Raw genomic sequence first — 56443 nt, forward strand, 5'->3', positions numbered from 1 at the left:
GGCGACAGCAAACAACAAGCAACCAGCAGGCAATCACAGAAGCCACAGCAGCAATCATCACCAGCACAACACAACGAACCTCCGATGGATTTTGACGACGATATACCCTTTGCACCAGTAACTCTCCCCTTCCCTCGTCACGCTATTCACGCAATTTAAGGACTTACATGAATCACTTAATGGTTGACCTTGAAACAATGGGCAACGGGCCATACGCGCCAGTTATTTCTATTGGGGCGGTATTCTTTGACCCGAATACCGGAGAAACAGGAGAAGAGTTCTCGGTAAATATCTCGCTTGAGTCATCAATGCGATATCGGGCGCGTCCTGACGCTTCAACGATTTTATGGTGGATGGAACAGAGTGAAGAAGCCAGAAAATCGCTAACCAGCAACACTCAAGAGCTTTCAACGGCTCTTTCATGGTTATCTGAATTCATCATAAAGAACGCCAACCACAAACTCGTTCAGGTTTGGGGGAATGGAGCATCATTTGACTGCGTTATTCTCCGCAACAGTTATTCGCTAACAGGGCAGCCAGTTCCGTGGCAGTGGTGGAATGACCGCGACGTAAGAACAATCGTCGAACTTGGGAAGGTAATAGGATTCGATCCTAAGCGAGATATGCCATTCAAAGGAACTCGCCACAACGCGCTTGATGATGCCATCCATCAAGCCAAATACGTTTCAGCGATCTGGAAAAAGTTAGCTAAATAATCAACAGGAGAAAACCATGCCAGCGCCTCTATATGGTGCGGACGACGCGCGCCGCTGTTCCGGCAATTCCGTATCGGAGGTGCTGGATAAATTCAGAAAAAACTACGACCGGATAATGTCGCTACCGCAGGAAACGAAAGAGGAAAAGGAATTTCGTCATTGTATATGGCTTGCAGAGAAAGAAGAACGCGAGCGAATTTACCAGACATCAATCCGACCGTTCCGCAAAGCCACATATACCCACTTCCCTGAATATATCGACCCGCGCCTGCGTAATTACCGCTCACGCTATGGCGCTATCAGTAATGACTGAGGAATTAACAATGAAAACAATGAAGCTAAACATCGACCTCGGCAAATATGTTATTACCGGAACAAAACACGACCTGATTCTTAGTGAAAAAGGAATTATCAAAGAAGGTGAGAATGCAGGGAAAGAAACACTAAGTCGTATCGGTTATTACAGCAAGTTTGAGCATCTGGTTAAAGAGTTATGCAACCGTGAAATCCTGTTATCTCAGGCGCAGACGCTACAGGATATTCAGCAACATATCGAGACTTTAGGTGTGTCACTTAGCATGGCTGTTGACCAGTTCATGGAGAGTAAATCATGAGAGGACTTGCTTACAATCCCGGCATTCTTCCGGCAGAAATGATTATTCGCCAACGCGTAAATCCAATGCCATCGAGAGAGGAATTGCTTAAAAGAAATAGTTTCGGTTCTGTTAATGACAACAAATATCTGAATGCGATGTGGCGGAGTGGGAAAAAATGAAACAAATGTCACTAATTGAGATGGATGGTTTTCTGAAAGGTAAATGCATCCCACGAGATTTAAAGGTTAACGAAACAAACGCTGAATATCTTGTCCGTAAGTTCGGTGAACTTGAATCAAAACTGGAAACGGCGTTGCGGGAGTGTCGTTCTGCTGGAATCACGATTGATAACCTTGAGGCCAAGTGCGCTGCGCTGGCAGCGGAGAATGCGGGGATGAAGTCGGTCATTGAATACTGCATTAATCCCGACAATCAGCCTGAATACCATGACCAGGGCATGGGATGTGGAGTTGAAGACCACGGCTACCAGCGCGACGGCTATTCGGCTTGTTACTACGGATGGGAGTCGGCAATGGAACGCGTCTACTCAGAGGTTATTCCAGACACCATTCCAGAAACCCCAGCCACCGATTCTTTCCTGGCTGAAGTACGGGCGCAGGGGGTTGAGATGATGCGCGAACATCCATCAATCAAACTTTGCTCTTTGACGCACATATGTGACGAGTTAGCCGCCCAGCTTCGCAAAGGAGTTCAGTCATGAGCATCCGAACTGAACATGGATTTGGTCCTTCAACAGTCGAAGTCGAATGGCTTGATGATTGCCCTAAGTGCCAGCACGGCAAAGCCAAGGTAACAGGATGGTCGATAACCAAAGATTCTTTGTGGGCGGGCGATGAGGCCGTCTGTTCCAAATGCGGTCACAAAGGTGAAATCGATGCTGATGGAGAGAATGCCTGGGTGGAATGGGACGAAATCGAGGAGGCACAATGAGCAATATCGACACACTGGCGCTGCGTGAGGCGGCAGAACGTGCAATTCCGGCAATGGAACGCCTGTTAATGTTGCCAGTTGATGAGGACCTGATAAGTGAACAGGAACTTAAAGATTACGGTGTGGATATTGATGCGCTCAACGCCTTCAAATTTCTGACCGGACCAGCTACCGTGCTGGCACTGCTGGATGAACGGGAAAGAAACCAGCAGTACATCAAACGCCGCGACCAGGAGAACGAGGAGATTGCGCTTACGGTTGGGAGGCTGCGCGTTGAGCTTGAGGCAGAAAAACAGCGGGCAAAGGATCTGTTTATGGAAAATGCTCGGCTTAAGTCAGGTATAGCCGGTCTGATACACCTCGGTATTCGATATGCAGATGTTGAGGTCATGAAAATTGCTGGAGATGCCCAGCTTTCTACCCCATGCACTGACAGCATCATAAACAGCATTGCAACAGGCATTCGCATCAAAGGAGAGTGAGATGGACGGACAAATATCAATCGTTCGACCAGGAGCATGTGACGATCGCGAAATACGAATAATTATTCGTCTGGCAATGGGGAAAGCAATAACTGCTCTCATTACCCCAGAAAATCTCGCATTAGCATTAACAGGAAAGTCAGACCTGCCAGTAGAGCTAAAGCTGCGAAATGTTGAGATTAAGGTGAAATAGCTATGACCACTATTACCAAAGAACGTATCGAATTATTCATTAAAAATCCGCTTGATAACGGGCTTACCCGTGGCGAACAAATGGAACTGGCACGAATTGCACTGGCATCACTGGAACGCGAACAGATTCGCCACGAGCATGCCAAATGGTCTGACTCCACATTTGGCTGCGTTGGCCCCATTGGTCCACTGAAACACCTCTCAAAAGAGGCACTGGAAGCCGCAGCCGAACCAGACGATCTTAGCGAGTGGGCTGATATGCAGTTTCTGTTGTGGGATGCACAGCGCCGTGCTGGCATCAGCGATGCTGAAATTACCGCTGCTATGGAAGATAAATTGAAGATCAACATGGAGCGCCAGTGGCCTGAACCAAAAGATGGTGAGCCTCGCTTGCACATTAAAGAACCCGGCAACTCTCCGGTAATTCCGGATGGTTTATCCACGGTATGCGCTGAGGCTTATCAGGTTGTAGGAGTTATGGCAGATGCGCTTGGTGTATTCGGTGATGCAGCAGTACAGAAAGTTCTGGATAACCTGTCACAGCAAAAACTTGTTCACATAGATGTGCTGCCGTTCTCGCTTCCGGTGACTCCGGATGGTTGGATAAGCTGTAGTGAGCGAATGCCTAAAGAAACGGGTGACATTATTGTTGTTTCGGATGGCATTGTAATGTCCGGGATTTCTTATTCTCGTCGTGACGGGTTCTATATAGCCGCATTGGAGTACGACGACGATGAGCCAATTGGCGGTGTAACCCACTGGATGCCTCTACCAGAACCGCCTCGATTAAAGGAGCTATAATAGTGAACTATTATATCTATTTGTATTAAAAGAGTTTTTATAAAATAAATCTTCCAAAGCATGTAAAAACACTGTTAATCTTAACGTGTGTGAAACGTGAAGAGAGGTGTTGAAATGAGCATTCATGATTTGTGTGAAGATCAAGAGCAATGGGCTATGCAGACCCTTATGGGCTCAGGAGTTCTTGCAAGGTGCAGAATCCATAACGATGTAATTTTAGACAGCGGAAATGATGCTTCTTCTGCTTATAAATTAGGAACTTACCTATATCAAAAAGATAATAGCTGCAACTTATTCAATACTCTTACTGAAGCCCGCGACGCAATAAAGGATGCATATGAATCGTATTGTGGGATCGATGATTGCCCACAATGCTCAAAATACATTGACGATTAATAATATGAACAAGTAACTATCCTCGCACTCGCGGGGATTTCTTTTATCTGAACTCGCTACGGCGAGTTTTGTTTTATGGAGATGATAAATGCACTTCCGAGTCACAGGTGAATGGAATGGAGAACCATTCAACAGAGTTATCGAAGCCGAGAACATCAACGACTGCTATGACCACTGGATGCTGTGGGCGCAGATAGCACATGCAGACGTAACCAATATTCGAATTGAAGAACTGAAAGAACACCAAGCCGCCTGATGGCGGTTTTTTATTACCTGATTTGCAGGTTCGATTCCCTATTCGGAGATAGCACTCATGCAACACGAACTACAGCCTGATTCCCTGGTTGATTTGAAATTCATCATGGCCGATACTGGCTTCGGTAAAACCTTCATCTATGACCGGATTAAGTCCGGAGACCTGCCTAAAGCCAAAGTTATCCACGGGCGAGCAAGATGGTTATATCGTGACCATTGTGAATTCAAAAATAAGCTCTTAAGCCGCGCCAATGGGTAAAATAGCGGGTAAAATATTTTTCACATCTAAAAAATACCATTCCAATCAATCCCCTGCCGCGCCAAGTAGATGTCTGCAGGGGACAATCCTACCGCTTTTCACCTCCTGTCAGAAAATCTAAAAAAACATTATAAAACAAGCAGAAACATTCGATAGCAGTCTTAACTAAAATCATTGCCCGTTAGCTAATAGAAACTTAACACGGGTATAAAAACGGGTATGCCCGGTTCGATGGTAATTTGTACCCGTTCATGATGGGGCAACTATGAAGCTGACTGATACCAAAATACGCAAAACGAAGCCAGACACTGCGAACGGGAAGATCATCAAACTGAGTGACGGTAACGGACTGTATTGCCTGATAGACCCAAACGGTTCGCGGTACTGGCGTTTCAGAAAAGTGATAAACGGTAAGGAAACAACCCGCGCCCTGGATAAATACCCGATTATGTCTCTTGCCGACGCTCGCGATTCTGAACTGGCTAAAGGTATTGATCCCCGTCGTGTTGTTTCAGAAAAAATAATTACGTTTGAAGAAATCGCCCGAATATGGCACGAAAGAAAAAAGAAAGGCTGGGACGAAGACCACGCCGCCAGCGTCCTTCGTGGGCTGGAAAAGCTTATATTCCCCGTTATTGGTAATTCTCCAATTAAAGACCTGACAACTCCCGATCTGTTAGTACCATTAAGATTAATGGAAGAAAAAGGTATTCTGGAAACAACAGCACGCCAAAAACAACGCATAAATAATATCATGCGTTATGCTGTCCAGTGTGGTTTTATAAAATATAATCCAGCGCAGGAATTAGAAGGGGCGATAGAAGTTAATAAAACAACACATCACCCAGGATTAACTGCTGATGCTTTGCCAGAATTTTTAAAACGTATTGACGGTTATTTTGATAACAACAATGGAAGATTACTTACACAATATGCGTTAAATTTGAATTTATTAATTTTTATTCGTTCCAGTGAATTACGCTTTGCACGCTGGAATGAATTAGACTTGGGGCATGACACAAAGAAAGATGTTTGCGGGGATAGTTTCAGGAATATGGCCTGCGCAGCCCTTACAGAATCCGGAAAATGGACACGATAAGCTGTAGAACGTCAAATGAGTCACCAGGAGCGTGATGGCGTCCGCGCCGGTTATGTTTATCAAGCTCAGCACATGCAGGAACGGCGCAAAATACTGCAATGGTGGGCCGACTATCTTGATCACAGTCGGAACGGTTTCACCCCTCCTTACGAATTTAAATGGCGCTATCGTAAATGACTGGTTCAGGTGTGGACCATTTGTGGGCACATCTATTTTTCATTTTAATTTTCATATGGCTACATCATTTTGATTAATGATGGAATTTTACGAAGACTGAAGTTACTGAAATCCTTTGCAATTGATTGCATTTTTTCAGTCTCAAATTTCATTTACCCCCCGTCTAATGCCTGTTCTGCCGCTTCATTCCTGCAATTTTCGAAACTGAAAAAATTCTCACCATGTAAAAGCCGCTGGCGTTCGTGCCGTAACAAAGATGCAACAGGTAACCAGATGTACAACTAGTTGTACGTGTGGCATACTTACGCTGTAAGAACTTTGGCGGGAGCAAACAATGCAACATGTAAACTACACCGATGCTCGACAACATCTAGCTGACCTGATGCAGCAGGCTAATGATGATCGTGCGCCAATCCTGGTTACGCGTAAGGGTGCTAAAAGCGTGGTAATGATCGACGCGGAAGAGTTCGCATCAATTCAGGAGACGTTACACCTGTTCAGTAATCCGGCGAACGCCGCACACATTGAAGCCAGCCTTGCATCGCTCGAACGCGGCGATTATGAGGAACTGGACATTTAATGAAAGTCAGGATATCCCCGCAGGCAAAAAGCGATCTTCAGTACTGGGCCGAGATTGATCCAAAGACGCATGATAAAGTAATGGAGTTAATTAAATCGGCTAAGGAAAGCCCCTTCAAGGGGATAGGGAAGCCGGAGGCGCTAAAGCACCGTAAGCCCCTCTGGTCACGTCGAATCACGAAAGAACATCGCCTGGTGTATTACGTTGAGCAAGGCGATCTGTACATTGTTGCATGTCGCTATCACTACACCACGATTTAAACAGCTTTCCCCTGACTGGCGGGTTTGCCTTAGACTTGCCAGCTAATCTGCCCTCCCCTTTTCTGTATGTGATTCCCAAAAAAGGAACCTCACAAAACGGCTATAAATACGGGTACAAATCAAATTAACGCCACATAAACACATTAAATATCAATCAATTACAATTAAAGGCGTTTTCTGCACGGCACCATTCTTGTGTTTATCCCTAAACCACATAAAAACTGTAAATTAGAAAATTCGCACTTGCAGGCCGAATAAGGCACACCAGGAACTCGTGGTTTTATTCATTATAAAGTGGTCTTTACCTGTTCTCTTAACCAAGTAATAAACGCTTCAATTTTTGGCCACTGCCTGCCCGGTAATGTGGTGATGTAATAATGCTGATGGCATTTCACCGTCATATCGCCAAACGGCGCGACGAGCTCACCACTGGCAAGCCTTTTTTGTACCAGGCGCTTTCTTCCCATCGCTATCCCAATATGATTCATCGCGGCGATAACGGCTAAATCAGAACGATCAAAACCAATTCCAGAAGATGTCGGTAAATTAACCGCATAATGTTGCGCCCAACTATGCCATTCATCCGTACCGGAATCGTTGCTCCATGCCTGTCTGTCATGGAGCAACGTACAGTGACGCAGGTTAATTACCGTGTTGGTTAAAGCATGTCTTTGAGCGTATTCCGGGCTACATACTGGCAGGATTTCTTCATCCATCAGAAAGTGATGAGTCAGTTGCGCTGAGGGCGCGTCATCAAAGTAAATCGCCAAATCGATTCCGGCACGTTGCAGATTGACATTGTCATTACCAGTGAGCACGGTGAGCGAAATAGACGGATAGCGGCGTGTAAAGTCACCTAATGCGGGCACCAACCAGCATTGGGCGATAGAGGGCCGGGAATACAGAGTTAACGTTCCCGATAACTCCTGATTTTTGATATCAAGAATTTCCTGATTCAGGGTATCCAGCGACGATTTTAGCGCCCAATAAACGCGTTTTCCCTCGTGCGTTAATTCCACTTTGCGATGGGAACGGACAAACAACTGAATACCTAATTCTTCTTCCAGCTGATTGATACGGTGACTTACCGCGCTGGGGCTCAGCGACAATTCCTCTGCCGCCAGGGCGAAGGACTGATGCCTGGCAGCCACTTCAAAAGTATGCAGTTTTGATAGTTGCCAGCCGTTAAGCAGTCGATTTCTTATTTCACGAAGGGGTTCCATAATCACCTCATTTTTCTCTTAAGTGTAAAAAAATAGCGGCAAAATTTCAGCTGTAAGGTGAGCTAAAGTGAACCATATCTCAACTCACCTTCATTTTTAGATGTAAATCACTCCCTTGCTGCAATTTAGCTCATGTGAAAGGCAAATTTTATCGTTTGTCAGCCTGCGTTGTTTTTTTGTCCAATATCATCAGGTTAATCACAGGGGAAGGTGAGATATGCACTCTCAAATCTGGGTTGTGAGCACGCTGCTTATCAGCATCGTGTTAATTGTACTGACCATCGTGAAGTTCAAATTCCACCCGTTTCTGGCGCTGTTGCTGGCCAGCTTCTTCGTGGGAACGATGATGGGTATGGGACCACTGGATATGGTAAATGCTATTGAAAGTGGAATTGGCGGAACGCTGGGTTTCCTCGCTGCGGTTATCGGCCTTGGCACGATACTGGGAAAAATGATGGAAGTATCCGGGGCCGCAGAAAGGATTGGTCTGACACTTCAGCGCTGCCGCTGGCTTTCAGCCGATGTCATTATGGTACTGGTTGGCCTGATTTGTGGCATCACGCTGTTTGTTGAAGTGGGCGTCGTGCTATTGATTCCTCTGGCTTTTTCAATTGCCAAAAAAACCAATACCTCATTGTTAAAGCTGGCCATTCCGCTGTGTACCGCATTGATGGCAGTGCACTGCGTGGTTCCCCCACATCCGGCTGCTTTATATGTTGCCAATAAGCTGGGTGCAGATATCGGTTCGGTGATCGTCTACGGTTTGCTGGTTGGGCTGATGGCATCACTGATCGGTGGCCCACTTTTCCTTAAATCTCTGGGTCAACGACTGCCCTTTAAACCTGTACCCACAGAGTTTGCCGATCTCAAAGTTCGCGATGAAAAAATACTACCGTCATTAGGTGCAACGTTATTCACCGTACTGCTGCCCATTGCGCTGATGTTGGTTAAAACGATTGCCGAATTGAATATGGCGCGTGAGAGTGGTTTGTATACCTTGCTTGAGTTTATTGGCAACCCTATCACTGCCATGTTTATCGCCGTGTTTGTCGCCTATTATGTGTTGGGTATACGTCAGCATATGAGCATGGGGACAATGCTCACACATACTGAAAATGGCTTCGGTTCTATTGCTAATATTTTGCTGATTATCGGGGCCGGAGGCGCATTCAACGCCATTCTGAAAAGCAGCGGTCTCGCTGATATGCTGGCAGTTATTCTCTCCAATATGCATATGCACCCGATTCTTCTGGCCTGGTTGGTGGCACTTATTCTGCATGCTGCGGTGGGCTCCGCTACCGTGGCAATGATGGGGGCAACGGCAATTGTTGCACCCATGCTGCCGCTGTATCCCGATATCAGCCCGGAAATTATTGCGATTGCTATCGGTTCAGGCGCGATTGGCTGCACGATCGTTACGGACTCGCTTTTCTGGCTGGTGAAGCAATATTGCGGCGCTACGCTCAATGAAACATTTAAATACTATACGACAGCGACATTTATCGCTTCAGTCATCGCTCTGGCGGGCACATTCCTGCTGTCATTTATCATCTAAGCGCAAAGAGACGTACTATGGAAAACGCTAAAATGAATTCGCTCATCGCCCAGTATCCGTTGGTCAAGGATCTGGTTGCTCTTAAAGAAACCACCTGGTTTAATCCTGGCACGACCTCACTGGCTGAAGGTTTACCTTATGTTGGCCTGACCGAACAGGATGTTCAGGACGCCCATGCGCGCTTATCTCGTTTTGCCCCCTATCTGGCAAAAGCATTTCCTGAAACTGCTGCCACCGGGGGAATTATTGAGTCAGAACTGGTTGCCATTCCGGCTATGCAAAAACGGCTGGAAAAGGAATATCAACAACCGATCAGCGGGCAACTGCTACTGAAAAAAGATAGCCATTTGCCCATTTCCGGCTCCATAAAAGCACGCGGCGGGATTTATGAAGTCCTGGCACATGCAGAAAAACTGGCTCTGGAAGCGGGGTTGCTGACGCTTGAAGATGACTACAGCAAACTGCTTTCCCCGGAGTTTAAACAGTTCTTTAGTCAATACAGCATTGCTGTGGGCTCAACCGGAAATCTGGGGTTATCAATCGGCATAATGAGCGCCCGCATTGGCTTTAAGGTGACAGTGCATATGTCTGCTGACGCCCGGGCGTGGAAAAAAGCGAAACTGCGCAGCCATGGCGTTACGGTCGTGGAATATGAGCAAGATTATGGTGTTGCCGTCGAGGAAGGACGTAAAGCAGCGCAGTCTGACCCGAACTGTTTCTTTATTGATGACGAGAATTCCCGCACGTTGTTCCTTGGGTATTCCGTTGCAGGCCAGCGTCTTAAAGCGCAATTTGCCCAGCAAGGTCGTATCGTCGATGCTGATAACCCTCTGTTTGTCTATCTGCCGTGTGGCGTTGGCGGTGGTCCTGGTGGTGTCGCATTCGGTCTTAAACTGGCGTTTGGCGATCATGTTCACTGCTTTTTTGCCGAACCAACGCACTCCCCTTGTATGCTGTTAGGCGTCCATACTGGATTACACGATCAGATCTCTGTTCAGGATATTGGTATCGACAACCTTACCGCAGCGGATGGCCTTGCAGTTGGTCGCGCATCAGGCTTCGTCGGGCGGGCAATGGAGCGTCTGCTGGACGGCTTCTATACCCTTAGCGATCAAACCATGTATGACATGCTTGGCTGGCTGGCGCAGGAAGAAGGCATTCGTCTTGAACCTTCGGCACTGGCGGGTATGGCCGGGCCTCAGCGCGTGTGCGCATCAGTAAGTTACCAACAGATGCACGGTTTCAGCGCCGAACAACTGCGTAACGCCACACATCTGGTGTGGGCGACGGGAGGTGGAATGGTGCCGGAAGAAGAAATGGAACAATATCTGGTTAAAGGCCGCTAATAGCTTTTCAACGCAGCATCGCCATCAGTTCCAATGGGGAGCGGTGCTGCCTGATAATTTCCTACATAATAGAAATTTATGGCACAGGCTTAAGTACAACTAATCAGCTTCCGTCCCTGACACCACGTATACCAGCCGCTGTGATCTATCCGGAGAACGCAGCATATTACTTTGATGTTGAACTCAGCCTGATGCTTTCCAATTAAGACATGCTTCATTTCGGACTCTACGCGAAGGTCATGGCAAGCGCGCGGTTTTTTCAGATGGTGATTGAACACCTGCCATAAAAATTTTCGCCCTCCTACTACCGCCTTCCGTACCCCACCATAAAGCGAATCATCAATCCGCAGGCTGGTGCAAGAAACATAAATATTCCCGTGACCAACTCATTGCCACTGGTTAACCACATCGTGGAGTAATAAATGAGCGCGGCAAGGATGAACATGCCGAAGAATGAAGAGACAGCAGAAACTACATTTAATACCTGACCGATATATCCGCTAACGCAGACGATACACAGGGCGAGAAACATCCATAAATAAATCATAGCTCAACCTCCTGCCGCGCTATAAAAGTGTTACTTCAATAGTAAGATAATTCTTAACTACTGGCAATTTCATGAAAATATTAATAAAAACAATATATTATCGATACGATTGCAAATCACTGAAAAATATTTACTTGAGTGATAAATAATCAGTAGCTGAAAATAATCAGCTGGTGATAAAATAGAAATACCGCATTCATGCTCCTCGTGGTTATGTCCTGATAGTCTTTACACTCTTTACAGGAACCATTGTCGTACATGATGGCCCAATCAATTGAGTGTACCGCTGTAGACATGGAATCTTCTGCGATACAACAATTCGTATCTACAGAAGGTAACTATGTTTCCACAATGCAAATTTTCCCGCGAGTTCTTGCATCCTCGCTACTGGCTGACGTGGTTTGGTCTTGGCGTACTCTGGCTTTGGGTACAACTTCCTTACCCTGTTCTGTGCTTTCTTGGCACGCGTATCGGCACAATGGCCAGACCGTTCTTGAAACGTCGCGAATCCATCGCCCGCAAAAACCTTGAGCTTTGCTTCCCGCAGCTTTCCTCTGACGAACGCGAGAAGATGATTACCGACAACTTTCGCTCGCTCGGAATGGCGTTGGTAGAAACCGGAATGGCGTGGTTCTGGCCAGATCGTCGCGTGCGTAAATGGTTTGATGTTGAAGGGCTGGATAACCTGCAACGCGCACAAATGCAAAATCGCGGCGTGATGGTTGTCGGTGTGCACTTTATGTCGCTGGAGTTGGGTGGCCGCGTAATGGGGCTTTGCCAACCGATGATGGCAACTTACCGTCCGCACAATAATCAACTGATGGAATGGGTACAGACCCGTGGTCGCATGCGTTCCAATAAAGCGATGATCGGTAGAAATAATCTACGCGGCATTGTCAGTGCACTGAAAAAAGGTGAAGCCGTATGGTTTGCACCTGACCAGGACTATGGTCGTAAAGGTAGCTCCTTCGCGCCGTTCTTCGCGGTAGAAAATGTTGCTACAACCAATGGCACCTACGTTCTCTCTCGCCTCTCTGGCGCAGCTATGCTAACTGTGACGATGGTACGAAAAACCGATTATAGCGGTTACCGTCTGTTCATTACGCCAGAAATGGAAGGCTATCCGGCTGATGAAATTCAGGCCGCCACCTATATGAACAAAATTATTGAGAAAGAGATTATGCGCGCACCAGAGCAGTATCTCTGGATCCATCGCCGCTTCAAAACACGTCCGGTGGGTGAAGCCTCGTTATACGTTTAGCAAATAACCCGGGCTTTGTCCCTTCTCGGATAAGCCATAATAACATCATGGTTTTTATGGCTTTTTTCTTAAGATTTTCCCCTTCGCTGAATCGTGAATTATTACTGCCAGAAATCAATCTGTCGCCGATATGCGACACCCGTAAGTTACTAAAAGTAAATAAGAAAATGCCACTTGTTTCGATTTAGTTTTAGGCGTACATTAGCGCCGTCTCGAGCCAATATGCTCAGAATTCTGAGGTGATGCCCCCGGGTGTCAGCTCACTGTACCAGGTGTAATGAAGTCATTCAGGCGTAGCAGTAATTACGCGGAGAGATGTAAAGTGAAATATTTCTTTATGGGCATTTCTTTTATGGTCATCGTTTGGGCCGGTACTTTTGCCCTGATGATCTAAAAGTAAATTGCGAAACGAAAAACAGGAGCCATCTGGCTCCTGTTTGCATTTCTGGCGAAAGCGTTATTCTGCGTTTTCGTGAAGATGTTTGCTGCTGGCGGGCAGTAAGCCGTCGGCACGGAACATCGCTTTAATCCCTCTGATGGCTTGACGAATACGATCACGGTTTTCAATCAGCGCAAAGCGTACATGTGTATCACCATAGTCGCCAAAGCCGATACCTGGCGAGACACACACTTTCGCTTCATTCAGCAGCTTCTTGGCAAATTCCAGCGAGCCCATTGCCGCATACGGTTCCGGGATTTTCGCCCAGACATACATCGAAGCTTTCGGCATTTCGACCATCCAGCCCGCTTCATGCAGCCCTTTAACCAATACATCACGGCGGCGTTTGTACTGTTCGGCAATGTCGCGCACGCACTGTTGATCGCCCTCGAGTGCCGCAATCGCCGCCACCTGCAACGGCGTAAAGGTGCCGTAATCGTGATAGCTTTTGATACGTGCCAGCGCGCTGACCAGCGTTTTGTTGCCGACCATAAAGCCAATACGCCAGCCCGCCATATTGTAGCTTTTCGAAAGGGTGAAGAACTCGACCGCTACGTCACGTGCGCCCGGCACCTGCATGATTGACGGCGCTTTCCAGCCATCGTAGACGATGTCCGCATAGGCCAGGTCGTGGACCACCAGCACATCGTAGCGTTTCGCCAGCGCCACTACTTTTTCGAAGAACTCCAGTTCCACGCATTGCGCGGTTGGGTTCGACGGGAAGCCGAGGATCATCATCTTCGGTTTCGGATAACTTTCACGAATGGCGCGTTCCAGTTCGTTGAAGAAATCGACACCTTCCACCAGCGGCACTGAGCGTACCTGCGCACCGGCAATCACTGCGCCGTAAATATGAATGGGGTAGCTTGGATTCGGCACCAGCACGGTGTCACCGTGGTCCAGCGTCGCCAGCATCAGGTGCGCCAGCCCCTCTTTCGAGCCAATGGTGACGATGGCTTCTGATTCCGGGTCGATCTCAACATCGTAGCGTTCCTGATACCAGCGGGAAATCGCGCGACGTAACCGAGGAATACCGCGTGAGGTGGAGTAACCGTGTGTGTCCGGTCGCTGCGCCACAGTACATAACTTTTCGACAATATGCGGCGGGGTCGCGCCGTCCGGGTTGCCCATGCTGAAATCGATAATATCTTCGCCGCGCCGACGCGCAGCCATCTTCAGTTCAGCGGTAATGTTAAAAACGTAGGGCGGAAGACGATCAATACGCGTAAAGCGACGTTCAGGGCGGGTGTCAGCCATAATTTCCTCAGATTAACGTTAGCGCCCGGACCGTCCGAGCGACGCTGCCACGATGGTGGCTGATTTGAAAATAGCCTGATTAATTTCTGTCTGTCCAGCGTTTTAGAAAATTTTTATTAATGCAAAAAAAGAGGAACAAAACCTTTAAAACAGGAAATTCAGATTCGCCAATAAGAAAATTACCACCAATTACATTAACAATATAATTTCAATAAATTTACCAATTAGCTTGATGCTGACAAGAGATGCATTGCCAGTACACCATTTAGCTTTCAATCCCCTTTTAAATTTGTGGTTTTTCCTCAAAAGTAGCGCACTGGTCATCAGCCTTCAGGTTACCTATCATAGAGGTTTAAACCTTATTCAGAGTCACCCGTGCACGAAATATTCAACATGCTGCTGGCGGTCTTCGATCGGGCAGCGCTGATGCTTATCTGCCTGTTTTTCCTCATTCGTATCCGTCTGTTTCGCGAGCTGTTGCACAAGTCGGCGCACTCAGCGAAAGAGTTGCTCGCTGTTACCGCCATTTTCTCGATGTTCGCCTTGTTCAGCACCTGGTCCGGCGTACCCGTAGAAGGCTCGCTGGTTAACGTGCGTATTATCGCAGTGATGTCAGGCGGGATTCTGTTTGGCCCGTGGGTAGGCATTATTACTGGCGTAATCGCGGGTATTCACCGCTATTTAATTGATATTGGCGGCGTGACGGCTATCCCCTGCTTTATCACCAGTATTCTGGCGGGATGCATCTCTGGTTGGATCAATCTGAAAATCCCTAAAGCGCAACGCTGGCGCGTCGGTATTCTCGGCGGCATGCTCTGTGAAACGTTGACCATGATTCTGGTGATTGTCTGGGCGCCGACCACTGAGCTGGGGCTGGATATCGTATCCAAAATCGGTATCCCGATGATCCTCGGCAGCGTCTGTATCGGCTTTATTGTGCTGCTGGTACAAAGCGTTGAGGGGGAAAAAGAAGCCAGTGCCGCGCGGCAGGCCAAGCTGGCGCTGGATATCGCCAATAAAACCCTGCCACTGTTTCGTCATGTGAATAGTGAGTCGTTACGCAAGGTCTGCGAAATTATCCGCGATGATATTCACGCTGACGCGGTGGCAATCACCAATACCGATCATGTTCTGGCGTATGTCGGCGTGGGCGAACACAACTATCAGAATGGCGATGACTTCATTAGCCCGACTACCCGTCAGGCGATGAATTACGGAAAAATCATCATTAAAAACAATGATGAAGCCCACCGCACACCAGAGATTCATTCGATGCTGGTGATCCCATTGTGGGAGAAAGGCGTTGTGACCGGAACGCTGAAAATTTACTACTGCCACGCGCACCAGATTACGTCATCATTACAGGAAATGGCGGTGGGTTTGTCGCAAATCATCTCTACCCAACTGGAGGTTTCACGCGCCGAGCAGCTACGGGAAATGGCAAATAAGGCAGAGCTTCGCGCCCTGCAAAGTAAAATTAATCCCCATTTCCTGTTTAACGCTCTGAACGCCATTTCATCATCAATTCGTCTGAATCCAGACACTGCTCGCCAGCTGATCTTTAATTTGTCGCGCTATCTGCGCTATAACATTGAATTAAAAGACGATGAGCAAATTGATATCAAAAAAGAGCTGTACCAAATCAAAGACTATATCGCCATTGAGCAGGCCCGCTTTGGCGACAAGCTGACGGTTATCTATGATATTGATGAAGAGGTGAATTGCTGCATTCCCAGCCTGCTGATCCAGCCGTTGGTGGAGAACGCCATTGTCCACGGTATTCAGCCTTGCAAGGGTAAAGGCGTTGTCACCATCAGCGTTGCAGAGTGCGGTAATCGGGTCCGTATTGCGGTAAGAGATACCGGGCATGGCATCGATCCAAAGGTGATTGAGCGTGTCGAAGCGAACGAAATGCCGGGCAATAAAATCGGCCTGCTGAATGTGCATCATCGCGTGAAGTTGTTATATGGCGAGGGACTGCATATCCGCCGCCTGGAACCAGGAACGGAAATTGCGTTTTACATTCCTAACCAACGCACCCCTGTCGCCTCACAGGCTACGTTATTGCTTTGAGCCGGAGTGATATTGTGAAAGTCATCATTGTTGAAGACGAATTCCTGGCACAACAGGAACTTAGCTGGCTTATTAAAGAGCACAGCCAGATGGAGATTGTCGGCACCTTTGACGACGGTCTGGACGTGTTGAAGTTTTTGCAACATAACCGCGTCGACGCCATTTTTCTGGATATCAATATTCCGTCGCTGGATGGCGTGCTGCTGGCACAAAACATCAGCCAGTTCGCCCATAAACCGTTTATTGTGTTTATCACCGCGTGGAAAGAACATGCGGTGGAAGCGTTTGAACTGGAGGCGTTTGACTACATTCTCAAACCGTATCAAGAGTCACGGATTACCGGGATGCTGCAAAAGCTGGAAGCCGCCTGGCAGCAACAGCAAACCAGCAGCACGCCCGCCGTGCCGTTAACGCGTGAGAATGACACCATTAATCTGGTGAAGGATGAACGCCTCATCGTGACGCCGGTCAATGATATCTACTACGCCGAAGCGCACGAGAAAATGACCTTTGTCTATACGCGGCGTGAATCTTATGTGATGCCGATGAACATCACCGAATTTTGCAGCAAACTGCCGTCGTCGCACTTTTTTCGCTGCCATCGCTCGTTTTGCGTCAACCTGAACAAAATCCGCGAGATCGAACCGTGGTTTAATAATACCTATATTCTGCGGCTGAAAGATCTGGATTTTGAAGTGCCGGTTAGCCGCAGTAAGGTAAAGGAATTCAGGCAGTTAATGCATCTGTAATCAGGAATATTCATGAAAGCAACAGGCTTGCCCGCCGATCAACAATTTTTCGCCGATCTGTTCAGCGGCCTGGTGCTTAATCCGCAACTGCTTGGGCGCATCTGGTTTGCCAACCAGCCCGCCTCGCTGCCGGTAGGCAGTTTGTGTATTGATTTTCCCCGTCTGGATATTGTACTGCGTGGCGAATACGGCAATCTGCTGGAAGCAAAACAGCAACGCATGGTGGAAGGGGAAATGTTGTTTATTCCGGCACGTGCGGCTAATTTACCGGTCAACAACAAACCGGTAATGCTGTTAAGCCTGGTGTTTGCGCCGACCTGGCTTGGGTTATCGTTTTACGATAGCCGCACCACGTCGTTGTTGCATCCGGTTCGCCAGATCCAGCTTCCCAGCCTGCAACGCGGTGAAGGTGAAGCGATGCTCACCGCCCTCACCCACCTCAGCCGTTCGCCACTGGAGCAGAATATTATTCAGCCACTGGTGTTAAGTTTGCTGCATCTTTGCCGTAACGTGGTCAACATGCCGCCTGGCAATTCTCAGCCGCGCGGCGATTTTCTCTACCACAGCATTTGTAACTGGGTTCAGGATAATTATGCCCAACCACTCACCCGCGAGAGCGTGGCGCAGTTCTTTAATATCACGCCCAATCATCTGTCAAAACTGTTTGCGCAGCATGGAACAATGCGTTTTATCGAATATGTACGCTGGGTGCGAATGGCGAAGGCGAGGATGATTTTGCAGAAATATCATCTGTCGATTCATGAAGTGGCGCAGCGTTGCGGCTTTCCGGATAGCGACTATTTTTGTCGCGTCTTCCGGCGTCAGTTTGGTCTAACGCCGGGAGAGTACAGCGCCCGTTTTCAGGGCTAAGTTTAGAAGGTTATTTCCGTTTCCAGCAGCGTCAGGATGCTTTGCGCATCACTTGCGGCGAAAAGCGACTGGCGGAAGTTTTTATTCACCAGCTTACGCGCCAGCTGTGAAAAGACTTTCACATGGTTCATCCCTTCGTTGGCGCCCAGCGTCAGCATGATCACCAGTTCGACATCACCCATCTCTGACTGCCAGTCAACCGGTTTCACCAGTCGGGCAATGCTAATACTGGAATGGCGGATCCACTGTGATTTGGTATGCGGGATTGCCACACCAAAGCCAACGCCAGTAGTGACAATCTCTTCCCGCTGCCAGACATCTTCTTCCAGCTCAAACGGATGTTCCGTGCGCCCGTTAACGCCCAGGTTGCCGCACAGGAACTGGATCGCCTGCTCTTTATTACCAAAGTCCTGGTCAACAAAGATATTCTCCAGCGCCAGCAGTGGACGAACGTCTTCTTCCGGCGTAAACGCGGTGAGTAACGCTTCGATTTCCTGCGCGCTGCGGCACTCGCATGCCTTACGCGCCAGCTCCCGACACGCTTCACTATCGAGCTGACGCAGCTGGCTTTTCACCGCCGGAATGCGTGGGCTACTCATGCTTAATTCATCCAGACCCAATCCAAGCAGTAACGGCAGGTAACGACTTTCGCCTCCCAGTTCACCGCAAATGCCTACCCATTTGCCCCGCTGATGCGCAGTGGTAACTATCTGCTGCAACATGCGCAGGAACGATGGCGTAATCGGGTTATACAGTGGCGATACGCGCGGGTTATTACGATCGACTGCATACAGATACTGGGTCATATCGTTAGAGCCGATACTGAAGAAATCCACTTCATCGCAGAAGTGGTCGATGATGTAGCACACCGACGGCACTTCCACCATGATCCCCAGAGGAATCGTTTCTGCGTGACGCAAACTATCGTGCTTAAGCTCAACGATCGCCTTCTGGATCTCGCCCTTCACCCATAAGATCTGATCGAGACTGTGGACCATTGGGATCATCAACTGGGCGTTGCCGAAACTGGCAGCGCGCAAAATAGCCCGCAATTGAGTGCGGAACAGGCCAGCAAATTCCGGGTAAATACGTACCGCGCGATAGCCGAGGAACGGGTTCTCTTCCTGGGGAATGTTAAGGTAAGGAATGCTTTTATCACCGCCGATGTCCATCGTGCGGAAGATAATCGGCTTGTCGCCCGCCGCCAGTAGCACCTGCTGGTACGCTTCAAACTGTTCTTGTTCGTCCGGCGCGCTGTCGCGATCCATATAGAGCATTTCGGTACGAAACAGCCCGACGCCTTCCGCGCCGTTGGCAAACGCGCCAGGTGCTTCCAGAGCAGTGCCAATATTCGCCGCAATATCAATACGCTTGTTATCACGGGAATAGGCCAGCTGCACGGCGGCCTGCGCCTGCTGCTGCTGACGTTTATCTGCCAGCGTCTGCGCAACCTGATAATAACCACTCACTGCTTCATTCGGGTTAATCGCCAGCACGCCGCACTGAGCATCAAGTACCGCCAGTTGCCCGGCATAACGGGCGATCGCATCCAGCGGCAGGCCGCTCAGAACCGGGATCGCCGAGGCGCGGGCCAGAATCAGGGTATGCGAGGTGCGCCCGGTTTTCTCCAGAATCATGCCCGCAAGATTTTTTAAATCGAGGCTCAAAAACTGGCTTGGGGTTAAATCCTCAGCCACCAGAATGGTCGGTTTTTCGAGCACCAGATTATTACGCGGCTTCAGTTCCGGCCAGGTGATATGCAGCAACTGTTCGCTGATATCGCGAATGTCGCTGACCCGCTCACGTAGGTAGTCGCTGGCAGAAGCAGAAAGCTTGTCGCAAACCTGCTCCATATTGCTGATGATCGCCGCCCCCAGCCCCTGATGCTGTTCTGTCATCAGGCGACGGATATTGCCTGCAAACTCATCATCCTGGATCAGCGACAAATGGGCGCTGAGGATAGTTTTGCTTTCGCCGTCACGCTCGCGCAGTTGCTGGTTCAGTTGCTCGGCAAGCGTTGCCAGGCTGTGCTCCAGCCGGGTGGAGTCTTGCGCACTGGCCGGGATCGCCCGATAACTGTCGAGGCTGTCGCTTTGTAACAGGGTCAGTGTACCCACGCCGACGCCGCTTGCCAGCACGTTGCCGTACAGTAAATCCGGGTTGAGGCGGCTTAATGAACGCGGCAGCGGATGCGCCGTCAGTTCTGCCTGCGTCGGCTGAACGCTGTCGCTGTCGATAAAGCGCACCTGGATGTACTCTTCCAGCACGCGCCGCGCCTGTTCTTCATCGCTGCCGCTAATGTTCAGGCTGCAACTGTCATTAAATAAAGTACCGGTGCCAATCAGCGCCAGGGAGCTTTTCGCATCGGCCTTTGCGTTCTGGCGATGGTTAATAAAGGTGACTTCGCTTTGCCACTGGCTGCACTGTTCTTTAAGTTCCCACGCCGGACGAGCATGTAGACCGTTAGGCAAAGGACAGAGAAATTGAATCGTTAACATAACCGCTCCGGGTTAATCAGGAGATCATCTGAAATCCGTCAGTTGAACAACCGTCTCACGCGTAAGACGTTGAATAAGGGCAGATAAAAGTTGCTCCATCTGCAAAATGTCGCGGCAATCGGCAATCGATGCGGCGCAATGTCCATGGCGGGTTGCTGGCCCCATCACCACTGTGGGTACGCCAGTACCGGTTAAGTGCACCGCTCCACCGTCCGTGCCGCCGTTACTGAACATATCCGCCTGTAACGGCACGCCAATTTCTGCCGCCACGGTTTCGATCCAGGCGGTGAGTTTTGGCGGCGCAATCAGTGACTTGTCGCTTAACACCAGCATCGGGCCGTTACCAATCTGGCGATGGTTAGCCGCGCCATAATCAAAGTTTTTCGCCCAGCAGGCGGTATCAAGCACAATGGCGACGTCCGGCGACACCGCGCGGGTGGCAGTTTGCCCGCCGCGTAATCCCACCTCTTCGCTGGAACTTGCCACCAGCCACACTTCCGCAGGTAGTTCGGCGTCGTGCAGCTCGCGCAGTAACGTCACCAGCAGGTAGCAACCGAGGCGGTCATCAAAGGCTTTCCCCATCACCCGCTGGTGAGGGAGAACCTGAAAAGTGGTATCAAACGTGACGCGATCGCCTGGACGAATTCCTGCCTGCATCACTTCGTCATAGGAGCGTGCGCCAATGTCCACGCGCATGGTGCTGACGTCATTCCCCTGCCGGTCGCCGTCAAGCAGGCCGGGAATTTTGCACTCTTCACGAGTGGTGATCCGCACTGGCTGCAGCTGGCGGGCAGCCATGCGTACATTGCCAACTGGCAGCACATCAATCGCCCCTTCGCGGGAAATGCTGCGCACCATAAATCCCACTTCGTCCATATGGGCGCAGATCATCACCTTCGGACCTGTCGATTCATTGAGGCGGATCAGCACCGATCCCAGCCCATCAAATCGCACTTCTTTTTGCAGGCGATCCGCTTCTTCCAGCAGGATCTGCCGCACTTCCTGTTCCGAGGAGGCGATCGCATCTGCCTCGCTCAACGCTTTTAATAGCGATAAATCCATTATGCCTCTCCCGTGAGCAACACTGTTTTCGGCATGGCGTAGAGCACTTCTGCGCCTTGCGGGGTGACCAGCACAACATCCTCGATGCGCACGCCCCCTTGCCCTGGCAAATAAATCCCCGGCTCCACGGTCAGTAACATGCCTGGCTGTAGCGTCGTGGTATCCCGCGGTGAAAAGCGCGGATCTTCGTGTACTTCAATGCCAATAGCATGACCGGTGTTGTGACCAAAATAGTCGCCAAATCCTGCCTCGGTAATCACCCGACGCGCGGCTTCGTCAACCTGCTGGCAGCGCACGCCGGGGCGAATTGCAGAGATTGCTGCGAGCTGTGCCTGCAGGACAATCTCATACACCTTAAACAGCGGGTGAGATTCGGCGCTCACCCCTTCGCCATTCACCAGGAAGGTGCGCGTCATATCAGAGCAATAGCCCTGATAGAGCGCACCGAAATCGAGAGTGACAAACTCGCCCGCTGCAACAATCTTGTCGCTGGCTTTGCCGTGCGGTAGCGCACCACGCCAGCCACTGGCAACGATGGTGTCAAAGGAGGCTTTTTCTGCGCCCTGCTGGCGCATAAACCACTCCAGTTCAGCAGCAATCTCGCATTCGCTCATTCCCGCCTGAATAAAGCGGCGAATATGCTCTGCACCACGATCGGCAATCCCACAGGCGAGGCGGATTTTCTCCACCTCCTCTGGCGTTTTGATTTGCCGCAGCACATCCGGCGTGGCGCTAACCAGCGTTGCATTAAGTTCAGACTGCCAGCGGTGCGCGGTTTCCCAACTCACCTGCTGGCCTTCAAAACCGAGCGTTTGCAACTGTTCATCGGCAATGATTTGATTGACAATAGTGGTAAGCGTGTGCGTCGCGTCAAGCAAATGCAGCTGGTAGCCTTGCGTGCGCGCTTCTACATCCGAGTAATAGCGCGAATCCACCAGAATGTGCGCACTTTCACGGCTAATCACCACATAGCCTGATCCGGTGGAGATCCCCAGATGCGGCTGTTTGTTCTGCCGTGAGGAGAGAAGCACCGCATCCAGTTGTTGCGCCCTAAGCCAGTCGCGCAGCGAAGCGAGTAATGTCATCAGGATTGTCCTTCTTACAGGCTATCGATTAACAATTTGCCTTTACGGAACATCATCAGACGCAGGAACACCACCATCAGCGCAGTAATGACTGCTCCCAGCGCGATCCCCGCCATATAGACGCCCAGGTTAGTGACCAGCGGCCATGCCCAGATAGCGGATTCCGGGAACCATTGCACTGCGCCCAGCCAGACAGCGGCGGTTGAGCCGACAATCGCGCCAACCATATAGGACGGAATGGCGGTGATGGGGCTTTCCAGTGCAAACGGAATCGCACCCTCACTGATCCCCATAAAGGCAAGGAACATCGCGGTCTTACCCTGCGGATAAAGTTGTGCGTTGAACAGGCGTTTGCCGGTTAAACGACGGTCGATAATGGTCGCCAGACCCAGACCAATCGGCGGAATAACGATAGCGATAGAACGTGCGGTGACCGGTAATACGTGGTCAGTGGTAAAGCTGAAGGCAACAAAACCTGCGGCTTTGTTGATCGGGCCACCAAGGTCGATTGCTGTCGCCGCGGCGATCCCCATTGCGTACATCAGCGCGCCCTTCTCACCTGCGGCAGTCAGCACGGTACGGATACCGCCGTTGATCCAGCCACCAAATGGGGTGATGACGTAGTACATCGCCAGCATGACAAAAATAGCGGAAAGAATCGGTAGCAAAAATGTGGTTTTGAACGCTAACAGGAAATCCGGTAACTGGATTTTCTGGTTCATCCACTTCACAAGGTAACCCGCGACGATAGAAATAATCAGCGCACCAATGAAGGTAGACGGGACTGGTGAAGAAGTCGCCCATTGCATGGTGCTGGGATCGAAGTTCAGCAGTTGCGTTGGCTGAGTAGACATCAAGCCGCCGATAAAACCAGCCGGAAACGCCAGTTTGCCGCCGATAGAGTTCGCCACAAAAGCGGCAAACATCGGAATGGCAAAACCAAACAACACGCCGCCGAAGGACTGTGACAGCCAGGCAAATTTCAGTAAGGAGAGGTCGAAACCGGAGAATTTCCCGCTATTAAGAGCATCCATGATGCCAATATCAGCAGGAATTTTAAGCCAGCTATAAGCAATCAGCTGGCTGAAAGCGAGGATCACACCGCCCATAATTAAGGTCGGCACCATGCGTGAAATCCCTGACATCACATGCTGCGGAAGTTCACCCCAGAAGCTGGTTTTAGAGGCCTGCGGATTCTTAACTGCCGCTGCCGCACCGGATGCGCCAGGCACAACGGTTGCACTGCGTTTTTTAATGGCCATAACAATTATCCCTGTCGAATATTACTGTTGTTCAGCGGCAAGCATCTCTTCGATTTCTTTGATGATGCCCGCAGCGTTTTTAATTGCGTCCTGCAAAGTAATTTCATAAACGTCGCGAGATTCGAAACGTTCGTTATCTTCCGGGGTAACTGCCACGGAGTGGATGATGATGGTCGCTTCGGCAATATCCTGCGCCGTCAGACGGTTCTGGATGCCATCCGCGCCCTGAGTTTCAATTTTCACTTCATAGCCAGCTTCTACCGCCGCTTCTTCCAGCGCCTGGGCGGCCATAAAGGTGTGAGCCAGCCCCATCGGGCAGGCACATAAGGCAATCAGTTTCTTACTCATCGTTATTTCCTCGTTCGTTTATAGTTGACGAGTGAAATTATGAACGTGCAAAACAAATTGCCGTTACCAGACAAATAATGCATTTACTGGATAATTAATCCCGCAGTGCGGAAGTGTGACGCAGGTCGGCCTTGTGAGGAGACACAAAGTGATTTGTTTTTTAACTAATTGATTAAAAAAGAAAACGGGAGGAAAACCTCCCGTATTAACAGGAAGGAATCAGAGAATGTGGCCTAAGGTCTGGCGTAAATGCGCGCCGGAACCGAGAAGGCCCGGATTGTCATGGACGATGAGATATACCGGAATATCATGGACATAATCTTTAAAGCGGCCTTTGTCTTCAAAAGCGGCACGGAATCCCGAGGCTTTAAAGAACTCAAGGAAGCGCGGCACGATACCGCCCGCAATAAACACGCCGCCAAATGTCCCGAGATTGAGCGCCAGATTGCCGCCAAAACGGCCCATAATGACGCAAAACAGCGACAACGCACGGCGGCAATCGGTGCAGCTGTCAGCCAGCGCGCGTTCGGTAATATCTTTTGGCTTGAGATTTTCTGGCAGGCGGTTGTCGGCTTTAACAATTGCGCGATACAAATTCACCAGTCCTGGGCCAGAAAGCACGCGTTCCGCCGAAACATGACCAATTTCCGCACGCAATATTTCGAGGATAATGGCCTCTTCTTCACTATTCGGCGCAAAATCAACGTGACCGCCTTCGCCCGGCAAGCTTACCCAACGCTTATCGACATGGACCAGATGCGCAACCCCAAGCCCCGTTCCGGCACCGTAAACCGCAATAGGCTTACCTTCTATCGGCTCTGTGCCACCAAACTGAATCAGATGCTCTTTTTTCAGCATCGGAATCGCCATCGATACAGCGGTAAAATCGTTAATAATTTCCAGATGGCTAAAACCGAGATTCTTTTTCATTTCGGCAATTGAGAACGCCCAGGTATGGTTGGTCATTGCCACCCAGTCACCGGTAATTGGGCAAGCGATGGCAATACAGCCGTCTTTCACCTCGACCTTATGTTCTTCAAGATAAACGCGAATGACCGCTTCGAGGCTGGGGTAATCAAGCCCTGAATAGGTCTTAGCCTGCGAGATTTCACCACTGGCAATATCACACAGAGCAAGACGTGCGTTGGTGCCGCCCACATCACTGACTAATGCATACTTTGTCATTCTTCAACTGCTCCGCTAAAGTCAAAATAATTCTTTCTCACACTGTAAATTCATGGGGGCATAACAACAACGCCGTAAAGGCGGGCTCCCTGTAAATATCGATCTGGGTCACACATTTACTTTATCGTTTCAGCACCAATTGCAGCGATGTCTTTATGCAAGCTGGGCAAACTAAATATCTGAACCCGCATAAAGGAATAGAACATGCTCCATCCGCGAGCCAGAACCATGTTGTTATTATCGCTCCCCGCCGTGGCAATTGGGATTGCGTCCAGTCTTATTCTGATGGTGGTAATGAAAATCGCCTCGGTATTACAGAATCTGCTCTGGCAACGACTGCCGGGAAGTCTGGGGATAGCCCAGGATTCACCGCTCTGGATCATCGGGATTTTAACGCTGACAGGGGCTGCTGTAGGGCTAGTCATCCGTTTCAGCCGGGGTCATGCGGGGCCAGATCCTGCCTGTGAAGCGCTGATTGGCGCGCCAGTTCCCCCCTCTGCGCTACCAGGACTGATCGTAGCATTAATTCTCGGTCTTGCTGGCGGCGTCAGTCTCGGGCCGGAACATCCCATTATGACCGTAAATATCGCCCTCGCGGCGGCGATTGGCGCGCGTCTGTTACCGCGAGTGAACCGGATGGAGTGGACTATTTTAGCCTCTGCGGGCACCATCGGCGCTCTGTTTGGCACGCCTGTTGCGGCGGCGTTGATTTTTTCGCAAACCTTAAATGGCAGCCATGACGTTCCTCTTTGGGATCGTCTCTTTGCGCCGTTAATGGCGGCGGCGGCTGGCGCGCTAACCACCGGATTGTTTTTCCATCCTCATTTTTCGCTGCCCATTGCTCATTACGGACAGATGCAGTTGGCAGACATCATCAGTGGTGCAATTGTGACGGCGATCGCCATTGCGGCAGGTATGGTTGCAGTGTGGTGTTTCCCACGGGTGCACGCGATGATGCATCTGATTAAAAATCCGGTCCTCATGCTGGGAGTTGGCGGGTTTATTCTCGGTATTCTGGGTGTTATTGGCGGGCCTGTTTCGCTATTTAAAGGGCTGGACGAGATGCAGCAGATGGTGACAAATCAGGCTTTCAGCACCAGCGATTACTTTTTGCTGGCGGTAATCAAACTTGCCGCCCTGGTCATTGCCGCCGCCAGCGGGTTTCGCGGCGGGCGAATCTTCCCGGCGGTATTTGTCGGCGTAGCGTTAGGGTTGATGCTGCATGCGCACGTTCCCGCAGTTCCGGCAGCCATTACCGTCTCCTGCGCTATTCTCGGCCTTGTACTGGTGGTAACGCGCGATGGCTGGCTAAGTTTGTTTATGGCGGCGGTTGTTGTACCTAATTCCACATTGTTACCGCTACTGTGTATCGTCATGCTTCCGGCATGGCTATTACTGGCAGGTAAACCGATGATGATGGTGAATCGTCCAAAGCAACAGCCACCCCACGATAACCTTTAGCAAAAAATGCTCTCCCTTATGATTTAAGAGTTATGGCGATGAAACGGGGCTTTACCTCCCCGTAATATTGCGTTAACAGGCCGCTGACGGCTTCGATCGTGAAGGAGAATAACAATGTTCAGGTCACTGTTTCTGGCGGCCGCCCTGATGGCATTTACCCCGCTTGCAGCAAACGCAGGTGAAATTACCTTACTGCCATCAATTAAATTACAAATTGGCGATCGCGATAATTATGGTAACTACTGGGACGGTGGCCACTGGCGCGATCGTGACTACTGGCACCGTAATTATGAATGGCGTAAAAACCGCTGGTGGCGTCATGATAATGGCTATCACCGTGGCTGGGATAAGCGTAAAGCGTATGAGCGTGGCTATCGCGAAGGCTGGCGTGACCGTGACGATCATCGCGGTAAAGGCCGTGGACATGGGCACCGCCATTAAACGAGTCCGCCAATGGTGCCTGATGCGATGCTAACGCATCTTATCAGGCCTACAAACCAGATCCATTTAACACGTAGGGCGGATCCGCCAATGGTGCCAAATGCGACGCTCATTCAACTACAACCCCAGCGCCGTTCCCACCAACAACCAGATATTCAGCGTTACCACCAGCACCACAATCATCCAGCCGATTTGTTTAACCCATTTGCTATTCACCAGATCGCCCATCAACTTGCTATCACTGGTGAAAATCAGCAGCGGCACCAGCGCCAGAGCAATACCAAAACTGAGCAGCACCTGACTCATAACCAGAATCCGTGTCGGATCCAACCCCATCAGAATGACAATAAATGACGGCAGCATGGTTACCGTACGGCGTACCCATAGCGGGATATGAAAGCGAATGAATCCCTGCATCACCACCTGCCCTGCTAACGTACCCACTACCGTTGACGAAAGCCCTGCAGCCACCAGACTTAAACCAAAAACCGTTGCCGCAGCATTGCTTAACAGCGGTTGCAGCGTCAGGTAAGCCTCATCAAGATCGGCAACACCAGTATGACCAGAAAAATGAAACGCTGCGGCGGCCGTTGCCATCATCGCCAGATTGACAAAGCCAGCGATGGTCATGGCAATCGCCACATCCCATTTGGTCGCAGAGTAACGTTGCTGGCGTGAACCACCGTGTAGATGTTGGGTGAGCGAAGAGTGAAGATAAATCACATGCGGCATAATCGTCGCCCCTAACACGCCAGCCGCCAGGAAGACCGCTTCCGAGGTCGGTAAACTCGGTATCGCCATACCTTTGCTCAACTGCACCAGATTCGGTTGGGAGAAAATCAGCTCAACAATGTAGGCCGCCGCGACAAACAACAGAAGCCCACCAATCACTTTCTCCAGCGGTTTTTGCCCGCGACGTTGCAGCATTAAAATCAGGAAAGTAGCGATACCTGTCAGCACCGCCCCCTGCAATAAAGAAACCCCAAGAATGAGTTTGAAACCGATCGCTGCGCCAATAAATTCCGCCAGATCGGTCGCCATCGCAATAATTTCCGCCTGGACCCAATAGAACCACACTACGGGACGCGGATAGTGATCACGAATCTGCTCCGCCAGGTTTTTACCCGTGGCAATCCCGAGTTTGGCCGAGAGGATCTGAATCAGCATCGCCATCAAGTTGGCCCAGACGACCACCCACAGCAGTTGATAGCCGAAGCTGGCGCCCGCCTGAATATTGGTCGCAAAGTTACCGGGATCGATATAACCAATCGCCGCAATGAACGCAGGTCCCATTAATGCGAGCCTCATCTTGCGCGCTGCCCGACCGCTGCTACTCTCAACGCGATAGTTCGTCATCTTGTGCCTCTAAAACATAGCCTTTGCTATGTTTCATGCTATGTCAAACGAGAATGATTATCAAATTCATTTAAATGGATTGTGGTGATTTCTCTGATAGACCGGGATTATGACTACGAAAAGATTGATGATTTGAATGTTATTATTATGTTTAATGTTAGCACATTTACATAACTTTCAGCTTCCATACACAACATAGCAGAAATGTATGACAGGTCACTATTTTTGAAGCTTGTCACAGGACGTCATTATAGTGTGTGTCAGATCTCGTTTTCCTTACCCATGTTACATAGAATGTGCACGGAAATTTAACCTGCCTCATATTTGGAGCAAATATGGACCGCGTCCTTCATTTTGTACTGGCACTTGCCGTTGTTGCGATTCTCGCACTGCTGGTAAGCAGCGACCGCAAAAAAATTCGTATCCGTTATGTTATTCAACTGCTTGTTATCGAAGTGTTACTGGCGTGGTTCTTCCTGAACTCCGACGTTGGTCTGGGCTTCGTGAAAGGCTTCTCCGAAATGTTCGAAAAACTGCTCGGATTTGCCAACGAAGGGACTAACTTCGTCTTTGGTAGCATGAATGATCAAGGCCTGGCATTCTTCTTCCTGAAAGTGCTGTGCCCAATCGTCTTTATCTCTGCGCTGATCGGTATTCTCCAGCACATTCGCGTGTTGCCGGTGATTATCCGCGCAATTGGTTTCCTGCTCTCCAAAGTCAACGGCATGGGCAAACTGGAATCCTTTAACGCTGTCAGCTCCCTGATTCTGGGTCAGTCCGAGAACTTTATTGCCTATAAAGATATCCTCGGCAAAATCTCCCGTAATCGTATGTACACCATGGCAGCAACGGCGATGTCCACCGTTTCTATGTCCATCGTTGGTGCATACATGACCATGCTGGAACCGAAATACGTGGTTGCTGCACTGGTACTGAACATGTTCAGCACCTTTATCGTGCTGTCGCTGATCAACCCTTACCGTGTTGATGCCAGCGAAGAAAACATTCAGATGTCCGACCTGCACGAAGGCCAGAGCTTCTTCGAAATGCTGGGTGAATACATTCTGGCGGGCTTCAAAGTGGCCATTATCGTTGCCGCGATGCTGATCGGCTTTATCGCCCTGATCGCAGCACTGAACGCTCTGTTTGCTACCGTGACCGGCTGGTTTGGCTATAGCATCTCCTTCCAGGGCATTCTGGGCTACATCTTCTATCCGATTGCATGGGTGATGGGTGTTCCTTCCAGTGAAGCACTGCAAGTGGGCAGTATCATGGCGACCAAACTGGTTTCCAACGAGTTCGTTGCGATGATGGACCTGCAGAAAATTGCTTCCACGCTCTCTCCGCGTGCTGAAGGTATCCTCTCTGTGTTCCTGGTATCCTTCGCTAACTTCTCTTCTATCGGGATTATCGCGGGTGCAGTTAAGGGCCTGAACGAAGAGCAAGGTAACGTAGTTTCTCGCTTCGGTCTGAAACTGGTTTACGGCTCTACTCTGGTGAGTGTGCTGTCTGCTTCAATCGCAGCACTGGTACTGTAAGACCATACATAAAAAAGCCGGGGATAATTCCCCGGCATTTTTACGCCTGTTAATCAACTAATGGCTGTGGGCGACCAATTAAATACCCTTGCAGATATTGCACCCCGAGCTTATGCAATAGCGCCTGCTGCTGTTGCGTCTCGACAAACTCTGCGACCACACTCAATGACTTCGCTTTCGCCAGATCGGTAATTGATCTCACTATCATCGCATCCAGTGTATTCGTGACGATATCCTTAACGAAGACGCCATCAATCTTGATGATATCAGCCTGCAAACGCTTTAACCGTTCGTAGTTGGCATAGCCTGTGCCAAAGTCATCAATTGCAATACGGAAGCCAAACTTATGCAGTTGTTCGATGTTGTACATACTGCTTTCTGCGTTAGAAAACGCCTGCTCCTCGGTGATCTCAATAATCACAGTCTCCGGGGAGACGCGGTAACGCTTAAACAGACGAATAATCCGCCCGGCGATATTCTTTTGCAGCAGAGTGAGCGGCATTAAATTGACTGAAAAGCGCGGGCCTTTCTTGTCGCAAGGGTGAGTTGCCAGCCACTTCAACAGGGATTCCAGCACCTGTAAATCGAATCGCGCGCTAAGGTTAAATTGGGCAATAAGCGGCAAAAATTTATCAGGCGTCATTATGCCGCCTTCGTATTTCAGACGCGCAAGGATTTCATCGTAACCTTCTCCATCCTTGTTGCGAATTGGTTGGGCATAGAGCAGCAAATCGCCCTTATCTAACGCCTTACGGATAGTATTGAGTAACAACACCTGTTTGGTTGTCTGCCCGGATACAATCTCCTCTCGATTATCCAACGCCAGCACGTGATGATGAACGCAGGATTGTTCTGCCAACCAGCTTAACTGTCCCAGCATTGGCTGCAGGGTATCCTGATTACCGTCAAAACGTCCCCAGGCAGCACCATAGCCCATATCCAGCCCGGTGTTATTCCAGTGGATTTGCCGACTATTGAGAACGTTAACCATATGCTGTAACCGCCCTTCCGTTTCCGGCCCGGTCAGTACCAGTAACAATTCGCTCCCCGGCAATTGATACAACTTTTCGTTTTCCTGCATCAACGGCAGCAATGTACGGTAAATTGAGCGGATACAATGAACGCGCATCACTAACCCGTAATGGCGACTCATAAACTCAAGATTATCAATGCGCAGACAGCAAAAACTCTTACCAGCCTCTTGCTCCGGCGATTGCTCCAGTGCACGAAAGTTGGGTAATAGCGTTAACGGATCGGTCAGCGCCTGCAAATGCCAGCGACGGTTAAGCCATTCGCTCCGATAATAAATGCGTACCATGTAAAGCAAGCAAACGCTAAAGGAAATCAGAACCGCGAGAATAAATGCCAGCGAATATTCTGTTTCCACCCCTTGTAAAAAATTCTGGTTGTAATTCAGGAGGAAAAGCGTCGATACAGCCCAGGTAAGATTTAAAAACGGATAGCTAAGTTTACCGACACCAAGGGTAAAGATGATAAAGAAAACAGGTACCAGGTAACCGGCGATAAAGTCGTTTTCATAAGGTGTGCACATCAACAGCAGCAGAACGCTAAGAGCCGCCAGCCAACTTAAGGTAAATGTACGTTTCTCTTTACTCAGCGACGGTGCAATATCTCTGCGCCACAATATCTGCGCAAAGTGAGGACTTACAATCATGCGAGTGAGATAGTAAAAGAGCATGTTGTAAATCAACACGGCGGTGAAAAGGCTTAGTAAATCAACGACCGTGAAAATGGCATCCGCATCACCGAAAAAAGTCGATATCTTTAGCGGGAAATCAAAGAAGCTCCCCACAAGATACATGCTGCATTTGATGCCGAAAGGCGTCACCAAACCAAGCCAGAAGAGACGTTTCCAGACGTTTCGGGTGGTCAATCCATAGCGCCAACGCGTTCCCAACTGCCAGCGTAATATTGCACATGCACACAGTACAGCGAACGTCTGGCTGCCAAGCATGACGGCGGTTTGCAAAAATGAGAGATGAAAATTCCACAGATTGGTGCAAAACATTCCACATAAAACGGGAACGACACCGCGCCAGCCGAAGATAAAGAATATTGATAGCATTACGCACAGTGGCATCCACGCCAGAAAGATATAGCTGGAATGGATAACAGCAAGTGGCGAGATAAAACGGGATAGCTGAATAAGTACCACGGTGAGCGTAAACGCTAGTGTAAATATCTTGATATTTTTTATCAGGTTATGCTCCACAAACATGAGTACACTACTCTCACTGATCGGGGTTTTAAGGCATACAAATAATATGTTTATTCGCATCGCGAAGCAAACAGGGGCCGGCCTGTTGCCGATATTTCATCCAATGAATTTTCCACCAGGCGATACTAACCTGGGGCGTAAACTGTATTACAAAAGCGGCAAAAAGCAGAGACAAAAAACCCCCGCTTCGCAGCGAGGGTTTGAAATTTGGTGGAGCTAAGCGGGATCGAACCGCTGACCTCTTGCATGCCATGCAAGCGCTCTCCCAGCTGAGCTATAGCCCCACGAGTCGTTTACGTACCAAATTTGCTGGGTGCAAAATTTGGTGGAGCTATGCGGGATCGAACCGCAGACCTCCTGCGTGCAAAGCAGGCGCTCTCCCAGCTGAGCTATAGCCCCATCACGTAAAGCTTGTCGAGTTGACGGGCGGCATCATATGAATTCCGCCCGAATGTGTCAACGGCAAATTGCAAGGCGTAGTTTCAATCGCTGAAAAATCAGGCAAATGAACTATTTTGGATAGTCGCTCGCATTCAGTAGTTATTCCTGTCACGGTTTCTTGTAAAGTGGTGTTATAAAATGAACCACTAATAGACCCGCAATCATTCAGGGAATTGTTATGTTCAAGGAGATGATGACGCCAGATGAACTTGCCAGGCTGACCGGTTATAGCCGCCAGACCATTAATAAATGGGTACGCAAGCAAGGCTGGACGACATCACCAAAACCAGGTGTCCAGGGTGGCAAGGCCCGACTGATTCACGTCAATAAACAAGTTCGTGAATATATTCGCAATGCAGAACGCCATGACGATCAGAGAGAAGCACCTGAACTGTCTGGCGATACGCCGCTTGAGGCACTGCTGGTGACACTGGCGAAAGAGATGACGCCTCTTGAACAAAAACAGTTTACATCCTTGCTTCTGCGGGAAGGGATTATCGGATTATTACAACGCTTAGGGATTCGCGACAGCAAATAATATGAAAAGATTACGCAATAAAATGACCACCGAAGAGATGGCGGAATGCCTCGGTGTGGCTAAACAAACTGTTAACCGCTGGATCAGAGAAAAAGGCTGGAGAACGGAAAAATTTCCCGGCGTGAAAGGAGGTCGTGCCAGACTTATTCTGGTCGATTCGCAGGTTTGCGAGTTTATTCAGAATACGCCTGCGTTCCATAACACACCAATGTTGATGGAAGCTGAAGAGAGAATTGCTGAATACGCTCCTGGAGCACGCGCCCCGGCGTATCGACAAATCATCAACGCGATAGACAATATGACTGACATTGAGCAGGAAAAAGTCGCGCAATTTTTGTCACGTGAAGGAATTCGCAATTTCCTCACCCGTCTCGATATTGACGAATCAGCATAAATAAAAAAAACGGCAGGATATTATCTCCTGCCGTTTATCTTTTTATATGCTAATTACTGCTGGTTTTCGCGTTCAGCAATAAAGGCCAGCGCTTTGTTGATGCGCTCAATGCTACGTGTTTTACCGATCGCATGAACGGTAACATCCAGTGCCGGGGACTGCCCTGCACCGGTTACGGCTACACGCAGCGGCATACCAACTTTACCCATGCCCACTTCCAGTTCATCCGCCGTTGCCTGAATCGCGTGATGAACATTTTCAGCGGTCCAGTCAGAGATAGCAGACAGTTTATCGCGCACGACCTCCAGCGGCTGACGCGCTACCGGGCGCAGATGTTTTTTCGCTGCATCTGCATCAAACTCCGCAAAATCTTCGTAGAAATAGCGGCAGCTTTGCGCCATCTCTTTGAGCGTTTTGCAGCGTTCGCCCAGCAGTTTCACCAGCTCAGCAAGCTGCGGGCCGTTACGGGTATCGATATTTTCCTGCTCGATGTGCCACTGTAAGTGGGTAGCCACATACTCCGGCGGCAGCGCGTTAATATAGTGATGGTTCAGCCACAGCAGTTTGTCAGTGTTGAATGCACTGGCAGATTTGCTGACGGCATTCAGGGTGAAGTACTTGATCATCTCTTCACGGGTGAAGATTTCCTGATCGCCGTGGGACCAGCCCAGACGCACCAGATAGTTCAACAGTGCTTCTGGCAGATAACCGTCATCACGATACTGCATTACGCTGACTGCACCGTGACGTTTGGACAATTTTTTACCGTCATCACCGTTGATCATAGAAACGTGCGCGTAAACCGGTACGGGCGCGTTCAGCGCTTTCAGGATGTTGATCTGGCGCGGCGTGTTGTTGATATGGTCTTCACCACGGATGACGTGAGTAATTTCCATATCCCAGTCGTCGACAACCACACAGAAGTTATAGGTCGGAGAACCATCGGTACGGCGGATAATCAGATCATCCAGCTCCTGGTTGCTGAACTCGATCGGACCACGGATCTGATCGTCAAAAACAACGGAGCCTTCCTGCGGGTTAGCAAAACGTACAACGCACGGTTCATCATCAGCGTGATGTTCATGGCTATGGCGGCAGCGGCCGTCATAACGCGGCTTCTCTCCTTTTGCCATCTGCTCTTCACGCAGCGCTTCTAAACGCTCTTTAGAGCAATAGCATTTATAGGCAGTGCCCTCTTCCAGCATCTGATCGATCACCGCATTGTAGCGATCAAAACGTTTGGTCTGGAAGTACGGGCCTTCATCCCACTCCAGACTCAGCCAGTTCATGCCATCCATAATGGCTTCGATAGCTTCCGGCGTGGAACGCTCAAGATCGGTGTCTTCAATACGCAGCACGAACTCACCGCCGTGGTTACGTGCAAAAAGCCAGGAGTAAAGAGCAGTACGCGCGCCGCCAACGTGCAGATAGCCTGTTGGGCTTGGCGCGAAGCGAGTTTTGATTTTCATGAAATGGCCTTACGTTTAGAAAGATGCCGACAACCGGCAAATCCTGGAAAAATTGAGTGGGCGATATTCTATCACTCCCGCCTGATTCCTCAATGTAGTTCGGGTTGCTACATGATGCATTATTGTTTTCGTTGAGAAATTGCGCAGCACGGCCTGTTTTGCGATCATCTTGCTTAAATTTACGACGAACGAACAATTTCTTTAGAAAATGCGTTGACTCATTTTGAACTCTCCCTATAATGCGACTCCACACAGCGGGGGTGATTAGCTCAGCTGGGAGAGCACCTCCCTTACAAGGAGGGGGTCGGCGGTTCGATCCCGTCATCACCCACCAACTACTTTATGTAGTCTCCGCCGTGTAGCAAGAAATTGAGAAGTGGGTGATTAGCTCAGCTGGGAGAGCACCTCCCTTACAAGGAGGGGGTCGGCGGTTCGATCCCGTCATCACCCACCACTTTCTCGCCAGCTAAATTTCTTGTAACAATGTGAAGTACCGAAGTGGGTGATTAGCTCAGCTGGGAGAGCACCTCCCTTACAAGGAGGGGGTCGGCGGTTCGATCCCGTCATCACCCACCACTTCGGGTCGTTAGCTCAGTTGGTAGAGCAGTTGACTTTTAATCAATTGGTCGCAGGTTCGAATCCTGCACGACCCACCAATGTAAAAAAGCGCCCTAAAGGCGCTTTTTTGCTATCTGCGATATTCAAAAATTCGAACCTGCAGCAGGTTCGAGTTGAGCGTAGCGAAACAACGGAGCCGCTTGCGGCGACGACCCGAAGGGCGAGCGAAGCGAGTCATCCTGCACGACCCACCAATGTAAAAAGGCGCCCTAAAGGCGCTTTTTTGCTATCTACACTCCCCCCCCGACAAAGTCTTTACTGCCGCCTGAGCCAATAATTTCCCATTACCACGCACAAATTGATAAGCAATTCAGTTTTATTTATCAATCAGAACAACGCACAATGAAAGCATCGGTCATCTGGAGTCTTTATGAAACTTTTTCGTATCCTCGATCCTTTCACCTTAACCCTAATCACGGTGGTCTTGCTGGCTTCTTTCTTTCCGGCCAGAGGCGGTTATGTCCCCTTCTTTGAAAATCTGACCACGGCAGCTATTGCGCTGTTGTTCTTTATGCACGGCGCGAAGCTGTCGCGTGAGGCGATAATCGCTGGCGGTAGCCACTGGCGGTTACATTTGTGGGTAATGTGTAGCACCTTCGTACTATTTCCGATTCTGGGCGTACTGTTTGCCTGGTGGAAACCGGTAAATGTCGATCCGATGCTCTATTCCGGCTTTCTCTATTTGTGCATTCTCCCGGCTACCGTGCAGTCTGCAATCGCCTTTACTTCAATGGCGGGCGGTAATGTCGCGGCGGCGGTTTGTTCTGCGTCGGCATCCAGCCTGCTGGGGATTTTCCTTTCGCCGTTGCTGGTTGGTTTGGTCATGAATATCCACGGTGCAGAAGGCAGTCTGGAACAGGTCGGTAAGATTATGTTGCAACTACTGCTGCCGTTCGTGCTGGGACATCTTTCTCGCCCGTGGATTGGTAACTGGGTAGCACGCAATAAAAAGTGGATAGCGAAAACCGACCAGACATCCATTCTTTTGGTCGTTTATACGGCATTCAGCGAAGCCGTCGTTAACGGAATCTGGCACAAAGTCGGTTGGGGTTCGCTGCTGTTTATTGTGGTAGTTAGCTGCGTATTGCTGGCTATTGTGATTGTGATTAACGTCTTTATGGCGCGTCGACTGGGTTTCAATAAGGCGGATGAAATCACTATCGTCTTCTGTGGCTCGAAAAAGAGTCTGGCGAATGGTATTCCGATGGCGAACATTCTGTTCCCCACATCGGTGATCGGTATGATGGTACTGCCGTTGATGATTTTCCATCAGATCCAACTGATGGTCTGCGCGGTGCTGGCGCGTCGTTATAAGCGCCAGACCGAGCAACTACAGGCGCAGCAGGAAAGCAGCGCCGGAAAAGTTTAAAGCGGTCGCTTCAGGGGCTGGACCAGTTGCGTCAGCCCCTCGGTTTTAATCAGCAACGTGATTTGCATTAACTCACCAAGCTTGCCTGCCGGAAACTCATCTTTGCGGGCAAACCACAGCAGATACTCTTCCGGCAGGTCGATTAAGCGACGCCCTTTGTACTTGCCAAACGGCATCACCGTATTGGCAATTTCAATCAGCTGCTCTTTCTCCACCTCAGCTCCCCAGTAAACGCAGCATTTCAGCTTCGTCGATGACTTCAATGCCCAGTTCCTGCGCTTTCGCCAGTTTAGAGCCTGCCGCTTCACCGGCAATCACCAGATCGGTTTTCTTCGAAACGCTGCCCGCCACTTTTGCGCCCAGCTCGACCAGGCGAGCTTTAGCGTCATCACGTGACATCTGGCTTAAGCTGCCCGTAAGCACCACGGTTTTACCAGCAAACGGACTGTCGATCTCTTCCGCGTTGATAACGATCGGCGCAGGCCAGTGAACGCCTTCCGCCAGCAGTTCGCTGATGACATTGCGGTTACTTTCTTCGGCAAAGAAGTTGTGAACGTGAGATGCCACCACAATCCCAACGTCTGGCACCTTTTGCAGCTCTTCAATCGAAGCGGCTTCAAGCGCTTCCAGCGTGCCGAAATATGCCGCCAGACCTGCTGCGGTAGCCTCTCCGACTTCACGGATACCAAGTGCATAGAGGAAGCGGGCAAAGGTAGTTTCTTTCGATTTTTCCAGCGCGTTAACCACGTTTTGCGCCGATTTCGGCCCCATTCGCTCCAGTCCGGTAAGTTTACCTGCGGTGAGTTTGAACAGGTCTGCCGGAGTGTGGACGTATTCTTTTTCAACCAGCTGGTCGATAATTTTGTCACCCATGCCGTCAACGTCCATCGCACGACGGGAAACAAAGTGTTTCAGCGACTCTTTACGTTGAGCACCACAAATCAGGCCACCAGTACAGCGGGCTACGGCTTCGCCTTCTACACGCTCGACGTCGGAACCACATACCGGACAGTGTGTAGGGAACTCTACCGCACGGGTATCATCCGGTCGTTCAGAAAGCACGACGTTAACCACTTGTGGGATCACGTCACCTGCGCGGCGAATCACCACTTTATCGCCAATACGTAAACCGAGACGTTCAATTTCATCGGCGTTATGCAGTGTGGCGTTGCTCACCAGCACGCCTGCAACATGGACAGGTTCCAGACGCGCAACGGGCGTAATCGCACCTGTACGCCCAACCTGAAACTCTACATCGCGCACAAAAGTCATCTGTTCCTGCGCCGGGAATTTAAACGCAACAGCCCAGCGAGGGGCGCGGGAAACAAAGCCAAGTTGCTCCTGCTGCGCCAGCGAGTTGACCTTAATGACTACGCCGTCAATATCAAAGCCCAGCGTCGGGCGGTCTTCTTCCACTTTGTGGTAAAACGCCAGCACGTCTTCTGCTGATTCACAAAGCGTTACTCGATCGCTGACAGGTAATCCCCACGCTTTAAACTGCATTAAACGGCCCAGATGAGTGTCCGGCAGCTCGCCACCTTCCAGTACGCCAACGCCATAGCAGAAGAAAGTAAGCGGTCGCTTCGCAGTAATACGCGGATCAAGCTGGCGCAGAGAACCAGCCGCCGCATTACGTGGGTTAGCAAACACTTTACCGCCCGTGCGTCGCGCCTCTTCGTTAATCTTCTCAAAGCCCGCCTGCGGCAGGAACACTTCACCACGCACTTCCAGACGTGCTGGAATATTCTCACCACGCAGTTTCAACGGAATGGCGCGAATGGTACGCACGTTCGACGTGATATCTTCCCCAGTGGTGCCATCGCCACGGGTCGCCGCGCTTACCAGAACACCATTCTCATACAGAATGCTGACGGCAAGCCCATCGAGCTTTAACTCGCAGCACCAGGTTAATTTTTCGTTGCTTTTCAGACGATCCTGTACGCGTTTGTTGAAGGCGAGAAAACTCTCTTCATCAAATACGTTATCCAGCGATAGCATTGGCACTTCATGACGGATCTGGCTAAAGGCTGCCAGCGGCGCAGCACCTACACGTTGGGTAGGTGAATCAGGGGTAATCAGCTCTGGATGTTTGGCTTCCAGCTCACGCAACTCGCGCATCAGCCTGTCGTATTCAGCGTCGGGAATTTCCGGCGCATCCATCACATGATAAAGATATTCATGGTGGCGAAGCGTCGTTCGCAGTTCTGTCAGTTGTTGTTCGATTGATTCCATATCGCACCATCAATGCTAAAAACCCCCGACAAGCGGGGGTTCGAAAAGAAGTTAATTTGCCTCAAGTGTATCAGGCGTTGGCGTCTTTGACTTCGCGGATGATGTCCTGATACTCGCGCAGTTTCTGCGGAGTCATCATACGGCGCTGATCGTCAAGCACTACGCCGCCAACTTCATCGGCAATATGCTGCGCGGATTGCAGCATCAGTTTGAAGTTTTGCAGTTCATCACCGTAAGACGGCACCTGCATGAAGATGGTGACACCCGGCGTTGTGAAATCCTTCATTTCAGGATCAAAGGTTCCCGGTTTCACCATATTCGCCAGGCTGAATAACGCCGGGCCGCTGCCATCCGGGCTAAGATGGCGATGATAAATATTCATATCGCCAAAGATAAAGCCCGCCTGCTGAATGCTATTAAGAAGCAGTTCACCGTTCAGCTCGCTACCGTGATGCGCCGCGACGTTCATGATGATCACCGCTTCTTTGCGCTTCGGCTTATCCACCACAGGCGCTGGTTCAGCTACCGGTTCAGGCTGCGGTGCCGCTACAGGTTCCGCGGTCTGGAAAGCCGGCTGCGGAGCTGTAGGCACCTGCGAAGCAACCGGCTGTTCAGGCTGCGGCGGGTAAGCCGGCTGCTGTACTGGCTGCGGTTGTTGCACTGGCTGCGGTTGCTGAACAGGCTGCGCTGAATGCGGAGCATGTTGCGGCGGTACCTGCGCTTCAGGCGGCTGCTGGACCGGTTGACGCGGTTGCGCAGACGCATAAGGCGGTTGGTACTGGTGTTGCGGCGACGGACGAGCAGCCTCATGCTCCTGGGCGTTAGCCGGGGCATGATTTACGCGGTGAACACGAACCTCACCAACGCCCTCATCATCTTCGACATCCTCGTCATAAGAATCGTCGTCACGTTTTGACTTCATTCGTTTTAGTGGCCGATCGCGAAACATAGAAGATCGTTCTTTACGGCTGGTCCAGAAACCATGTACCAGTAAAGCGATTATGGCGATCGCGCCAACAATGATTAATATCAGACGCAAATCCTGCATCATTATATTCTCTGTTGTTCTAACACCTTGCCACCACGGCAAACATTTACTCACTAAGAGTATTTGTCGATTACCTCAAGTGCAAGTGCACTATTAACTTTCACAGCACAAAGATAGATGAAATTGTGCTTTTTGCTGTTTTTTCGAACATATCCTAACTGTCCATTGCGCAAATACCCGGTAAAATACGCAGAACTTTCCTGGGATTGGTCAAAAGGAGCATATCCTGATTATGGTTTCAACATTCACATCTGCCTCACGCAGCGGTTTTTACTATTTTGCGCAAGGCTGGAAGCTCGTCTCGCAACCTGGGATTCGCCGTTTTGTCATCTTACCGCTGTTGATCAATATCTTGTTGATGGGAGGCGCGTTCTGGTGGCTCTTTAGCCAACTGGATGTTTGGATCCCGTCGTTAATGAGCCACGTACCTGACTGGCTGCAATGGTTGAGCTATTTGCTGTGGCCTGTAGCGGTTATCTCCGTACTACTGGTTTTTGGCTATTTTTTCTCCACTATCGCCAACTGGATTGCCGCACCATTTAACGGTTTGTTGGCTGAACAACTGGAAGCAAGACTGACTGGCGCTACGCCACCGGATACCGGTATTTTCGGCATCATGAAAGATGTGCCGCGGATTATGAAACGTGAATGGCAAAAGTTTGCCTGGTATCTGCCGCGCGCGATTGTATTGCTGATCCTTTACTTCATTCCTGGCATTGGGCAAACCGTCGCTCCGGTGCTGTGGTTCCTGTTCAGCGCCTGGATGTTAGCCATCCAGTACTGCGACTATCCGTTCGATAACCACAAAGTGCCATTCAAAGATATGCGCACTGCCCTGCGCACGCGTAAAATCGCTAATATGCAGTTTGGTGCTTTAACCAGCCTGTTCACGATGATCCCGGTACTCAACCTGTTCATCATGCCGGTGGCCGTTTGTGGCGCTACGGCGATGTGGGTCGATTGCTACCGCGCGAAACATGCCTTGTGGCGGTAACAATTTACCGATTATTTTGTAAACATTATGTGTGGAACAGGGGTGGCTTATGCCGCCCCTTATTCCATCTTGCGAGTCATTATTTCCCTTCTGCATATAGATATGCTAAATCCTTACTTCCGCATATTCTCTGAGCGGGTATGCTACCTGTTGTATCCCAATTTCATACAGTTAAGGACAGGCCATGAGTAAGATTTTTGAAGATAACTCGCTGACTATCGGTCATACACCGCTGGTTCGCCTGAATCGCATCGGTAACGGACGTATTCTGGCGAAGGTGGAATCTCGTAACCCCAGCTTCAGCGTTAAGTGCCGTATCGGTGCCAATATGATTTGGGATGCCGAAAAGCGTGGCGTGCTGAAACCTGGCGTTGAACTGGTTGAACCAACCAGCGGCAATACCGGGATTGCACTGGCATATGTGGCTGCCGCTCGCGGTTATAAACTCACTCTGACCATGCCGGAAACCATGAGTATTGAACGCCGCAAGCTGCTCAAAGCGTTAGGCGCCAATCTGGTGCTAACCGAAGGCGCGAAAGGGATGAAAGGAGCGATTCAAAAAGCGGAAGAAATTGTCGCCAGCAATCCAGAAAAATACCTGCTGCTGCAACAATTCAGCAATCCGGCAAACCCGGAAATTCATGAAAAAACCACCGGTCCCGAGATCTGGGAAGATACCGACGGCCAGGTCGATGTGTTTATTGCCGGGGTAGGCACTGGCGGTACTCTGACCGGCGTCAGCCGCTACATTAAAGTCACCAAAGGCAAGACTGACCTCATCTCTGTTGCCGTAGAACCAACCGACTCTCCGGTTATTGCCCAGGCGTTGGCAGGTGAAGAAATCAAACCAGGGCCGCATAAAATCCAGGGCATCGGCGCAGGCTTTATTCCTGCTAACCTTGATCTCAAACTGGTCGACAAAGTTATTGGCATCACCAATGAAGAAGCCATCTCTACTGCGCGTCGCCTGATGGAAGAAGAAGGCATTCTTGCCGGGATCTCTTCCGGCGCGGCTGTTGCTGCGGCGTTGAAACTACAAGAAGATGAAAGCTTTACCAATAAGAATATTGTGGTTATTCTACCATCATCGGGTGAGCGTTATTTAAGCACTGCACTGTTTGCCGATCTCTTTACTGAGAAAGAATTGCAACAGTAATGCCAGCTTGTTAGAAATGCGTAAAAAAGCACCTTTTCAGGTGCTTTTTTGTGGCCTGCTTCAAACTTTCGCCCCTCCTGGCATTGATTCAACTTGTCGGAACTGGTATTTAACCTGACTAATTATTTTGATGCGCGAAATTAATCGTTACAGGAAAAGCCTTAGCTGAATCGATTTTATGATTTGGTTCAAGTCTTCCTTTAGCGGCATAATGTTTAATGACGAACGAAACGTCAGCGGCCAACATCCGCCAGCAATGGACTGTATAGAGCACTTCGTGCGTCGCGTCTGTTAAAACTGGCGCTAACAATACAGGCTAAAGTCGAACCGCCAGGCTAGACTTTAGTTCCACAACACTAAACCTATAAGTTGGGGAAATACAATGTTCCAGCAAGAAGTTACCATTACCGCTCCGAACGGTCTGCACACCCGCCCTGCTGCCCAGTTTGTAAAAGAAGCTAAGGGCTTCACATCTGAAATTACTGTGACTTCTAACGGCAAAAGCGCCAGCGCCAAAAGCCTGTTCAAACTGCAGACTCTGGGCCTGACTCAAGGCACCGTTGTGACTATCTCTGCAGAAGGCGAAGACGAGCAAAAAGCGGTTGAACATCTGGTTAAACTGATGGCGGAACTCGAGTAATTTCCCGGGTTCTTTTAAAAATCAGTCACAAGTAAGGTAGGGTTATGATTTCAGGCATTTTAGCATCCCCGGGTATCGCTTTCGGTAAAGCTCTGCTTTTGAAAGAAGACGAAATCGTCATTGACCGGAAAAAAATTTCTGCCGACCAGGTTGATCAGGAAGTTGAACGTTTTCTGAGCGGTCGTGCCAAGGCATCTGCCCAGCTGGAAACGATCAAAACGAAAGCTGGTGAAACGTTCGGCGAAGAAAAAGAAGCCATCTTCGAAGGGCATATTATGTTGCTCGAAGATGAGGAGCTGGAGCAGGAAATCATAGCCCTGATTAAAGATAAGCACATGACCGCTGATGCAGCTGCTCATGAAGTTATCGAAGGTCAGGCTTCTGCCCTGGAAGAACTGGATGACGAATACCTGAAAGAGCGTGCGGCTGACGTACGTGATATCGGTAAGCGCCTGCTGCGCAACATCCTGGGGCTGAAGATTATCGACCTGAGCGCCATTCAGGATGAAGTAATCCTGGTTGCCGCTGACCTGACGCCGTCTGAAACCGCACAGCTGAACCTGAAGAAGGTGCTGGGTTTCATCACCGACGCGGGTGGCCGGACTTCCCACACCTCTATCATGGCGCGTTCTCTGGAACTACCAGCCATCGTGGGTACCGGTAGCGTCACCTCTCAGGTGAAAAACGACGATTATCTGATTCTGGATGCCGTAAACAATCAGGTTTATGTCAATCCAACCAATGAAGTTATTGATAAACTGCGCGCCGTTCAGGAGCAAGTTGCTTCTGAGAAAGCAGAGCTTGCTAAACTGAAAGATCTGCCAGCTATTACGCTGGACGGTCACCAGGTCGAAGTGTGCGCTAACATCGGTACTGTTCGTGACGTTGAGGGTGCAGAGCGTAACGGCGCTGAAGGCGTTGGTCTGTATCGTACCGAATTCCTGTTCATGGACCGCGACGCGCTGCCAACTGAAGAAGAACAGTTTGCTGCTTACAAAGCGGTGGCTGAGGCGTGTGGCTCACAGGCAGTTATTGTTCGTACCATGGACATTGGCGGCGATAAAGAGCTGCCGTATATGAACTTCCCGAAAGAAGAAAACCCGTTCCTCGGCTGGCGTGCTATCCGTATCGCGATGGATCGTAAAGAGATCCTGCGCGATCAGCTTCGCGCTATCCTGCGCGCCTCTGCTTTCGGTAAATTGCGCATCATGTTCCCGATGATCATCTCTGTTGAAGAAGTGCGTGCACTGCGCAAAGAGATCGAAATCTACAAACAGGAACTGCGCGACGAAGGTAAAGCGTTTGACGAGTCAATTGAAATTGGCGTAATGGTGGAAACACCGGCTGCCGCAACAATTGCACGTCATTTAGCCAAAGAAGTTGATTTCTTTAGTATCGGCACCAATGATTTAACGCAGTACACTCTGGCAGTTGACCGTGGTAATGATATGATTTCACACCTTTACCAGCCAATGTCACCGTCCGTGCTGAACTTGATCAAGCAAGTTATTGATGCTTCTCATGCTGAAGGCAAATGGACAGGTATGTGCGGTGAGCTTGCTGGCGATGAACGTGCTACACTTCTGTTGCTGGGGATGGGTCTGGACGAATTCTCTATGAGCGCCATTTCTATCCCGCGCATTAAGAAGATTATCCGTAACACGAACTTCGAAGATGCGAAGGTGTTAGCAGAGCAGGCTCTTGCTCAACCGACAACGGACGAGTTAATGACGCTGGTTAACAAGTTCATTGAAGAAAAAACAATCTGCTAATCCACGAGATGCGGCCCAATTTACTGCTTAGGAGAAGATCATGGGTTTGTTCGATAAACTGAAATCTCTGGTTTCCGACGACAAGAAGGATACCGGAACTATTGAGATCGTTGCTCCCCTCTCTGGCGAGATCGTCAATATCGAAGACGTGCCGGATGTCGTTTTTGCGGAAAAAATCGTTGGTGATGGTATTGCTATCAAACCAACTGGCAACAAAATGGTCGCTCCGGTTGACGGCACCATTGGTAAAATCTTTGAAACCAACCACGCGTTCTCTATCGAATCTGATAGCGGCGTTGAGTTGTTCGTTCACTTCGGTATCGACACTGTTGAACTGAAAGGCGAAGGCTTCAAGCGTATTGCTGAAGAAGGTCAGCGCGTGAAAGTTGGCGATACTGTGATTGAATTCGATCTCCCGCTGCTGGAAGAGAAAGCCAAGTCTACCCTGACTCCGGTTGTAATCTCCAACATGGACGAAATCAAAGAACTGATCAAACTGTCCGGTAGCGTGACTGTGGGTGAAACTCCGGTTATTCGCATCAAGAAATAATTCTTGCCGCAGTGAAAAATGGCGCCGATGGGCGCCATTTTTTTATGCTTCCGTCAGGGGCGGCAAAATCAATTCATCACTACCATGCTGCTGGGTATAGCGCATCACCTCCAGCACGCGTAATCCTGCGCTATGTACCGCGTCAGCTAATTCCTTACCTTTCAACAAACCACTGATAAGCTGGGCGCAAAACAGATCGCCTGTTCCTTTAAGGTCCGTCTTTACCCGAGAATGGGAAATGACATTCACGCTGTCGGCACTGACCACCACCACCTGCATCTCCTGATTTTCTTCGTTACCGGAGGCGCTGGTAATAACCACCCATTTTAAGGTGTCTGAAAGCAAACTTTTTGCTGCTGCAATGGCACTGTCGAGATCGCGGCAGTTTTTACCGGTCAGGATTTCTAGCTCAAAGATATTTGGCGTAATTCCCTGCGCCAATGGCAACAAATATTGCCGATATGCCTCCGGAAGATCAGGTTTGACGTAGATACCGCTATCAATATCGCCAATGACCGGATCGACCATAATCAATAAGTCAGGATGGTTTTCGCGTAATACAGTCAACCACTCGGCAAGAATTTTGATTTGCGACGCGGTTCCCATATAACCCGTGGTGACAGCACGCAGCTGGCGCAGTGCATCGCGCTCCTGCAGTGCGCGTAAATAGCCGCTAAACCATTCGTCCGGAATCGCACCACCGTAGAACGTGTCATAATGGGGCGTATTGCTGAGCAACACGGTCGGCACGGCAAAGACATTCAGGCCGTTCTGTTTAATAGCAGGCACGGCGATGCTGTTGCCTACGCTGCCATACACCACCTGCGACTGCACCGCGACAATATCCGCCTGCAACGCTCTGCTCTTATCGTTAAACAACAACAAACTACTCATTTAATTTTTCTCCTTGCCGATGATCCTCATCGCATCCCAACCGAAACTTTACCTGATTTTGGCAGTCAAATCGGCTATCACAAAACAAGGATAAGGTAATTCAGTGAAGAAAATCATTTGTCTGGTCATTACGCTGTTGATGACACTCCCCGCTTACGCGAAGTTAACTGCCCACGAAGAAGCCCGCATCAACGCCATGCTGGAGGGATTAGCACAGAAAAAGGATTTGATATTTGTGCGTAACGGCGATGAACATACCTGTGATGAAGCAGTTTCGCATCTGAAGTTGAAGCTCGGCAACACGCGCAACCGCATTGATACCGCCGAGCAGTTTATTGATAAGGTTGCCTCGTCATCATCAATTACCGGTAAGCCTTACATCGTGAAGATGCCCGGTAAGAGCGATGAAAATGCGCAACCTTTTTTACATGCGTTAATTGCGCAGACGGATACAACGGTGCCGTCAAATCCCTGAGCCCTGGCTAAAGTGCTCCTCACCAAATACCCCAGTGGAAAGGTAGCGATCGCCGCGATCGCAAATGATCGCCACCACCACCGCACCGGGGTTGGCTTTTGCCACGCGTATCGCGCCAGCAACCGCGCCGCCAGAGCTTACGCCGCAGAAAATCCCTTCGCGCACCGCCAGTTCACGCATGGTGTTTTCTGCATCGCGCTGATGAATATCCAGCACCTCATCCACCAGAGAAGCGTTGAAAATCCCTGGCATATACTCCGCCGGCCAGCGGCGAATGCCCGGAATACTGCTGCCCTCTTCCGGCTGTAGGCCGACAATCGTCACCGGTTTGGATTGCTCGCGCATAAAGCGTGACACGCCGGTGATGGTGCCAGTCGTCCCCATGCTGGAAACAAAATGCGTAATACGACCTCCAGTTTGCTGCCAGATTTCCGGCCCGGTGGTGGTGTAATGGGCGTAGGGATTGTCAGGATTGTTAAACTGATCGAGTAGTTTACCTTCACCACGATTCGCCATCTCCAGCGCCAGATCGCGTGCCCCTTCCATGCCCTGCTCTTTGGTGACCAGAATCAGCTCCGCACCGTAGGCACGCATCGCCGCACGGCGTTCCTGGCTCATGTTGTCGGGCATCAGCAATTTCATGCGATAGCCTTTAAGCGCGGCAATCATTGCCAGCGCAATGCCTGTGTTACCACTGGTGGCTTCGATTAACACATCACCCGGTTTGATTTCCCCGCGCTTTTCCGCCTCGACAATCATCGATAGCGCGGCACGATCTTTCACCGAACCAGCCGGATTATTGCCTTCCAGTTTTAACCAGACTTCACTGCCGTTGTCCGGCCCCATTCGCTGTAATTTCACCAGAGGCGTATTGCCAATTGTTTGTTCTAATGTACTCACGTTCTCTATCCATACGTGGTGTTACCTGATGCGACGCTTGCGCGTCTTATCAGGCCTACACCATTAAAAAGCCCGGATCGCGGGATGCGCCTCCGGGCGTTTAACATTCATTCAACCTATCAGGCGCTTTGCGCGAGAGCAAGTTCCTCATCGCGGGTTTCAATACGCTCGTCGCCGTTATACAGCCGCGCATGTTGCAGCCCAACGAACAAACGATCGCCGCGCACCGGCGCATCATCGCCACGCATCACCACGGTAAGCGGGTCTTCATACCACCCCAGCGGCTGCACAACTAATTGGGTGTAGTGGCCTTTCGGGCTGGCTTCCAGTACCTGTACCGGCAGCGGCGAATCGAGGCTGGTACGGCGGCTGATATCCACTTCCCACGGGCGCAGGAAAAGATCCACTGGCCCCTGATACGCAGGCGTGTAGCCCAGCGGCCAGCGATGTGCGCCAACGTGGAACTGCCCGCCGCGAATCGTTCCCTGCAGGCGGTTTACTTCGCCCATAAACTCGAGCACAAAACGGGTCGCCGGTTCGCGCCATACCTGATCCGGTTCATCGGCCTGTTCGATATTGCCCTGGCTCATCACCACCACGCGGTTGGCGACTTCCATCGCCTCTTCCTGGTCGTGAGTGACGAACACGCTGGTGAATTTCAGTTCTTCGTGGAGTTGACGCAGCCAGCGACGCAGCTCTTTACGCACCTGCGCATCCAGCGCGCCAAACGGTTCATCAAGCAGCAGAATTTGCGGTTCTACAGCCAGCGCGCGCGCCAGCGCCACACGCTGTTTCTGGCCGCCGGAAAGCTGCGCCGGATAACGATCCGCCAGATGAGCAAGCTGCACCATTTCCAGCAATTTTGTCACTTTCGCTTTGATCGTCGCGGCATTCGGGCGCTCGCGACGCGGCAGCACCGTCAGGCCAAAAGCGATATTGTCGAATACCGTCATATGGCGGAACAGCGCGTAATGCTGGAACACGAAACCGACTTTACGATCGCGGGCGTGCAGGCGGCTAACGTCGGTACCGTGAAAGCGAATATGCCCGCTGGTTTGATGCTCCAGCCCGGCAATAATGCGCAGCAGCGTGGTTTTCCCGGAACCGGACGGCCCCAGCAACGCGACCATCTGACCAGAAGGAATATCCAGTGAGATATCGTTCAGCACCTGGGTGCGACCAAACGACTTCTTAATATTGGCAATCTCAATGCTCATGATGTTCCTCCTGCTGCGCGCGTTTTTCCTGATTCTCCAGGCGCCACTGCAACATACTCTTTAAAAACAGGGTGATAATCGCCATCAGCGTCAACAGCGCGGCGGCGGTAAAGGAGCCGACTGTGTTGTAGTCCTGCTCCAGCAATTCAATCTGTAACGGCAGCGAAAGTGTTTCGCCACGAATCGAGCCGGAAACCACCGACACCGCGCCAAACTCGCCAATCGCGCGGGCGTTGGTCAGCACTACGCCATAAAGCAGCGCCCAGCGGATGTTCGGCAATGTGACGCGGCGGAACATCTGCCAACCGGACGCGCCAAGCAAAATCGCCGCTTCGTCTTCCTGGCTACCCTGGCTTAACATCACTGGCACCAGCTCGCGCACCACAAACGGACACGTCACGAAGATGGTCACCAGTACCATTCCCGGCCAGGAGAACATAATTTGCAGATTATGTTCATCCAGCCAGCCGCCCAGCGGGCCGTTAGAGCCGTAAAACAACAGATACACCAGACCGGCAACCACCGGCGACACGGCAAACGGAATATCCAGCAGCGTCAGCAGCAACTGGCGTCCGGGGAAGTTAAAGCGCGTCACCAGCCACGCCAGCAGAATGCCGAACACCAGATTTACCGGCACGGCAATCAACGCAATCATCACCGTCAGCCAGATAGCGTGCAGCATGTCCGGATCGGCCAGATTTTGTAAAACCGGCATCAGACCTTTACTGAACGCATGCACGAAGATGTAAATCATCGGCACCAGCAGGATGAACGCCGAAACCAGCATCCCGATGCCAATCAGAAACCATTTGCCCCAGTTAATCGGGCGCGCGCCATAACGCTTCAATTGTGTCACTTCCGCCATTAATGACCTACCACACGCCGACCAAAGCGACTTTGCAGAGTGTTAATTGAGAACAGCAGCAGCAGGGATGCCGCGAGGATCACCGAAGCAATCGCGCTCGCCGCCGGGTAATCAAACTCCTGCAAGCGCACAAAGATCATCAGCGACGTCACTTCTGTCTTCCAGGCGATATTCCCGGCGATAAAAATCACCGCGCCAAATTCACCAAGACTACGGGTAAACGACAGAGCCACGCCCGCCACCAGCGCCGGAGAAAGTTCCGGCAGCACCACTTTGCAGAAGCTCTGCCAGCGCGTTGCACCAAGCGTTTCCGCCGCTTCTTCATATTCCGGGCCTAACTCTTCCAGCACCGGCTGCACGGTACGCACCACAAACGGAATGCTGGTAAAGGCCATCGCCACCGCAATCCCAAGCCAGGTATAGGTGACTTTGATATCAAACTTCGCCAGCCATTCACCGTAAAAACCGTTTACGGAAAAGAGCGAGGCCAGCGTCAGACCAGCGACCGCCGTCGGCAGCGCGAACGGTAAATCCATCAGCGCATCAAGCAGCGTGCGGCCAGGGAAGCGATAGCGGGTTAAAATCCACGCCATCAGCAGGCCGAAAACGCCGTTAAAAATTGATGCCACAAACGCCGACAGCAGCGTCACTTTGTAGGCCGCGACCACCTGCGGGTTGGTGATCACCTCCCAGTACTGCGCCCAGCTCATCTGGGCCAGCTGCATCACCAGCGCGGAGAGCGGCAGCAGCAAAATCAGGCACACAAACAGCAGACTGGTGCCGAGGCTTAAGGTAAAGCCCGGCAGCACACGTCTGGAAGAGACAGCAAACATCAGTTACGCCCCGCCGCTAACAGCTTGTCTAACTCGCCGCCGCTGGTGAAGTGGGTTTTCATCACTTCCGGCCAGGAGCCAAATTTGTCTTCCACGCGGAACAACTCGGTCTGCGGGAATTTGTCTTTCAGTTTGTCCATGACTTCCGGGTTGTTTACGCGGTAGTAATAGTCGGTGATGATGGTTTGCGCCTGCGGGCTGTAGAGCCAGTTCAGGTAGGCTTTTGCGGCTTTTTCCGTACCGTTGGCCTGCACGTTTTTATCGACCCACCCCACCGGGAATTCCGCCAGAATGTTGGTTTTCGGAATCACCACTTCAAAGCCCTGCGCTTCATATTGTTTACGAATGTTGTTCACTTCCGATTCAAAGCTAATCAGCACATCGCCCAGCCCGCGCTCGGCAAAGGTGGTGGTCGCGCCACGACCGCCGGTATCGAACACTTCAACGTTTTTCAGGAACTGAGTCATAAACTGTTCTGTTTTGGCTTTGTCACCACCGTCAGCTTTATCCGCTGCGCCCCATGCCGCCAGATAGGTGTAACGCGCGTTACCGGAGGTTTTCGGGTTCGGGAAAATCAGTTTCACGTCGGAGCGCACCAGGTCGTTCCAGTCGTGGATATTCTTCGGGTTACCCTTACGCACCAGGAAGCCCATGGTGGAGTAGAACGGCGAGCTATTATTCGGCAGGCGCGACTGCCAGTCCGCCGGGATCAGCTTGCCTTTGTCATGCAGGATTTGTACGTCGGTCACCTGGTTATAAGTGACAACGTCGGCTTTTAAGCCCTGCAAAATCGCCAGCGCCTGTTTTGATGACCCGGCATGAGATTGTTTAATTGTCAGTTTGTCGCCGCCGTTATCTTTTGCCCATTGTTGCTCAAACGGCGGATTCAGGGCGGCAAACAGCTCGCGGGAGACGTCATAAGAACTGTTCAGCAGTTCCGTTGCCTGTACATGGCCCACCAGCAGGAGAGAAGCGACCAGCGCGAGTGAGTTCTTTTTCAGTAAGTTAACGGCCATTGCGCACCCTTATAAATTTAATGACTTTCTAATAGCCATCATATTTATAACGGACATGAAAGGAGTAACGGTTTTATATACCGTTTGGTGATTTGGAAGTTGAAAAGGGAATAAGAACCGGGTTCAAGACGAAATCCTCCCCACTAACGCAGGGAGGAAACAGAGGTGAATCAGATGCCGACGCTGACCGTCTCCGGCAGAGTGCTGCCGCCATCAATCACATTCTGTGTACCGGTTAAATAGCTGGATTCATCCGATGCGAGGAAGGCTGCCAGTTCGCCGACTTCCAGCGGATCGGCGAGGCGACGCAGCGGGATTGCTTTCGCCATTTCAGTCAGCACCGATTCTGGATCTTCCGGGTTCGACTGGCGGGCAATGCTTTCCGCCATTGGCGTGCGGACGTATCCCGGGCAGATGGCGTTAACGCGAATACCGGATTGCGCGTACTCCACAGCCAGCGATTTAGTCAGGCCAACAATCGCCGCTTTCGTCAAGGCATACGCCGTTTCGCCAGGGTCCGCCACCATATCGCCAGTGACCGAAGACATCATCACAATGCGACCATCTTTGCGGGCAATCATCTCCGGCAGCACCGCCTTCGTGACGTTCCATACGCCTTTAATATTGATATCAATATGGAAATCGCGATCTTCATCGCTCATGTCGAGGAAACTGCCCAGACGACACACGCCTGCATTATTCACCAGGATATCAATGCGCCCTTCTTTTTCCTTCGCGCGCTTGATAGCTGCGGCTACCGACGCCGGGTCACGCACATCGGAGACAACAGCCGTACAGCGATGACCACGACCACACAGTTCGTCCGCCAGCTTTTCGATCTCAGGGGAGATATCCAGCAAGATTAGGTTTGCGCCATGACGTGCAAAAGTTCTGGCAATGCCTTCGCCAATTCCCTGCAATGCGCCCGTAATCAGTGCTGTCTTGCCCGTGAGTTTACCCATTTTAATGCTCTCCTTGTTAATACAGAGCGTTACACTCCATTCCCTCTGAAAATACAGGATAAACAAAATATTGCTGCGGATCAGCTCACTAATTCAGGAAAATCTCAATCCAGTCGCTGTTTTATGCATCACTTTAACCGTTGCGTCAGCTCGCTACTGCGCTCAATCATTTTCAATGACTCCACATCATTGAGTTGCACAAGGCCAACAAACAGTAAATCGGTAACAGAATTTTGCGCCGTGCGGGTGGACATCGACGAGCTACGCCATTCGGTTTCGCCGGAAACGGTATCGAGGGTGAAGTGCGCCAGCCGTCGCAGCGGGGAATCGGTTAACGAGGTAATGGCAATCACCGTTGCCCCCTGCTTTCGCGCTGCCTCAGCGCACAGGACAATCTCTTTTTTACTGCCGCTGTAAGAGATAGCGATTTGTACATCGCCTTTTTTCAACGCCTGGGAAACCGTGGCTTGTACGTGCGTGTCGGCCTCACAGGCCACGCGATAACCAATTTTCATCAGTTTGAATGAGAGATCGCGCCCCACCAGCGCCGACCCGCCCAGGCCCGTTATCTGGATAAACGGCGCTTTACTGATGACCTCAATGATTTTTTGCAGCCGCGCGTAATCGAGCAACGCGCAGGTCTGTTCCAGTGCCAGCTCTTTTTCGCGATTCAGTTTACGCGCAATCACTTCCAGCGAATCATCACTGGTAATCGAACTGTGCAAATGCAACGCCGTGGCGTTTTTTTTCTCCCGGTTGGCGCTATATTCGCCAATTAACGCCATACGCAATTCGGTAAAACCTTGCGCACCCAGTTTCTGAGCGAACTTCACAATACTCGACTGGCTAATACCGAGCTGTTTCGCCATATTTCGTGAAGAAACGGATTTCAGTTCGCTCACCCTGGCTTGCAGAAAGTCAGCTATTTTTTGCTCATTTTCAGTAAAGTCACTTTCTGCATTGCGTAATTTTGTCAGGTACAACATCTTCCACTCCCTCACCACATCCTGCGCGCAGCATAGCACACGGTTTTTGCCCTTTGACGCTCTTCACACTCTGTGATTTCAGACTCAATGATTCCTTTAAAACTAGCAAATCGAGATATATGATTCCATCAATATGCAATTATTTGATTGTGAATACTAAGGTCACCACTGATGCAACTTGAAAAGATGATTACCGAAGGCTCGAATGCCGCCTCGGCTGAAATTGACCGCGTTTCGACGCTGGAAATGTGCCGGATTATCAACGATGAAGATAAAACCGTACCACTCGCCGTTGAGCGCGTACTGCCGGATATTGCAGCGGCGATCGATGTTATTCACGCCCAGGTGAGCGGCGGCGGCCGTCTGATTTACATCGGTGCGGGGACTTCTGGTCGTCTGGGTATTCTTGATGCCAGTGAATGTCCGCCGACCTACGGCGTGAAACCGGGTCTGGTTGTGGGTTTGATTGCTGGCGGCGAATATGCCATTCAGCATGCGGTGGAAGGCGCTGAAGATAGCCGGGAAGGTGGTGTTAACGATCTGAAAAATATCAATTTAACCGCACAGGATGTGGTGGTCGGTATTGCCGCTAGCGGTCGTACGCCGTACGTGATTGCGGGGCTGGAATACGCACGCCATCTCGGTTGCCGCACGGTGGGAATTTCCTGTAATCCGGGAAGTGCTGTTTCCACCACAGCAGAGTTTGCCATTACGCCAGTTGTTGGGGCCGAAGTAGTCACTGGTTCTTCGCGGATGAAAGCAGGTACGGCGCAGAAACTGGTACTCAATATGCTCTCCACCGGGCTGATGATTAAATCCGGCAAAGTGTTCGGCAACCTGATGGTTGATGTGGTTGCCACCAACGAAAAACTGCACGTGCGCCAGGTCAATATCGTCAAAAACGCTACCGGATGTAGCGCAGAGCAAGCGGAAGCGGCATTGGTTGCCTGCGACCGCCATTGTAAAACGGCCATTGTGATGGTGCTGAAAAATCTCGATGCCGCTGAAGCTAAAAAACGCCTGGATCAACACGGCGGCTTTATTCGCAAAGCTCTGGAAAAGGAATAACCCATGGCTAAAGAGATCAGCAGTGAACTTCTGAACACCATTCTTACCCGGGTCGGTGGCCCGGGAAATATCGCCAGTTGTGGTAACTGTATGACGCGCCTGCGTCTGGGTGTACATGACAGTTCACTGGTTGATCCCGATATCAAAACTCTGGAAGGCGTAAAGGGCGTCATTTTGACCAGCGATCAGGTGCAGGTGGTTTTTGGGCCAGGCAAAGCGCATCGTGCCGCAAAAGCCATGAGCGAGTTACTGGGCGAAGCGCCCGTGCAGGATGCCGCAGAAATCGCCGCCCAGAACAAACGCCAGTTAAAAGCCAAACAAACTTCCGGTGTGCAACAATTTCTCGCCAAATTCGCCACCATCTTTACGCCGCTGATCCCCGGTTTTATTGCTGCGGGTCTGTTGCTTGGGATAGCGACGCTAATCGCCACAGTGATGCACGTTCCGGCAGATGCTCAGGGAACGCTGCCCGACGCGCTGAATTTTATGAAGGTGTTCAGCAAAGGTTTGTTCACCTTCCTGGTGATTCTGGTGGGCTATAACGCCGCCCAGGCGTTCGGCGGCACGGGCGTAAATGGCGCAATTATCGCCGCGCTCTTTTTGCTCGGTTATAACCCTGCTGCCACCACGGGTTACTACGCCGGATTTCACGATTTCTTCGGTCTGCCCATCGATCCGCGCGGCAATATTATCGGCGTGCTGATTGCCGCGTGGGCCTGCGCCCGCATCGAAAGCATGGTGCGGCGCTTTATGCCCGACGATCTCGACATGCTGTTGACCTCGTTAATCACCCTGCTGATCACCGCTACGCTTGCGTACCTGATAATTATGCCGCTGGGCGGCTGGCTGTTTGAAGGCATGTCGTGGCTATTTATGCACCTGAACAGTAATCCGTTCGGTTGTGCCGTATTAGCCGGGCTATTCCTGATCGCCGTGGTGTTTGGCGTGCATCAGGGCTTTATTCCTGTTTATCTGGCTTTAATGGACAGTCAGGGGTTCAACAGCTTATTTCCCATCCTTTCGATGGCGGGCGCGGGCCAGGTGGGCGCGGCGCTGGCGCTCTACTGGCGGTCGCAACCGCACAGTGCATTACGCAGTCAGGTGCGCGGGGCGATTATTCCCGGTCTGCTGGGCGTTGGCGAACCATTGATTTACGGCGTCACCCTGCCCCGCATGAAACCGTTTGTTACTGCTTGTACAGGCGGCGCGGCGGGCGGTTTGTTTATCGGGCTGATAGCCTGGTGGGGTCTGCCAATGGGCTTAAACAGCGCCTTCGGGCCGTCTGGTCTGGTGGCGCTGCCGCTGATGACTTCCGCACAAGGCATCCTTCCGGCAATGGCGGTATATGCAGGTGGGATTCTGGTGGCATGGGTTAGTGGGTTTATTTTCACCACGCTCTTTGGCTGCCGTAACATCAATCTGGACTGATTATGAAACGGACAATGCT

At 50.6% G+C, this 56443-nt stretch carries 60 protein-coding genes, 6 tRNA genes, 1 other RNA gene and 3 pseudogenes (1 of these 70 cut by a window edge); 44 read left to right on the forward strand and 26 right to left on the reverse strand.

What is annotated here, in order from left to right:
- The 17 genes and pseudogenes from D9742_RS23270 to D9742_RS18570 all read left to right on the forward strand — a co-directional run.
- On the forward strand, nt 1–159 hold a 159-nt coding region (locus D9742_RS23270; RefSeq protein ID WP_130237826.1), incomplete at its 5' end, for a single-stranded DNA-binding protein.
- An 8-nt stretch (nt 160–167) separates the two neighbouring features.
- Entirely contained in the window at nt 168–716 is a 549-nt protein-coding gene (locus D9742_RS18500; RefSeq protein ID WP_016248935.1) for a 3'-5' exonuclease, read from the forward strand.
- A 16-nt stretch (nt 717–732) separates the two neighbouring features.
- Nucleotides 733–1029, forward strand: coding sequence for a phage anti-RecBCD protein (locus D9742_RS18505; protein WP_001111280.1), 297 nt, complete (start codon nt 733–735; stop codon nt 1027–1029).
- A gap of 19 nt (nt 1030–1048) precedes the next feature.
- On the forward strand, nt 1049–1330 hold the full coding sequence (locus D9742_RS18510) for a DUF5405 family protein (RefSeq protein WP_205712877.1): 282 nt from the start codon (nt 1049–1051) through the stop codon (nt 1328–1330).
- A complete protein-coding gene (locus D9742_RS18515) occupies nt 1327–1491 on the forward strand; it encodes a DUF2737 family protein (RefSeq protein ID WP_130237828.1) in 165 nt (54 codons plus the stop codon). The genes D9742_RS18510 and D9742_RS18515 overlap by 4 nt, the downstream gene beginning before the upstream one ends.
- On the forward strand, nt 1488–2033 hold the full coding sequence (locus D9742_RS18520; RefSeq protein WP_130237829.1) for an hNH endonuclease: 546 nt from the start codon (nt 1488–1490) through the stop codon (nt 2031–2033). Before D9742_RS18515 ends, D9742_RS18520 begins: the two co-directional genes overlap by 4 nt.
- On the forward strand, nt 2030–2263 hold the full coding sequence (locus D9742_RS18525) for a hypothetical protein (RefSeq protein ID WP_001555625.1): 234 nt from the start codon (nt 2030–2032) through the stop codon (nt 2261–2263). The genes D9742_RS18520 and D9742_RS18525 overlap by 4 nt, the downstream gene beginning before the upstream one ends.
- Nucleotides 2260–2745: an ead/Ea22-like family protein gene (locus D9742_RS18530; RefSeq protein ID WP_130237830.1), complete on the forward strand. Its 486-nt coding sequence runs from the start codon at nt 2260–2262 to the stop codon at nt 2743–2745. The genes D9742_RS18525 and D9742_RS18530 overlap by 4 nt, the downstream gene beginning before the upstream one ends.
- Nucleotide 2746: 1 nt before the next feature.
- A complete protein-coding gene (locus D9742_RS18535) occupies nt 2747–2938 on the forward strand; it encodes a hypothetical protein (RefSeq protein WP_000348980.1) in 192 nt (63 codons plus the stop codon).
- Between the two features lie 2 nt (nt 2939–2940).
- A pseudogene (locus D9742_RS23525) lies at nt 2941–3066 on the forward strand (DUF550 domain-containing protein); the annotation flags it as partial.
- On the forward strand, nt 3064–3738 hold the full coding sequence (locus D9742_RS18540) for a dATP/dGTP pyrophosphohydrolase domain-containing protein (protein ID WP_276319727.1): 675 nt from the start codon (nt 3064–3066) through the stop codon (nt 3736–3738). The pseudogene D9742_RS23525 and the gene D9742_RS18540, both read left to right, overlap by 3 nt.
- Before the next feature lie 114 nt (nt 3739–3852).
- Nucleotides 3853–4134 carry a hypothetical protein gene (locus tag D9742_RS18545; protein ID WP_000022062.1) on the forward strand — a complete coding sequence of 94 codons (282 nt, stop codon included), beginning with the start codon at nt 3853–3855 and terminating at the stop codon, nt 4132–4134.
- Between the two features lie 88 nt (nt 4135–4222).
- Nucleotides 4223–4390, forward strand: a complete 168-nt coding sequence (locus D9742_RS18550) for a hypothetical protein (RefSeq protein WP_000545737.1) — start codon at nt 4223–4225, stop codon at nt 4388–4390.
- Nucleotides 4391–4447: 57 nt separating this feature from the next.
- A complete protein-coding gene (gene torI / locus D9742_RS18555) occupies nt 4448–4648 on the forward strand; it encodes a response regulator inhibitor TorI (protein ID WP_001163428.1) in 201 nt (66 codons plus the stop codon).
- Nucleotides 4649–4913: 265 nt separating this feature from the next.
- A pseudogene (locus tag D9742_RS18560) lies at nt 4914–5924 on the forward strand (integrase arm-type DNA-binding domain-containing protein).
- A gap of 334 nt (nt 5925–6258) precedes the next feature.
- Complete coding sequence (locus D9742_RS18565; RefSeq protein WP_052932205.1) at nt 6259–6504, forward strand: type II toxin-antitoxin system prevent-host-death family antitoxin; 246 nt, start codon at nt 6259–6261, stop codon at nt 6502–6504.
- Entirely contained in the window at nt 6504–6764 is a 261-nt protein-coding gene (locus D9742_RS18570) for a Txe/YoeB family addiction module toxin (RefSeq protein ID WP_130237832.1), read from the forward strand. The genes D9742_RS18565 and D9742_RS18570 overlap by 1 nt, the downstream gene beginning before the upstream one ends.
- Before the next feature lie 287 nt (nt 6765–7051).
- On the opposite strand, the gene dsdC is transcribed toward D9742_RS18570, so the two are convergent.
- Nucleotides 7052–7987, reverse strand: coding sequence for a DNA-binding transcriptional regulator DsdC (gene dsdC, locus D9742_RS18575; RefSeq protein WP_130237833.1), 936 nt, complete (start codon nt 7985–7987; stop codon nt 7052–7054).
- A 217-nt stretch (nt 7988–8204) separates the two neighbouring features.
- Between dsdC and dsdX the strand changes: the two genes are divergently transcribed.
- Nucleotides 8205–9542 (forward strand): D-serine transporter DsdX, encoded by a 1338-nt coding sequence (dsdX, locus tag D9742_RS18580; RefSeq protein ID WP_130237834.1) that lies wholly within the window; start codon nt 8205–8207, stop codon nt 9540–9542.
- A 17-nt stretch (nt 9543–9559) separates the two neighbouring features.
- Nucleotides 9560–10888: a D-serine ammonia-lyase gene (gene dsdA / locus D9742_RS18585; protein ID WP_130237835.1), complete on the forward strand. Its 1329-nt coding sequence runs from the start codon at nt 9560–9562 to the stop codon at nt 10886–10888.
- 98 nt (nt 10889–10986) lie between these two features.
- On the opposite strand, the pseudogene D9742_RS23530 reads toward dsdA, so the two are convergent.
- Nucleotides 10987–11109 (reverse strand): annotated as a pseudogene (locus D9742_RS23530) (IS3 family transposase); the annotation flags it as partial.
- An 83-nt stretch (nt 11110–11192) separates the two neighbouring features.
- The gene (locus D9742_RS18590) at nt 11193–11435 is read right to left on the reverse strand and encodes a YfdY family protein (RefSeq protein ID WP_130237836.1); all 243 of its coding nucleotides are present in this window, start codon (nt 11433–11435) and stop codon (nt 11193–11195) included.
- A 340-nt stretch (nt 11436–11775) separates the two neighbouring features.
- Here D9742_RS18590 and lpxP point away from each other — a divergent pair, with 340 nt between their 5' ends.
- Together lpxP and ypdK are read left to right on the forward strand one after the other, a co-directional pair.
- Nucleotides 11776–12696 carry a kdo(2)-lipid IV(A) palmitoleoyltransferase gene (lpxP, locus tag D9742_RS18595; RefSeq protein ID WP_130237837.1) on the forward strand — a complete coding sequence of 307 codons (921 nt, stop codon included), beginning with the start codon at nt 11776–11778 and terminating at the stop codon, nt 12694–12696.
- 322 nt (nt 12697–13018) lie between these two features.
- Nucleotides 13019–13090, forward strand: coding sequence for a membrane protein YpdK (gene ypdK / locus D9742_RS18600; protein ID WP_010723117.1), 72 nt, complete (start codon nt 13019–13021; stop codon nt 13088–13090).
- 63 nt (nt 13091–13153) lie between these two features.
- Here ypdK and alaC read toward each other — a convergent pair whose 3' ends face one another.
- Entirely contained in the window at nt 13154–14392 is a 1239-nt protein-coding gene (gene alaC, locus D9742_RS18605) for an alanine transaminase (RefSeq protein WP_130237838.1), read from the reverse strand.
- A 375-nt stretch (nt 14393–14767) separates the two neighbouring features.
- Here alaC and ypdA point away from each other — a divergent pair, with 375 nt between their 5' ends.
- The 3 genes from ypdA to D9742_RS18620 are packed head-to-tail and all read left to right on the forward strand — an operon-like array spanning nt 14768 to nt 18084.
- Nucleotides 14768–16465, forward strand: coding sequence for a two-component system sensor histidine kinase YpdA (ypdA, locus tag D9742_RS18610; RefSeq protein WP_130207334.1), 1698 nt, complete (start codon nt 14768–14770; stop codon nt 16463–16465).
- Nucleotides 16466–16479: 14 nt separating this feature from the next.
- A complete protein-coding gene (gene ypdB / locus D9742_RS18615; protein ID WP_130237839.1) occupies nt 16480–17214 on the forward strand; it encodes a two-component system response regulator YpdB in 735 nt (244 codons plus the stop codon).
- Nucleotides 17215–17226: 12 nt separating this feature from the next.
- Entirely contained in the window at nt 17227–18084 is an 858-nt protein-coding gene (locus D9742_RS18620; protein ID WP_130237840.1) for an AraC family transcriptional regulator, read from the forward strand.
- 2 nt (nt 18085–18086) lie between these two features.
- On the opposite strand, the gene ptsP is transcribed toward D9742_RS18620, so the two are convergent.
- The 6 genes from ptsP to glk form a co-directional block, all read right to left on the reverse strand.
- Complete coding sequence (ptsP, locus tag D9742_RS18625) at nt 18087–20582, reverse strand: phosphoenolpyruvate--protein phosphotransferase (RefSeq protein ID WP_130237841.1); 2496 nt, start codon at nt 20580–20582, stop codon at nt 18087–18089.
- Between the two features lie 24 nt (nt 20583–20606).
- Entirely contained in the window at nt 20607–21644 is a 1038-nt protein-coding gene (ypdE, locus tag D9742_RS18630) for an aminopeptidase (protein WP_130237842.1), read from the reverse strand.
- Nucleotides 21644–22729: an aminopeptidase gene (ypdF, locus tag D9742_RS18635; protein WP_130237843.1), complete on the reverse strand. Its 1086-nt coding sequence runs from the start codon at nt 22727–22729 to the stop codon at nt 21644–21646. The genes ypdE and ypdF overlap by 1 nt, the downstream gene beginning before the upstream one ends.
- Before the next feature lie 14 nt (nt 22730–22743).
- Nucleotides 22744–23991, reverse strand: coding sequence for a PTS fructose transporter subunit IIC (locus tag D9742_RS18640; protein WP_130237844.1), 1248 nt, complete (start codon nt 23989–23991; stop codon nt 22744–22746).
- 21 nt (nt 23992–24012) lie between these two features.
- The gene (locus D9742_RS18645) at nt 24013–24339 is read right to left on the reverse strand and encodes a PTS fructose transporter subunit IIB (protein WP_130237845.1); all 327 of its coding nucleotides are present in this window, start codon (nt 24337–24339) and stop codon (nt 24013–24015) included.
- Nucleotides 24340–24558: 219 nt separating this feature from the next.
- Nucleotides 24559–25524: a glucokinase gene (gene glk / locus D9742_RS18650; RefSeq protein WP_130237846.1), complete on the reverse strand. Its 966-nt coding sequence runs from the start codon at nt 25522–25524 to the stop codon at nt 24559–24561.
- 204 nt (nt 25525–25728) lie between these two features.
- Between glk and D9742_RS18655 the strand changes: the two genes are divergently transcribed.
- Entirely contained in the window at nt 25729–26985 is a 1257-nt protein-coding gene (locus tag D9742_RS18655) for an ion channel protein (RefSeq protein ID WP_130237847.1), read from the forward strand.
- Nucleotides 26986–27099: 114 nt separating this feature from the next.
- Nucleotides 27100–27426: a DUF2502 domain-containing protein YpeC gene (gene ypeC, locus D9742_RS18660; RefSeq protein ID WP_130237848.1), complete on the forward strand. Its 327-nt coding sequence runs from the start codon at nt 27100–27102 to the stop codon at nt 27424–27426.
- A gap of 117 nt (nt 27427–27543) precedes the next feature.
- Here ypeC and D9742_RS18665 read toward each other — a convergent pair whose 3' ends face one another.
- Nucleotides 27544–28782, reverse strand: a complete 1239-nt coding sequence (locus tag D9742_RS18665) for an Nramp family divalent metal transporter (protein WP_130216878.1) — start codon at nt 28780–28782, stop codon at nt 27544–27546.
- A gap of 335 nt (nt 28783–29117) precedes the next feature.
- Here D9742_RS18665 and nupC point away from each other — a divergent pair, with 335 nt between their 5' ends.
- Nucleotides 29118–30320: a nucleoside permease NupC gene (gene nupC / locus D9742_RS18670; RefSeq protein WP_064526382.1), complete on the forward strand. Its 1203-nt coding sequence runs from the start codon at nt 29118–29120 to the stop codon at nt 30318–30320.
- Between the two features lie 49 nt (nt 30321–30369).
- On the opposite strand, the gene D9742_RS18675 is transcribed toward nupC, so the two are convergent.
- The 3 genes from D9742_RS18675 to D9742_RS18685 all read right to left on the reverse strand — a co-directional run bounded on the left by D9742_RS18675 (nt 30370) and on the right by D9742_RS18685 (nt 32958).
- Nucleotides 30370–32559, reverse strand: a complete 2190-nt coding sequence (locus tag D9742_RS18675; protein ID WP_130237849.1) for a sensor domain-containing phosphodiesterase — start codon at nt 32557–32559, stop codon at nt 30370–30372.
- Between the two features lie 208 nt (nt 32560–32767).
- A tRNA-Ala gene (locus D9742_RS18680) sits at nt 32768–32843 on the reverse strand.
- A 39-nt stretch (nt 32844–32882) separates the two neighbouring features.
- Nucleotides 32883–32958: transfer RNA gene (locus D9742_RS18685), tRNA-Ala, on the reverse strand.
- Between the two features lie 220 nt (nt 32959–33178).
- Between D9742_RS18685 and D9742_RS18690 the strand changes: the two genes are divergently transcribed.
- The gene (locus D9742_RS18690) at nt 33179–33538 is read left to right on the forward strand and encodes a YfeC-like transcriptional regulator (protein WP_130237850.1); all 360 of its coding nucleotides are present in this window, start codon (nt 33179–33181) and stop codon (nt 33536–33538) included.
- A gap of 1 nt (nt 33539) precedes the next feature.
- Nucleotides 33540–33932, forward strand: coding sequence for a YfeC-like transcriptional regulator (locus D9742_RS18695; RefSeq protein WP_130237851.1), 393 nt, complete (start codon nt 33540–33542; stop codon nt 33930–33932).
- Between the two features lie 53 nt (nt 33933–33985).
- Here the strand turns inward: D9742_RS18695 and gltX are convergent, their stop codons facing one another.
- Nucleotides 33986–35401 carry a glutamate--tRNA ligase gene (gene gltX / locus D9742_RS18700; protein ID WP_130237852.1) on the reverse strand — a complete coding sequence of 472 codons (1416 nt, stop codon included), beginning with the start codon at nt 35399–35401 and terminating at the stop codon, nt 33986–33988.
- Nucleotides 35402–35659: 258 nt separating this feature from the next.
- Between gltX and D9742_RS18705 the strand changes: the two genes are divergently transcribed.
- From D9742_RS18705 to D9742_RS18730, 6 genes are all read left to right on the forward strand, one after another.
- Nucleotides 35660–35735: transfer RNA gene (locus D9742_RS18705), tRNA-Val, on the forward strand.
- 44 nt (nt 35736–35779) lie between these two features.
- A tRNA-Val gene (locus D9742_RS18710) sits at nt 35780–35855 on the forward strand.
- Nucleotides 35856–35901: 46 nt separating this feature from the next.
- A tRNA-Val gene (locus tag D9742_RS18715) sits at nt 35902–35977 on the forward strand.
- Nucleotides 35978–35981: 4 nt separating this feature from the next.
- Nucleotides 35982–36057, forward strand: a tRNA-Lys gene (locus D9742_RS18720).
- A 24-nt stretch (nt 36058–36081) separates the two neighbouring features.
- Nucleotides 36082–36213, forward strand: a non-coding RNA gene (locus tag D9742_RS18725) — RtT sRNA.
- 176 nt (nt 36214–36389) lie between these two features.
- Nucleotides 36390–37388: a bile acid:sodium symporter family protein gene (locus D9742_RS18730; protein WP_130237853.1), complete on the forward strand. Its 999-nt coding sequence runs from the start codon at nt 36390–36392 to the stop codon at nt 37386–37388.
- On the opposite strand, the gene D9742_RS18735 is transcribed toward D9742_RS18730, so the two are convergent.
- The 3 genes from D9742_RS18735 to zipA form a co-directional block, all read right to left on the reverse strand.
- A complete protein-coding gene (locus tag D9742_RS18735) occupies nt 37385–37603 on the reverse strand; it encodes a DUF3820 family protein (protein ID WP_111948453.1) in 219 nt (72 codons plus the stop codon). The genes D9742_RS18730 and D9742_RS18735 overlap by 4 nt on opposite strands.
- Nucleotide 37604: 1 nt before the next feature.
- Nucleotides 37605–39620 (reverse strand): NAD-dependent DNA ligase LigA, encoded by a 2016-nt coding sequence (gene ligA / locus D9742_RS18740; protein ID WP_130237854.1) that lies wholly within the window; start codon nt 39618–39620, stop codon nt 37605–37607.
- A 70-nt stretch (nt 39621–39690) separates the two neighbouring features.
- On the reverse strand, nt 39691–40671 hold the full coding sequence (gene zipA / locus D9742_RS18745; RefSeq protein ID WP_130237855.1) for a cell division protein ZipA: 981 nt from the start codon (nt 40669–40671) through the stop codon (nt 39691–39693).
- Nucleotides 40672–40900: 229 nt separating this feature from the next.
- Between zipA and cysZ the strand changes: the two genes are divergently transcribed.
- From cysZ to crr, 5 genes are all read left to right on the forward strand, one after another.
- Nucleotides 40901–41662, forward strand: a complete 762-nt coding sequence (gene cysZ / locus D9742_RS18750) for a sulfate transporter CysZ (RefSeq protein WP_130237856.1) — start codon at nt 40901–40903, stop codon at nt 41660–41662.
- Nucleotides 41663–41846: 184 nt separating this feature from the next.
- Nucleotides 41847–42818 (forward strand): cysteine synthase A, encoded by a 972-nt coding sequence (cysK, locus tag D9742_RS18755; protein ID WP_130237857.1) that lies wholly within the window; start codon nt 41847–41849, stop codon nt 42816–42818.
- Between the two features lie 382 nt (nt 42819–43200).
- Nucleotides 43201–43458, forward strand: coding sequence for a phosphocarrier protein Hpr (gene ptsH, locus D9742_RS18765; protein WP_000487600.1), 258 nt, complete (start codon nt 43201–43203; stop codon nt 43456–43458).
- Nucleotides 43459–43502: 44 nt separating this feature from the next.
- Nucleotides 43503–45230 (forward strand): phosphoenolpyruvate-protein phosphotransferase PtsI, encoded by a 1728-nt coding sequence (gene ptsI / locus D9742_RS18770; protein ID WP_000623129.1) that lies wholly within the window; start codon nt 43503–43505, stop codon nt 45228–45230.
- Between the two features lie 40 nt (nt 45231–45270).
- Nucleotides 45271–45780 (forward strand): PTS glucose transporter subunit IIA, encoded by a 510-nt coding sequence (gene crr, locus D9742_RS18775; protein ID WP_000522254.1) that lies wholly within the window; start codon nt 45271–45273, stop codon nt 45778–45780.
- Nucleotides 45781–45822: 42 nt separating this feature from the next.
- On the opposite strand, the gene pdxK is transcribed toward crr, so the two are convergent.
- On the reverse strand, nt 45823–46674 hold the full coding sequence (gene pdxK / locus D9742_RS18780) for a pyridoxine/pyridoxal/pyridoxamine kinase (RefSeq protein WP_130237858.1): 852 nt from the start codon (nt 46672–46674) through the stop codon (nt 45823–45825).
- 103 nt (nt 46675–46777) lie between these two features.
- Between pdxK and D9742_RS18785 the strand changes: the two genes are divergently transcribed.
- Entirely contained in the window at nt 46778–47149 is a 372-nt protein-coding gene (locus tag D9742_RS18785; protein ID WP_130237859.1) for a YfeK family protein, read from the forward strand.
- Here the strand turns inward: D9742_RS18785 and cysM are convergent.
- The 7 genes from cysM to murR form a co-directional block, all read right to left on the reverse strand.
- Nucleotides 47138–48049 carry a cysteine synthase B gene (gene cysM / locus D9742_RS18790; protein ID WP_130237860.1) on the reverse strand — a complete coding sequence of 304 codons (912 nt, stop codon included), beginning with the start codon at nt 48047–48049 and terminating at the stop codon, nt 47138–47140. The two genes, D9742_RS18785 and cysM, sit on opposite strands and share 12 nt — an antisense overlap.
- Nucleotides 48050–48168: 119 nt before the next feature.
- Nucleotides 48169–49266: a sulfate/thiosulfate ABC transporter ATP-binding protein CysA gene (gene cysA, locus D9742_RS18795; protein WP_130237861.1), complete on the reverse strand. Its 1098-nt coding sequence runs from the start codon at nt 49264–49266 to the stop codon at nt 48169–48171.
- On the reverse strand, nt 49256–50131 hold the full coding sequence (gene cysW / locus D9742_RS18800) for a sulfate/thiosulfate ABC transporter permease CysW (RefSeq protein ID WP_130237862.1): 876 nt from the start codon (nt 50129–50131) through the stop codon (nt 49256–49258). The genes cysA and cysW overlap by 11 nt, the downstream gene beginning before the upstream one ends.
- Nucleotides 50131–50964, reverse strand: a complete 834-nt coding sequence (cysT, locus tag D9742_RS18805; RefSeq protein ID WP_000458406.1) for a sulfate/thiosulfate ABC transporter permease CysT — start codon at nt 50962–50964, stop codon at nt 50131–50133. The genes cysW and cysT overlap by 1 nt, the downstream gene beginning before the upstream one ends.
- Nucleotides 50964–51980, reverse strand: a complete 1017-nt coding sequence (gene cysP, locus D9742_RS18810) for a thiosulfate/sulfate ABC transporter substrate-binding protein CysP (protein ID WP_130237863.1) — start codon at nt 51978–51980, stop codon at nt 50964–50966. The genes cysT and cysP overlap by 1 nt, the downstream gene beginning before the upstream one ends.
- Nucleotides 51981–52150: 170 nt before the next feature.
- The gene (gene ucpA, locus D9742_RS18815; RefSeq protein WP_130237864.1) at nt 52151–52942 is read right to left on the reverse strand and encodes an SDR family oxidoreductase UcpA; all 792 of its coding nucleotides are present in this window, start codon (nt 52940–52942) and stop codon (nt 52151–52153) included.
- A gap of 128 nt (nt 52943–53070) precedes the next feature.
- The gene (murR, locus tag D9742_RS18820; RefSeq protein WP_130237865.1) at nt 53071–53928 is read right to left on the reverse strand and encodes an HTH-type transcriptional regulator MurR; all 858 of its coding nucleotides are present in this window, start codon (nt 53926–53928) and stop codon (nt 53071–53073) included.
- A 171-nt stretch (nt 53929–54099) separates the two neighbouring features.
- Between murR and murQ the strand changes: the two genes are divergently transcribed.
- The 3 genes in view from murQ to pbp4b are tightly spaced (at most 3 nt apart) and all read left to right on the forward strand, a layout consistent with a single transcriptional unit that may run on beyond the window.
- A complete protein-coding gene (gene murQ, locus D9742_RS18825; RefSeq protein WP_130237866.1) occupies nt 54100–54996 on the forward strand; it encodes an N-acetylmuramic acid 6-phosphate etherase in 897 nt (298 codons plus the stop codon).
- 3 nt (nt 54997–54999) lie between these two features.
- The gene (gene murP / locus D9742_RS18830) at nt 55000–56424 is read left to right on the forward strand and encodes a PTS N-acetylmuramic acid transporter subunit IIBC (protein ID WP_130237867.1); all 1425 of its coding nucleotides are present in this window, start codon (nt 55000–55002) and stop codon (nt 56422–56424) included.
- Between the two features lie 2 nt (nt 56425–56426).
- Nucleotides 56427–56443, forward strand: the beginning of a protein-coding gene (gene pbp4b / locus D9742_RS18835; protein WP_130237868.1) for a penicillin binding protein PBP4B. Its footprint extends 1288 nt past the window's final position; the window shows 17 of its 1305 coding nt (coding positions 1–17); the start codon lies at nt 56427–56429; its stop codon lies beyond the right edge, outside the window.

It is taken from the genome of Escherichia sp. E1V33 (assembly GCF_004211955.1).
Lineage (GTDB): Bacteria > Pseudomonadota > Gammaproteobacteria > Enterobacterales > Enterobacteriaceae > Escherichia.

Coding starts and splice junctions, on each gene's coding strand:
- D9742_RS18500 (WP_016248935.1), top strand. CDS start 168: ATGAATCACTTAATGGTTGACCTTGAAACAATGGGCAACGGGCCATAC.
- D9742_RS18505 (WP_001111280.1), top strand. CDS start 733: ATGCCAGCGCCTCTATATGGTGCGGACGACGCGCGCCGCTGTTCCGGC.
- D9742_RS18510 (WP_205712877.1), top strand. CDS start 1,049: ATGAAGCTAAACATCGACCTCGGCAAATATGTTATTACCGGAACAAAA.
- D9742_RS18515 (WP_130237828.1), top strand. CDS start 1,327: ATGAGAGGACTTGCTTACAATCCCGGCATTCTTCCGGCAGAAATGATT.
- D9742_RS18520 (WP_130237829.1), top strand. CDS start 1,488: ATGAAACAAATGTCACTAATTGAGATGGATGGTTTTCTGAAAGGTAAA.
- D9742_RS18525 (WP_001555625.1), top strand. CDS start 2,030: ATGAGCATCCGAACTGAACATGGATTTGGTCCTTCAACAGTCGAAGTC.
- D9742_RS18530 (WP_130237830.1), top strand. CDS start 2,260: ATGAGCAATATCGACACACTGGCGCTGCGTGAGGCGGCAGAACGTGCA.
- D9742_RS18535 (WP_000348980.1), top strand. CDS start 2,747: ATGGACGGACAAATATCAATCGTTCGACCAGGAGCATGTGACGATCGC.
- D9742_RS18545 (WP_000022062.1), top strand. CDS start 3,853: ATGAGCATTCATGATTTGTGTGAAGATCAAGAGCAATGGGCTATGCAG.
- D9742_RS18550 (WP_000545737.1), top strand. CDS start 4,223: ATGCACTTCCGAGTCACAGGTGAATGGAATGGAGAACCATTCAACAGA.
- torI (WP_001163428.1), top strand. CDS start 4,448: ATGCAACACGAACTACAGCCTGATTCCCTGGTTGATTTGAAATTCATC.
- D9742_RS18565 (WP_052932205.1), top strand. CDS start 6,259: ATGCAACATGTAAACTACACCGATGCTCGACAACATCTAGCTGACCTG.
- D9742_RS18570 (WP_130237832.1), top strand. CDS start 6,504: ATGAAAGTCAGGATATCCCCGCAGGCAAAAAGCGATCTTCAGTACTGG.
- dsdC (WP_130237833.1), bottom strand. CDS start 7,987: ATGGAACCCCTTCGTGAAATAAGAAATCGACTGCTTAACGGCTGGCAA.
- dsdX (WP_130237834.1), top strand. CDS start 8,205: ATGCACTCTCAAATCTGGGTTGTGAGCACGCTGCTTATCAGCATCGTG.
- dsdA (WP_130237835.1), top strand. CDS start 9,560: ATGGAAAACGCTAAAATGAATTCGCTCATCGCCCAGTATCCGTTGGTC.
- D9742_RS18590 (WP_130237836.1), bottom strand. CDS start 11,435: ATGATTTATTTATGGATGTTTCTCGCCCTGTGTATCGTCTGCGTTAGC.
- lpxP (WP_130237837.1), top strand. CDS start 11,776: ATGTTTCCACAATGCAAATTTTCCCGCGAGTTCTTGCATCCTCGCTAC.
- alaC (WP_130237838.1), bottom strand. CDS start 14,392: ATGGCTGACACCCGCCCTGAACGTCGCTTTACGCGTATTGATCGTCTT.
- D9742_RS18620 (WP_130237840.1), top strand. CDS start 17,227: ATGAAAGCAACAGGCTTGCCCGCCGATCAACAATTTTTCGCCGATCTG.
- ptsP (WP_130237841.1), bottom strand. CDS start 20,582: ATGTTAACGATTCAATTTCTCTGTCCTTTGCCTAACGGTCTACATGCT.
- ypdE (WP_130237842.1), bottom strand. CDS start 21,644: ATGGATTTATCGCTATTAAAAGCGTTGAGCGAGGCAGATGCGATCGCC.
- ypdF (WP_130237843.1), bottom strand. CDS start 22,729: ATGACATTACTCGCTTCGCTGCGCGACTGGCTTAGGGCGCAACAACTG.
- D9742_RS18640 (WP_130237844.1), bottom strand. CDS start 23,991: ATGGCCATTAAAAAACGCAGTGCAACCGTTGTGCCTGGCGCATCCGGT.
- D9742_RS18645 (WP_130237845.1), bottom strand. CDS start 24,339: ATGAGTAAGAAACTGATTGCCTTATGTGCCTGCCCGATGGGGCTGGCT.
- glk (WP_130237846.1), bottom strand. CDS start 25,524: ATGACAAAGTATGCATTAGTCAGTGATGTGGGCGGCACCAACGCACGT.
- D9742_RS18655 (WP_130237847.1), top strand. CDS start 25,729: ATGCTCCATCCGCGAGCCAGAACCATGTTGTTATTATCGCTCCCCGCC.
- ypeC (WP_130237848.1), top strand. CDS start 27,100: ATGTTCAGGTCACTGTTTCTGGCGGCCGCCCTGATGGCATTTACCCCG.
- D9742_RS18665 (WP_130216878.1), bottom strand. CDS start 28,782: ATGACGAACTATCGCGTTGAGAGTAGCAGCGGTCGGGCAGCGCGCAAG.
- nupC (WP_064526382.1), top strand. CDS start 29,118: ATGGACCGCGTCCTTCATTTTGTACTGGCACTTGCCGTTGTTGCGATT.
- D9742_RS18675 (WP_130237849.1), bottom strand. CDS start 32,559: ATGTTTGTGGAGCATAACCTGATAAAAAATATCAAGATATTTACACTA.
- D9742_RS18690 (WP_130237850.1), top strand. CDS start 33,179: ATGTTCAAGGAGATGATGACGCCAGATGAACTTGCCAGGCTGACCGGT.
- D9742_RS18695 (WP_130237851.1), top strand. CDS start 33,540: ATGAAAAGATTACGCAATAAAATGACCACCGAAGAGATGGCGGAATGC.
- gltX (WP_130237852.1), bottom strand. CDS start 35,401: ATGAAAATCAAAACTCGCTTCGCGCCAAGCCCAACAGGCTATCTGCAC.
- D9742_RS18730 (WP_130237853.1), top strand. CDS start 36,390: ATGAAACTTTTTCGTATCCTCGATCCTTTCACCTTAACCCTAATCACG.
- ligA (WP_130237854.1), bottom strand. CDS start 39,620: ATGGAATCAATCGAACAACAACTGACAGAACTGCGAACGACGCTTCGC.
- zipA (WP_130237855.1), bottom strand. CDS start 40,671: ATGATGCAGGATTTGCGTCTGATATTAATCATTGTTGGCGCGATCGCC.
- cysZ (WP_130237856.1), top strand. CDS start 40,901: ATGGTTTCAACATTCACATCTGCCTCACGCAGCGGTTTTTACTATTTT.
- cysK (WP_130237857.1), top strand. CDS start 41,847: ATGAGTAAGATTTTTGAAGATAACTCGCTGACTATCGGTCATACACCG.
- ptsH (WP_000487600.1), top strand. CDS start 43,201: ATGTTCCAGCAAGAAGTTACCATTACCGCTCCGAACGGTCTGCACACC.
- ptsI (WP_000623129.1), top strand. CDS start 43,503: ATGATTTCAGGCATTTTAGCATCCCCGGGTATCGCTTTCGGTAAAGCT.
- crr (WP_000522254.1), top strand. CDS start 45,271: ATGGGTTTGTTCGATAAACTGAAATCTCTGGTTTCCGACGACAAGAAG.
- pdxK (WP_130237858.1), bottom strand. CDS start 46,674: ATGAGTAGTTTGTTGTTGTTTAACGATAAGAGCAGAGCGTTGCAGGCG.
- cysA (WP_130237861.1), bottom strand. CDS start 49,266: ATGAGCATTGAGATTGCCAATATTAAGAAGTCGTTTGGTCGCACCCAG.
- cysW (WP_130237862.1), bottom strand. CDS start 50,131: ATGGCGGAAGTGACACAATTGAAGCGTTATGGCGCGCGCCCGATTAAC.
- cysT (WP_000458406.1), bottom strand. CDS start 50,964: ATGTTTGCTGTCTCTTCCAGACGTGTGCTGCCGGGCTTTACCTTAAGC.
- cysP (WP_130237863.1), bottom strand. CDS start 51,980: ATGGCCGTTAACTTACTGAAAAAGAACTCACTCGCGCTGGTCGCTTCT.
- ucpA (WP_130237864.1), bottom strand. CDS start 52,942: ATGGGTAAACTCACGGGCAAGACAGCACTGATTACGGGCGCATTGCAG.
- murR (WP_130237865.1), bottom strand. CDS start 53,928: ATGTTGTACCTGACAAAATTACGCAATGCAGAAAGTGACTTTACTGAA.
- murQ (WP_130237866.1), top strand. CDS start 54,100: ATGCAACTTGAAAAGATGATTACCGAAGGCTCGAATGCCGCCTCGGCT.
- murP (WP_130237867.1), top strand. CDS start 55,000: ATGGCTAAAGAGATCAGCAGTGAACTTCTGAACACCATTCTTACCCGG.